Source organism: Psychrobacter sp. I-STPA10 (assembly GCF_021012795.1).
Lineage (GTDB): Bacteria > Pseudomonadota > Gammaproteobacteria > Pseudomonadales > Moraxellaceae > Psychrobacter.
Map to the genome: position 1 here is coordinate 1 of NZ_VFYU01000009.1, position 57,671 is coordinate 57,671.

Annotated in this window: 54 protein-coding genes (1 of these 54 running past the window's edge); 30 read left to right on the plus strand and 24 right to left on the minus strand. The window is 39.2% G+C overall.

Annotated elements, in window-relative coordinates; all coding sequences use genetic code 11:
• Positions 1-5: 5 nt before the first annotated feature.
• From FHK89_RS03960 to FHK89_RS03970, 3 genes are all read right to left on the minus strand, one after another.
• Positions 6-572: an IS630 family transposase gene (locus FHK89_RS03960; protein ID WP_230655621.1), complete on the minus strand. Its 567-nt coding sequence runs from the start codon at positions 570-572 to the stop codon at positions 6-8.
• Complete coding sequence (locus FHK89_RS03965; RefSeq protein ID WP_230655620.1) at positions 520-849, minus strand: IS630 transposase-related protein; 330 nt, start codon at positions 847-849, stop codon at positions 520-522. The genes FHK89_RS03960 and FHK89_RS03965 overlap by 53 nt, the downstream gene beginning before the upstream one ends.
• A 136-nt stretch (positions 850-985) precedes the next feature.
• Positions 986-1,801, minus strand: a complete 816-nt coding sequence (locus FHK89_RS03970; RefSeq protein ID WP_230657027.1) for a crotonase/enoyl-CoA hydratase family protein — start codon at positions 1,799-1,801, stop codon at positions 986-988.
• 228 nt (positions 1,802-2,029) lie between these two features.
• Between FHK89_RS03970 and rlmF the strand changes: the two genes are divergently transcribed.
• The 3 genes from rlmF to FHK89_RS03985 all read left to right on the plus strand — a co-directional run bounded on the left by rlmF (position 2,030) and on the right by FHK89_RS03985 (position 4,186).
• The gene (rlmF, locus tag FHK89_RS03975; protein WP_329958685.1) at positions 2,030-2,986 is read left to right on the plus strand and encodes a 23S rRNA (adenine(1618)-N(6))-methyltransferase RlmF; all 957 of its coding nucleotides are present in this window, start codon (positions 2,030-2,032) and stop codon (positions 2,984-2,986) included.
• A gap of 181 nt (positions 2,987-3,167) precedes the next feature.
• Positions 3,168-3,863 (plus strand): LysE family translocator, encoded by a 696-nt coding sequence (locus tag FHK89_RS03980; protein ID WP_230657029.1) that lies wholly within the window; start codon positions 3,168-3,170, stop codon positions 3,861-3,863.
• A gap of 134 nt (positions 3,864-3,997) precedes the next feature.
• Positions 3,998-4,186: a YqaE/Pmp3 family membrane protein gene (locus FHK89_RS03985; RefSeq protein WP_230657031.1), complete on the plus strand. Its 189-nt coding sequence runs from the start codon at positions 3,998-4,000 to the stop codon at positions 4,184-4,186.
• 236 nt (positions 4,187-4,422) lie between these two features.
• Here FHK89_RS03985 and thrC read toward each other — a convergent pair whose 3' ends face one another.
• From thrC to fmt, 5 genes are read right to left on the minus strand one after another with little or no spacing between them, the layout of a single operon-like run.
• Positions 4,423-5,838, minus strand: coding sequence for a threonine synthase (thrC, locus tag FHK89_RS03990; protein ID WP_230657033.1), 1,416 nt, complete (start codon positions 5,836-5,838; stop codon positions 4,423-4,425).
• A gap of 26 nt (positions 5,839-5,864) precedes the next feature.
• Positions 5,865-6,281 carry a PIN domain-containing protein gene (locus FHK89_RS03995; RefSeq protein WP_230657035.1) on the minus strand — a complete coding sequence of 139 codons (417 nt, stop codon included), beginning with the start codon at positions 6,279-6,281 and terminating at the stop codon, positions 5,865-5,867.
• A gap of 1 nt (position 6,282) precedes the next feature.
• Positions 6,283-6,558, minus strand: a complete 276-nt coding sequence (locus FHK89_RS04000) for a hypothetical protein (RefSeq protein WP_230657038.1) — start codon at positions 6,556-6,558, stop codon at positions 6,283-6,285.
• Positions 6,559-6,583: 25 nt separating this feature from the next.
• Entirely contained in the window at positions 6,584-8,140 is a 1,557-nt protein-coding gene (locus tag FHK89_RS04005; protein ID WP_230657116.1) for a transcription antitermination factor NusB, read from the minus strand.
• A gap of 1 nt (position 8,141) precedes the next feature.
• The gene (gene fmt / locus FHK89_RS04010) at positions 8,142-9,239 is read right to left on the minus strand and encodes a methionyl-tRNA formyltransferase (protein ID WP_230657039.1); all 1,098 of its coding nucleotides are present in this window, start codon (positions 9,237-9,239) and stop codon (positions 8,142-8,144) included.
• A gap of 583 nt (positions 9,240-9,822) precedes the next feature.
• Here fmt and FHK89_RS04015 point away from each other — a divergent pair.
• Positions 9,823-12,669, plus strand: coding sequence for a response regulator (locus FHK89_RS04015; protein WP_230657041.1), 2,847 nt, complete (start codon positions 9,823-9,825; stop codon positions 12,667-12,669).
• A gap of 249 nt (positions 12,670-12,918) precedes the next feature.
• Here FHK89_RS04015 and FHK89_RS04020 read toward each other — a convergent pair whose 3' ends face one another.
• The 8 genes from FHK89_RS04020 to rpmH form a co-directional block, all read right to left on the minus strand.
• Positions 12,919-13,581, minus strand: coding sequence for a riboflavin synthase (locus FHK89_RS04020; protein WP_230657043.1), 663 nt, complete (start codon positions 13,579-13,581; stop codon positions 12,919-12,921).
• Between the two features lie 454 nt (positions 13,582-14,035).
• Positions 14,036-15,112 carry a bifunctional diaminohydroxyphosphoribosylaminopyrimidine deaminase/5-amino-6-(5-phosphoribosylamino)uracil reductase RibD gene (gene ribD, locus FHK89_RS04025; protein ID WP_230657045.1) on the minus strand — a complete coding sequence of 359 codons (1,077 nt, stop codon included), beginning with the start codon at positions 15,110-15,112 and terminating at the stop codon, positions 14,036-14,038.
• Between the two features lie 119 nt (positions 15,113-15,231).
• Positions 15,232-15,702, minus strand: a complete 471-nt coding sequence (gene nrdR / locus FHK89_RS04030) for a transcriptional regulator NrdR (protein WP_230657047.1) — start codon at positions 15,700-15,702, stop codon at positions 15,232-15,234.
• Between the two features lie 193 nt (positions 15,703-15,895).
• Positions 15,896-17,302, minus strand: a complete 1,407-nt coding sequence (mnmE, locus tag FHK89_RS04035) for a tRNA uridine-5-carboxymethylaminomethyl(34) synthesis GTPase MnmE (protein WP_230657049.1) — start codon at positions 17,300-17,302, stop codon at positions 15,896-15,898.
• A 194-nt stretch (positions 17,303-17,496) separates the two neighbouring features.
• Positions 17,497-19,200, minus strand: coding sequence for a membrane protein insertase YidC (yidC, locus tag FHK89_RS04040; protein WP_230657051.1), 1,704 nt, complete (start codon positions 19,198-19,200; stop codon positions 17,497-17,499).
• A gap of 248 nt (positions 19,201-19,448) precedes the next feature.
• Positions 19,449-19,787 (minus strand): membrane protein insertion efficiency factor YidD, encoded by a 339-nt coding sequence (gene yidD, locus FHK89_RS04045; RefSeq protein ID WP_230657053.1) that lies wholly within the window; start codon positions 19,785-19,787, stop codon positions 19,449-19,451.
• A 141-nt stretch (positions 19,788-19,928) separates the two neighbouring features.
• A complete protein-coding gene (rnpA, locus tag FHK89_RS04050; RefSeq protein ID WP_230657055.1) occupies positions 19,929-20,306 on the minus strand; it encodes a ribonuclease P protein component in 378 nt (125 codons plus the stop codon).
• 110 nt (positions 20,307-20,416) lie between these two features.
• On the minus strand, positions 20,417-20,551 hold the full coding sequence (gene rpmH / locus FHK89_RS04055; protein ID WP_007394757.1) for a 50S ribosomal protein L34: 135 nt from the start codon (positions 20,549-20,551) through the stop codon (positions 20,417-20,419).
• A 998-nt stretch (positions 20,552-21,549) separates the two neighbouring features.
• Between rpmH and dnaA the strand changes: the two genes are divergently transcribed.
• From dnaA to FHK89_RS04130, 15 genes are all read left to right on the plus strand, one after another.
• Positions 21,550-22,953, plus strand: a complete 1,404-nt coding sequence (gene dnaA, locus FHK89_RS04060) for a chromosomal replication initiator protein DnaA (RefSeq protein WP_230657056.1) — start codon at positions 21,550-21,552, stop codon at positions 22,951-22,953.
• A 160-nt stretch (positions 22,954-23,113) separates the two neighbouring features.
• Positions 23,114-24,385: a DNA polymerase III subunit beta gene (gene dnaN, locus FHK89_RS04065; RefSeq protein WP_230657058.1), complete on the plus strand. Its 1,272-nt coding sequence runs from the start codon at positions 23,114-23,116 to the stop codon at positions 24,383-24,385.
• Between the two features lie 65 nt (positions 24,386-24,450).
• Entirely contained in the window at positions 24,451-25,842 is a 1,392-nt protein-coding gene (recF, locus tag FHK89_RS04070) for a DNA replication/repair protein RecF (protein ID WP_230657060.1), read from the plus strand.
• A 343-nt stretch (positions 25,843-26,185) separates the two neighbouring features.
• Positions 26,186-28,765 carry a DNA topoisomerase (ATP-hydrolyzing) subunit B gene (gene gyrB / locus FHK89_RS04075; protein ID WP_230657062.1) on the plus strand — a complete coding sequence of 860 codons (2,580 nt, stop codon included), beginning with the start codon at positions 26,186-26,188 and terminating at the stop codon, positions 28,763-28,765.
• 482 nt (positions 28,766-29,247) lie between these two features.
• A complete protein-coding gene (locus FHK89_RS04080) occupies positions 29,248-30,363 on the plus strand; it encodes a LysM peptidoglycan-binding domain-containing protein (protein ID WP_230657063.1) in 1,116 nt (371 codons plus the stop codon).
• Between the two features lie 17 nt (positions 30,364-30,380).
• Positions 30,381-31,613, plus strand: a complete 1,233-nt coding sequence (gene dprA / locus FHK89_RS04085; protein WP_230657064.1) for a DNA-processing protein DprA — start codon at positions 30,381-30,383, stop codon at positions 31,611-31,613.
• 54 nt (positions 31,614-31,667) lie between these two features.
• On the plus strand, positions 31,668-32,327 hold the full coding sequence (locus FHK89_RS04090; protein WP_230657065.1) for an L-threonylcarbamoyladenylate synthase: 660 nt from the start codon (positions 31,668-31,670) through the stop codon (positions 32,325-32,327).
• A 116-nt stretch (positions 32,328-32,443) separates the two neighbouring features.
• Positions 32,444-32,962: a GbsR/MarR family transcriptional regulator gene (locus FHK89_RS04095; RefSeq protein WP_230657067.1), complete on the plus strand. Its 519-nt coding sequence runs from the start codon at positions 32,444-32,446 to the stop codon at positions 32,960-32,962.
• A 111-nt stretch (positions 32,963-33,073) separates the two neighbouring features.
• Positions 33,074-33,550: a hypothetical protein gene (locus FHK89_RS04100; protein WP_230657068.1), complete on the plus strand. Its 477-nt coding sequence runs from the start codon at positions 33,074-33,076 to the stop codon at positions 33,548-33,550.
• A 109-nt stretch (positions 33,551-33,659) separates the two neighbouring features.
• Complete coding sequence (locus FHK89_RS04105) at positions 33,660-34,565, plus strand: TIGR01777 family oxidoreductase (protein ID WP_230657070.1); 906 nt, start codon at positions 33,660-33,662, stop codon at positions 34,563-34,565.
• A gap of 117 nt (positions 34,566-34,682) precedes the next feature.
• The gene (locus tag FHK89_RS04110; protein WP_230657072.1) at positions 34,683-35,090 is read left to right on the plus strand and encodes a DoxX-like family protein; all 408 of its coding nucleotides are present in this window, start codon (positions 34,683-34,685) and stop codon (positions 35,088-35,090) included.
• Between the two features lie 105 nt (positions 35,091-35,195).
• Positions 35,196-35,669 (plus strand): DUF2269 family protein, encoded by a 474-nt coding sequence (locus tag FHK89_RS04115; RefSeq protein WP_230657074.1) that lies wholly within the window; start codon positions 35,196-35,198, stop codon positions 35,667-35,669.
• 107 nt (positions 35,670-35,776) lie between these two features.
• Positions 35,777-36,256: a thiol-disulfide oxidoreductase DCC family protein gene (locus tag FHK89_RS04120; RefSeq protein WP_230657076.1), complete on the plus strand. Its 480-nt coding sequence runs from the start codon at positions 35,777-35,779 to the stop codon at positions 36,254-36,256.
• A gap of 16 nt (positions 36,257-36,272) precedes the next feature.
• The gene (locus tag FHK89_RS04125; protein ID WP_230657078.1) at positions 36,273-37,187 is read left to right on the plus strand and encodes an NAD-dependent epimerase/dehydratase family protein; all 915 of its coding nucleotides are present in this window, start codon (positions 36,273-36,275) and stop codon (positions 37,185-37,187) included.
• A 63-nt stretch (positions 37,188-37,250) separates the two neighbouring features.
• The gene (locus FHK89_RS04130) at positions 37,251-38,216 is read left to right on the plus strand and encodes a fatty acid desaturase family protein (RefSeq protein ID WP_230657080.1); all 966 of its coding nucleotides are present in this window, start codon (positions 37,251-37,253) and stop codon (positions 38,214-38,216) included.
• A gap of 17 nt (positions 38,217-38,233) precedes the next feature.
• Here FHK89_RS04130 and FHK89_RS04135 read toward each other — a convergent pair whose 3' ends face one another.
• Positions 38,234-38,695, minus strand: coding sequence for a hypothetical protein (locus tag FHK89_RS04135; protein ID WP_230657082.1), 462 nt, complete (start codon positions 38,693-38,695; stop codon positions 38,234-38,236).
• A 191-nt stretch (positions 38,696-38,886) separates the two neighbouring features.
• Here FHK89_RS04135 and FHK89_RS04140 point away from each other — a divergent pair, with 191 nt between their 5' ends.
• Positions 38,887-39,960, plus strand: a complete 1,074-nt coding sequence (locus tag FHK89_RS04140) for a metallophosphoesterase (RefSeq protein ID WP_230657084.1) — start codon at positions 38,887-38,889, stop codon at positions 39,958-39,960.
• Positions 39,961-40,146: 186 nt separating this feature from the next.
• Here the strand turns inward: FHK89_RS04140 and FHK89_RS04145 are convergent, their stop codons facing one another.
• Entirely contained in the window at positions 40,147-40,332 is a 186-nt protein-coding gene (locus FHK89_RS04145; protein WP_230657086.1) for a hypothetical protein, read from the minus strand.
• Positions 40,333-41,001: 669 nt separating this feature from the next.
• Here FHK89_RS04145 and grpE point away from each other — a divergent pair.
• Both grpE and dnaK read left to right on the plus strand, forming a co-directional pair.
• The gene (gene grpE, locus FHK89_RS04150; RefSeq protein WP_230657088.1) at positions 41,002-41,643 is read left to right on the plus strand and encodes a nucleotide exchange factor GrpE; all 642 of its coding nucleotides are present in this window, start codon (positions 41,002-41,004) and stop codon (positions 41,641-41,643) included.
• Between the two features lie 402 nt (positions 41,644-42,045).
• Entirely contained in the window at positions 42,046-43,995 is a 1,950-nt protein-coding gene (gene dnaK, locus FHK89_RS04155; RefSeq protein ID WP_230657090.1) for a molecular chaperone DnaK, read from the plus strand.
• A gap of 147 nt (positions 43,996-44,142) precedes the next feature.
• Here dnaK and FHK89_RS04160 read toward each other — a convergent pair whose 3' ends face one another.
• On the minus strand, positions 44,143-45,081 hold the full coding sequence (locus FHK89_RS04160; protein ID WP_230657092.1) for a DMT family transporter: 939 nt from the start codon (positions 45,079-45,081) through the stop codon (positions 44,143-44,145).
• 98 nt (positions 45,082-45,179) lie between these two features.
• A complete protein-coding gene (locus FHK89_RS04165; protein WP_230657094.1) occupies positions 45,180-46,412 on the minus strand; it encodes an 8-amino-7-oxononanoate synthase in 1,233 nt (410 codons plus the stop codon).
• Between the two features lie 440 nt (positions 46,413-46,852).
• Between FHK89_RS04165 and FHK89_RS04170 the strand changes: the two genes are divergently transcribed.
• Positions 46,853-47,437, plus strand: a complete 585-nt coding sequence (locus FHK89_RS04170) for a porin family protein (protein WP_230657096.1) — start codon at positions 46,853-46,855, stop codon at positions 47,435-47,437.
• Between the two features lie 182 nt (positions 47,438-47,619).
• On the opposite strand, the gene hemN is transcribed toward FHK89_RS04170, so the two are convergent.
• Positions 47,620-49,218, minus strand: a complete 1,599-nt coding sequence (hemN, locus tag FHK89_RS04175) for an oxygen-independent coproporphyrinogen III oxidase (protein WP_230657098.1) — start codon at positions 49,216-49,218, stop codon at positions 47,620-47,622.
• 263 nt (positions 49,219-49,481) lie between these two features.
• Between hemN and FHK89_RS04180 the strand changes: the two genes are divergently transcribed.
• Both FHK89_RS04180 and FHK89_RS04185 read left to right on the plus strand, forming a co-directional pair.
• Entirely contained in the window at positions 49,482-49,895 is a 414-nt protein-coding gene (locus tag FHK89_RS04180) for an ArsR/SmtB family transcription factor (RefSeq protein WP_230657099.1), read from the plus strand.
• 90 nt (positions 49,896-49,985) lie between these two features.
• The gene (locus tag FHK89_RS04185; protein ID WP_230657100.1) at positions 49,986-50,339 is read left to right on the plus strand and encodes a hypothetical protein; all 354 of its coding nucleotides are present in this window, start codon (positions 49,986-49,988) and stop codon (positions 50,337-50,339) included.
• Between the two features lie 136 nt (positions 50,340-50,475).
• On the opposite strand, the gene FHK89_RS04190 is transcribed toward FHK89_RS04185, so the two are convergent.
• A complete protein-coding gene (locus tag FHK89_RS04190; protein WP_230657101.1) occupies positions 50,476-52,731 on the minus strand; it encodes a TonB-dependent siderophore receptor in 2,256 nt (751 codons plus the stop codon).
• 304 nt (positions 52,732-53,035) lie between these two features.
• Here FHK89_RS04190 and FHK89_RS04195 point away from each other — a divergent pair, with 304 nt between their 5' ends.
• Positions 53,036-54,358, plus strand: coding sequence for a helix-turn-helix domain-containing protein (locus FHK89_RS04195; RefSeq protein ID WP_230657103.1), 1,323 nt, complete (start codon positions 53,036-53,038; stop codon positions 54,356-54,358).
• Here the strand turns inward: FHK89_RS04195 and FHK89_RS04200 are convergent.
• The gene (locus FHK89_RS04200; protein ID WP_230657105.1) at positions 54,288-54,893 is read right to left on the minus strand and encodes a TetR/AcrR family transcriptional regulator; all 606 of its coding nucleotides are present in this window, start codon (positions 54,891-54,893) and stop codon (positions 54,288-54,290) included. The two genes, FHK89_RS04195 and FHK89_RS04200, sit on opposite strands and share 71 nt — an antisense overlap.
• A 386-nt stretch (positions 54,894-55,279) precedes the next feature.
• Here FHK89_RS04200 and FHK89_RS04205 point away from each other — a divergent pair, with 386 nt between their 5' ends.
• From FHK89_RS04205 to FHK89_RS04215, 3 genes are all read left to right on the plus strand, one after another.
• Positions 55,280-55,654: a transposase gene (locus FHK89_RS04205; protein ID WP_230657107.1), complete on the plus strand. Its 375-nt coding sequence runs from the start codon at positions 55,280-55,282 to the stop codon at positions 55,652-55,654.
• 182 nt (positions 55,655-55,836) lie between these two features.
• Positions 55,837-56,457: a LysE family translocator gene (locus FHK89_RS04210; RefSeq protein WP_230657109.1), complete on the plus strand. Its 621-nt coding sequence runs from the start codon at positions 55,837-55,839 to the stop codon at positions 56,455-56,457.
• Positions 56,454-56,642: a hypothetical protein gene (locus tag FHK89_RS04215; protein ID WP_230657111.1), complete on the plus strand. Its 189-nt coding sequence runs from the start codon at positions 56,454-56,456 to the stop codon at positions 56,640-56,642. The genes FHK89_RS04210 and FHK89_RS04215 overlap by 4 nt, the downstream gene beginning before the upstream one ends.
• 214 nt (positions 56,643-56,856) lie before the next feature.
• Here FHK89_RS04215 and FHK89_RS04220 read toward each other — a convergent pair whose 3' ends face one another.
• The gene (locus FHK89_RS04220) at positions 56,857-57,387 is read right to left on the minus strand and encodes a TetR/AcrR family transcriptional regulator (RefSeq protein WP_230657112.1); all 531 of its coding nucleotides are present in this window, start codon (positions 57,385-57,387) and stop codon (positions 56,857-56,859) included.
• A 171-nt stretch (positions 57,388-57,558) separates the two neighbouring features.
• On the opposite strand from FHK89_RS04220, the gene FHK89_RS04225 reads away from it, so the two are divergent.
• Positions 57,559-57,671 carry the start of an HPP family protein gene (locus FHK89_RS04225; protein ID WP_230657113.1) on the plus strand. The gene runs 418 nt beyond the window's last position, so 113 of the gene's 531 nt are visible here — the first part of the coding sequence; its start codon is at positions 57,559-57,561; the stop codon falls past the right edge of the window.

The window sequence follows — 57,671 nt, forward strand, 5'->3', positions numbered from 1 at the left end:
TATAGTCAATTCAAAACAAAAGAGTTATAGTAAGGACAAATATCATAAAATAATTTAGATAAATCGTTTTCTAACCAACCTTTACGTAAAGATTTCACGTTTCCCCACTTCTTTTCAATAGGATTTAAATCAGGACTATAAGGAGGTAGGAACAACACACGATGACCATGTCTATTAAAAAGACGTGTTACTTTCTTATGGAAGCTGGCATTATCCATGACAATGACGCATTTAGTATTAAGCCTCGGAATTAAGGTGTTCTTACACCAACTACGAAATACTTTTGAGTTAATGTTTTGTTTAAAGTAATCAATAGCAAACAAGGTTTTATTATAGAGTGCACCTATAACATTTGTTCTGCTACGAGCTTGCCAATTATAACTATCAATACAAGGTTTGCCGATAGCGCTATAGCCAAAAGGACGTATGACTTCCTGCTCAAAACCGCTCTCATCCATATATACTATGGGAAATCCTTGCTTTTGATAAAAAGCTAGCTTAGCTTGATACTCTGCTCTTTTAATCAGACAAGCTTTTGGATGGCTTAAGGTCTTTTTTTTGAGTGATACCAAGGCGTTTTAGTGCGACACAGATACCTGAAGTGCTACATCCTAAACGTCTTGCACGTTCATAATGATAGCTGTCTGGATGGTTCTCTACATCTTTAAGTAAAGCGTCATTAGCAATTTTAGTCGGTTCGATATTGCGTGTTTTCTTGCTATATAACCGTTTTTTCCATTTCTGGATGGTGGTTGGACTGATATCATATTCTTGAACAGCTTCTTTAAAGGTCATTCCCTTTTCTAAGCTTTTTAATACTTGTTTGCGAAATTCTAAAGAGTATGTCATTGGTTTCCTAATTTTTGGTTCTTTGAATGACTTTATAACATTTTTAGTATGAATTGACTATATGTGAAGGAGAACACTATTGAAAATACTAGCCAAATCTCAATATAGTTAATATCAATAATTTTAATAATATTATTTACCGCCCCATAAACGTCGCCTCACGTTTCTCAATCATCGCCATCACCCCTTCTTTGGCATCTTCTGAATGGAACAATGCAGGTAGATAACCATGCAGTTCTGCAAATGCCTGTTTATTGCCCTCTACCCTTGCCGTTTGTGCCGATGTTAATAACGACTTCACTGCCAGTGGTGCAGACTGAGCAATCTCTTGTGCCATTGCAAGTCCACGCTCATATTGTGTACCTTTTGCCACCACCTCACTAACCAGATTGAGCCTATCTGCTGTTGTCGCATCAAATGGCTTACCTGTCAGTAAATACGGCATTGCCTTTTGCCAGCCCGATGCCTGCACAAAACGTACTGTTGCCCCACCAAACGGCATGATACCACGTTGTACCTCCATCTGGGCAAAGTTGCAATCCTCACTGGCGATGACCACATCACTATTTAGCATCAGCTCAATCCCTGCGGTAAAGCATGTACCCTGCACTGCTACCACCACAGGCTTAGTGCGACGTTTACCACTAACACCCCACGGGTCAATTTGCGTCTCATCAAAGGCAAAAATGCCCTTATCTAATTTATCCTGCAACTCCATCAAATCCAGCCCTGCGGTGAAATGCTCACCATGTGCAAATATCAACGCACAGCGTAGCGCATCGTTATTTTCATATTCAGTCAAAGCAGTAGATAGCTGACTAATCATATGGCTATCAAAGGCATTGCGTTTGTCAGCACGGTTTAGCCCAATGAGGCAGACATGACCTTGCACTTCCACGCTTAAGCGAGTGTAGTCAGTTTCAGAGTGTGAGTTAGGGTTCAAAGTTGTCATCATAGTTATCCTTAATAAGAATAGTTTTTATTTAATTATCTCTACCTTCAATATAAATGCCATAACTTGCTAACGCAAGCGCATAACACAGCCTTGAACGGCAATAAGGTGACGCATCAGCCACAATATTCCCCTTACCATGTATTAGCCCTAGTTAAACTAAATAGTAATTTTTATAAATACTCTTATATATATCAATTTTTATAAATGGTTTGCTACAATACCCGCATGAATATATCCAAAAAAAAATCAGCTTCTTCCCTACACCCTCGCAATCCGCATCAGGGTCGCTATGACTTTGAGGCATTAACGCGTGCCTTACCCAAGTTGGCACAATACAGCATCAAAAACCCAAATGGTAAGCCGACCATTGACTTTAATGATGCACAAGCGGTGATTACCCTAAACCAAGCCTTATTAGCACATCATTACGGCATCAAGTTTTGGGATTTACCCCAAGGCTTTTTATGTCCCCCCATTCCCAGTCGTGCCGATTATATTCATCATATTGCTGATTTGCTAAATAGCAGTGATGACAGCACTGACTACTCTACTACCATAGCTGATAAAGGCGTTCATGCCCTTGATATTGGCACAGGGGCAAGTTGTATTTATCCAATTATTGGCGTACAAGCATACAGTTGGCGATTTACCGCCAGTGACATAGACCCCATCTCAGTCAATACCGCCAAGCTGATTTGCCAAAGTAATGCACCACTAAAAAACAAAATCAGCATCAAACAGCAAACCAACCCTCAGCATATCTTTTATGGCATCATTGGCAAGCACGACTATTTTGATATCACCATTTGTAATCCACCGTTTCATGCATCTTTAGAGCAAGCACAATCTGCCAATCAACGCAAACGCAATAACCTTAAAAGACACCGTCAACAACGCTCAAAACCTCTGCATAATAAAGAAAATAGCACTGACTTAAATTTTGGTGGGCAAAAAGCCGAGCTATGGTGCGAAGGTGGTGAATTGGGCTTTATCAGTCAGATGATTAGCGAGAGTGTGGATTTTTCTCATCAGGTAGGCTGGTTTACCACATTGGTATCGAAATCAGAAAATATTGCTCCGCTCAAAAAACATCTCGCTCAAAGCCAAGCCAAACGTGTCGAAGTGATTGCGATGCAACATGGGCAAAAGAAAACCCGCATTTTGGCATGGCGATTTAACTAAACCTTATATTTTTACGAAACCATGTGCTGTTAACAAAATCATGATATTTTAATAAATCCCCTGCATTTTAATGAGATGATGGTATGAAAATCAGTTGCCCGCCAATAGCAGCAATGCTAATCTAAACTACTCTTTTAATTTAGGTTATATTTTTTTCACTCTTATTAACGTGGATTATGTCATGGATTTTTGGCAAGGATTTTTAGTCATTACCAGTGTGCATCTGCTTGCTGCTGCTTCACCTGGACCTGATTTTGTACTGGTTTCACAGCAGACGCTCACCAAAGGGCGACGCATTGGCTTATGGACAAGCTTTGGTATCACCCTCGGTTTAGGGGTGCATGTCATTTATTCGGTATTGGGTTTAGCTGCCGTTATTGCACATTCACAACCTTTATTGACCGCCATTAAGTATTTAGGTGGGGCTTATCTCATGTATCTGGGTTGGCAAGGGATACGCTCACAACCAAAGCAAATAGAAGATATTAAAATAGAAACCACACCTACCGAGCTTGTAGGCTCAGCAGAACCGCTAAAAGATACCTCACAAAACCATCAATCAAGTCATCATTCAAGCCAAAGTATCATGACTTATATCCGTCGAGGCTTTTTGTGCAATGTGTTTAACCCCAAAGCACCGATTTATTTTGTGGCTATTTTTACCTTGGTTTTATCACCTGACATGCCCACATGGCAATTGGCTGTCTATGGGGTATGGATGATGGTGCTACAAATGGCATGGTTTAGTACAGTGGTGATGATGCTGTCTATTCCTGCGATTAATCGACGCTTTCAAAAGTCGGCACACTGGGTCGATAGAGTTTTGGGTGGGGCAATGATGGCATTAGGGCTTAATTTAATCTTACGTAAAGTTTAATATATTAGGCTTATTAGTGGTAACTAGTTATTATCTATAGGCATTGCAAAATAACCTTGATACTGTAAAAATAAGATATCAAAGCTTAGAATAAAATGACTAATCAATTATTTTTTTAAAATAAGGATAGAAATATGCGTCTCATCATAGCCATACTGTTACCATTTTTATTGTTCTTTACTATTGGCAGACCCATTGCAGGCATTATTTGTTTAATATTACAAGTAACCCTCATTGGTTGGTTACCTGCTGCTATTTGGGCGGTCTATGCTTTAAGCCAATACAAAACTGACCAAAAAATTGCCAGAGCTGGACTTAGATAACCCTTAAATAGATTGTTTCACATGAAACAATCTACTATAGTCAGCGCAGTTATAAACTGATACATGGCAGGTGGGTGTAGATAGTTCGGTTGTATAGCAAACAAGCCTAACACCGTAACAGTTATCCAGTTCGTTGACTGATATCTGCAAAAAACCATAAAAAAAGCCAATATCCATGATAGATATTGGCTTTTATTTTGTGAATCCAAGTAGAAGTAAAAAAACTGACTACTTTATTAACTGGGCTGAACCACCTTACGAATTTCATCAGCAACCAATTCTGCATTATTATCTAATACCAATACATGCTGCTCTAAATCTTCTAGTCCTTCGGTGTGGGCTGGACGCTCAATGTCGATTTCACCCACTGCTTCAACGATGGTATCAGCAAACTTCACTGGCAATGCGGTTTCAGCACAGACAATCACCTCACCGTCTTTTTGTAACTCTTTGGCGACTTTTACCCCATCGGCTGTATGTGGGTCAATTAAATCATTATAAGTGCTATACAAATCTTTGATGGTTGCCAAACGGTCAGCATGGGTTGACTTACCTGAGGCAAAGCCATAACGGCTATTTACCAATTCTTGTACATCGGATAAATCAAAACCCGTTCCCGATTTCACTCCATCAAATAACTGATGCACGCGAGCGGTATTTTTATCAAGCAATAAATAGATAAAACGCTCAAAGTTAGAGGCTTTAGAAATATCCATAGAGGGGCTAGAGGTGACATAGGTTTTATCAGCAGGGCGTGGGTTGTATGCCCCTTGATTAAAGAAGTCGTTAAGTACGTCATTTTCATTAGTGGCAACGATTAAGCGCTCAATCGGCAAGCCCATCTCACGGGCAATATGCCCTGCACAGATATTACCAAAGTTACCTGATGGCACACAAAAACTCACTTTTTCATCATTGCTGTTAGTTACTGCAAAATAAGCTTTAAAGTAATAAACAATCTGTGCCAAGATGCGACCCCAGTTAATTGAATTGACTGTACCTAAGCTATATTTGGCTTTAAAATCTGCATCTTGTTGCAAGGCTTTGACAATATCTTGGCAATCATCAAACATGCCTTTAATGGCGATATTATGAATGTTGGCATCATCAAGGCTATACATCTGCGCTCGCTGAAACGCACTCATTTTGCCATGTGGTGAGAGCATAAATACTTCGATATTATCTTTACCACGCAGCGCATATTCAGCAGCACTGCCTGTATCGCCACTGGTCGCCCCAATGATGGTTAAACGCTCGCCTTTTTGTTTTAGCACATATTCAAAGGCATTGCCCAAAAACTGCATCGCCACATCTTTAAATGCCAATGTCGGACCATTGGATAACCCTAAAATATACAAATTATCCTCAAGTTTGCGTACTGGAGTAATGTCCTCACTACCAAAAACTTTGGTCGTATAAGTACGATTAATAATATCAGCTAAATCAGCCTCATCAATGTCAGTAGCAAACAGTCGCATGATGGCTAAGGCAAGCTGTGGGTAGCTAAGATTACGCCACTCATTTAACGTCGCATTATCTATCTGTGGATAGCTTTCTGGGAGCATTAAGCCACCATCAGGGGCAAGCCCCATCAGTAGCACATCGCTAAAATCCATCGGTTCAGTTTGACCACGGGTACTGATATATTTCATTTAGATTTCCTAGTTTTGTTTAAGATTTATAGAGTAGTATTGAGTAACTGGAATAATTCAGAATTTGATGCTTTTTTATCAAAGGTTAGGGTAATATCATATTGATTATTTTGAGCGACACAACCAATAAGCAAATCTGATAAATCATAAGTATTGCCTTTAGCCAACTGCAAACAACGTTGTATGCTTGTTTGATATTCAATTTCCAAAATGCTTAAATTTAATATATTAGTAATAGCTTCAATCACCTCATCTCGTGAAAAATCATAGCAAGACAACAACACCCACATTAGCTCTAATATGACCAATGAAGATACAAAAAGTGTATTTTTTTGCTCATAGCAGCTCTGCATCAACTCATAGACGCACTGACTTTGTTTTGGGTTATCATCAACCAATAACCTAACCAATACATTGGTATCAATCGCTTTTTTTATCAACATATTATGACCAATTCTCACGTAAATGATGTGCAATAGCATCATTCATCTGCTCAACACTGACTGTTTTTTTATCCCGCCGAGCAAATTTACCAAAAATAGCATCCAACTCATTATTTTTGGATGCTATTTTGGATGTTTGCATTGTTTTGGTGGCGGTTGCTTTAGGAGCTAACTGTGGACGCAATACCGACTGAATGTATTCACTGATATTATTCTCGCCTACCTCTTTGACCAAATCTTGATAAAAGTCTTCATCAAATTCTAAAGTCACTTGCATGGTAATTTCCCCTTATTTGTTTTTATCAGCTTTCAGTCATCACTTTTTGCAATAACGCAAAATAAAACCCATCACCGCTATTCTCCACTAAAGGTAAGCCCAATGACAGACACTGTCGACCAATGTCTTGTTTAATGCCCCAATTACAGCCTACATCATCAAATTCTATCACTTGTGTGTCCGTATGGCGACTGATAAAGGCTTGCATCTGCTCGACATTTTCTGCCTTTAATATCGAGCAGGTAACATACAGCAAATAGCCACCTTCATTTAACTGCCCCCATAGATTATCCAAAATCTGCGCTTGTAGTGCCACTGTTTGGGTGATGTCTGCTTCAGTACGCAATAGGGCAATGTCGGGATGACGACGTATCACGCCTGTGGCGGTACAAGGGGCGTCCAACAAGATAGCGTCAAAGCCTACGTTGGTTTTAGTTTTAGTGTTGGTTTCAGTATTCTTTTTACTATCGCTATCTATATTGCTATTTGCCTGCCATGTGGTGGCATCAGCACACAATATCTCTAACCCCAACTCACGCGTAGAGATAGTGGTAGGCAGTTGCAGTCTTTCTAAATTCTCAAAAATACGGCTATTACGCTTTGGCTCATTGTCTATAGCGGTAATGCTGATGGATACTTTATCATCAGTTTGTTTCACGTGAAACTTTGGTGCAAATTTAGATTCGATAAGCTCTAGCCAATGTGCCAGTTTACCACCAGGGGCAGCACAGGCATCAAGTAAGTTTAATGACTGCTTATTTGCTGTTGAGCCTAAACTTGCCTGCAACACGCTATGTAATATTGGTGCGGCAAGTTGGGCATGTGCATCTTGCACACTAACCATACCCTCAGCAAAGTTAGGCAGTTGCCAAATAGGTGTTGGGCTTTGTAGCAATATGGGGTTAACTGTCATGCGAATATTGCTACTCGGCAATGTCATACTGGTGGTTAAGTTTAGCAGTTGGGCAGTGAGTTCTGCTTCTGCCAATAGTTGCAAATACTGCTCATTGTTGGCTTGAGTGTGATTGACCCGCAAAAATATTGGAGCAGGTTGACGTAAACTTTGAGTCAACTCATCATAATATTCTGCCCAATCTTGCTTAAGCTGTTTGGCTAACCAGTTAGGCAGGCTGTGATTTTTATCACATTTTTTGCGAAATTTACTGGGGTTTTTGCTCACTTTTCGCAAGATGGCATTCACTAAGCCAGTGGCTCGAGCTAAGTCGATTTTTTTCACTGCCTCAACGGTTTCATGAATGGCAGCATGGTCAGCCACTTGCAAATATAACAATTGGGTAATACCTACTTGAATACTGGTGCGTACCGCCAACTCTTCAATAGGATTATCAGCAAGGCTATCCAGCAGACGTGCCGTAGCAAACCAATGCCGTAGTGTGGTAAGTAGCAAGGCATGAGCAAAGCCTTTATCCTCACCTTGTAAGCCATTTAATAAAGGGTCAAGCAAACCTGTTAACGACTGCCCTGCTTGGATAGCGAGCAGAGTTTCGATGACTTTAACACGTACATTGCTTTGGGCTTTGCTTTGACTAATATTGTTTTGGCTCACTTTACTTTGGCTCATCTTAATTTGCCCCACCTTTGCCATCTTTGCCACCGTTGTTAGCAGTGCCATCAACTAATCCATCTGCTAAACTTTCACTAACATTGTCACCAAAACGATCACCATCATTAAGCTGATTACCATGACAAATTTGCTCAGCAGTCACTGGCTTACTGCCTGCAAATTGTAGCTTGGTCAAACGTAACGTGGTTGCTTTATCATCATTGCTATTATTTTTTCCACAGGCAACCAAAATGGCATTTTTGCCGACACTAATTACTGTGCCTGCGGGCTGGTCGGTCATTTGTGAGTCATTAACAGGCATACTGGCTAAGACTTTAACCCGATTACCATTTAAAAAAGTATAAGTACTGGGATAAGGATGCATACCGCGAATTTGTCGTTCGATGATTTTGGCAGGTTGCGTCCAGTCAATCGCCCCTTCGGCTTTGCTTAGTTTTTCGGCATAATTGGCAAGGCTATCATCTTGCTTTTGTGCTTGAGCTTGATAATGTGGCAAGTCTTGCAATACAGTGATGATGGCATCAGCCCCTAAATTAGCTAAGCTGTCATGCAGACTTGCAGTAGTATCAGTATCATTAATGGGGCAATCTACTTTATACAGCATGTCACCCGTATCCAAGCCTTTATCCATCTGCATAATAGTGATGCCTGTCTTATCATCACCTGCCAATAAAGCACGATGAATCGGTGCAGCCCCTCGCCAGCGAGGTAATAATGAGGCATGAATATTTAAACAACCATGTGTAGGTGTATTTAAGACACCAATGGGTAATATCAAGCCATACGCTGCCACCACCATAATATCAGGTTGATAGTTGGCTAAAGTTTCACGTGAAACAATACCTTGCTCAGTGGATTTTTTAAAGGTCTCTGGTTGTTCAACTGCCATGTTATGAGCTAAGGCAACTTCTTTAACAGGCGATGCGGTGAGCTTTTGCCCGCGCCCTGCTTTGCGGTCAGGCTGAGTATAGACGGCAACAATCTCAATGTTTAATTCGTCTTGTTTGTCAATCAAGGCTTGTAGGCTTGTGGCAGCAAACTCTGGAGTACCTGCAAAGATAAGGCGTTGTTTGTTATTTTGATTAGAATTTTGCATTAAATTTGGCTCTGTTTTTATACAAATAGGACTTACGCAAAAGTATGTATGATATTTGACTTAATAAAGCAGCTGGGTATTATTTACAAAGCCTCTGGAACTACGTATAGCCAGCCCACTTGATAAAAAATAATGATTACCAGACCCTAGAACAATGCGTAAATCCTAAAAGAATAATGACTATTAAATGAAGCTGCCATTATAGCGTATGTCACACTTGAAATGGCAAAATGGGTGCTTCTGTCACAAAGCACTATAAGAACATATTGCTTGTCATCTATAAGAAACTTCATCTCTATAGTCAATCTAATAATTTCACCACAAGGCAACCGAGTGAAGATAATACAAGTAGTACATCGAGTGAGGTTAACACCGTGGTGGATTTATATTGGGCAGACTATATCTATAAAATAGATACTATTTAAAAAAATATTATAGCCTTGAAGTCATAACTGAAATACAATTTATATAACTATAAAAATAATGCTAAAAATTTTTAATCAGCACCATACTTGCTGATTTATACTTAGACATTTAAAGCCCTAAAATTTAAAGATTATACTTAAGTTATTTTGAATAGATTATGAAAAAGCATTCTTATCAATCATTATTTTTGTTAACCATAATTCTGTTAAGCTTTGTGGTATTAAGTTATTATTTTATATGGGATGCTGCCAGACAAGTCAGTGTATTTAGAGCCACACAGTTTTATTATAATATGCAACATGAATTATTAGCACATGTTACTAATAGAAAAAAGTCTTTTGAGCAAGTGCTGACAGACCATACACATAATGAAATCAGTTATCAAGTGATGATCATTACGCCTTCAGCACAAACGTTTATTCATCAGTTCCGCCGCGAAGATCAACCAAACATTCCATTTTTTTCTTTACCTTACTGGCAAACCAGTAATCCAAACGACTCCGCCATTACCTTAGACGCTGACTATTTACTTGGCTATACCTCTTTAGGTAACAATCATCAGCTCTATGTCCAGATATACTACCCACCTTATATATTGTATTGGAGACCTTTATATTGGTTACCCATCTTATTGGCTCTGATTTTTTTCTTTATTGCATTTTATTATACACAGCAGCGCAAAAAAATCTGGCAAGAGGTGATTAATTACACCGCTTTGCAGCCCATATCAGCAGATGATGAATTCACCCCATTAAAATTACAGTCTATTGGGGCTGGACTAGAGTTTATGCAGCTTAGCAATGCATTAAATCGGATTAACTATAAATACCATGAAATGTTACAGAATAACCAGCAACTGACTGAACGTTTAAAACGGTTGGTGGATCAAGCCCCCATTCCAATGTTGCTCATTAGAAAAGATTGTCAAATCAAATTTTTTAATTATCGTTTTGAACAAGTATTTATGACAGCTTACCAAGAGGGCGTCACTTATCATTTAACCGATTTTGTCACAGGCGCAGACAAATCAACCCATCAAATTCTTACCAAACTTGATGATCTGCCCATAACACGCATCTTATTAGTCAGCAGTCTAGAAGACAATCATGACTACCAACTTTACTTAAATCCATGGTTTAACGACAATGGTGAAGTACAGGGATTTGCAGCCTTTTTAAATGATGTCAGCACTTTTACCCATGATATCAATGCATCCATGCTTATACAGCAGCAACAACAAGATCGACTTACAGAACTTGACTCATTATTATCTGAGGTGGCTCACGAGCTAAGAACTCCTCTTAGCGGTATCATTGGAATGCTCAGTCTGATTTCTACCGAAGATCTGTCACCAGAACAACAATCCTCATTTGTGTTATTAAATCAAGCCTGCGAAGCCATGATGAGTATGTTAAATAATATGCTTGATATTGCCAAAGTCGAGGCTGGGCGCATGCAAATGGAGATCACTCACACCGATGTTTTCTCCTTATGTCAGCAAGTGATTGATTTGATGCTTGCCAAAGCCAAACAAAATCATATTGAACTGTTTTTCCATATTGATCCTCATTGCCCTCGCTACTTATCCACCGATGCAGGCAAACTACGCCAATCGTTACTCAATCTTGTAAGCAACGCCATTAAATTTACCCAGTCAGGTCATGTAGCTTTGGTCGTTAATTATCTAAGCCTTGATGATAAAAAATTACAGACAATGAAGGCAGATGGTGTCAGCTATTACCCTCGTGAAAATACCACTCACTGGCTTTGTTTTTCTATAGAAGATACAGGCATTGGCATCAGTGATGAAGAAAAACAAAGTCTGTTCTCTTATTTTAATCAGGCAAATGACACAATTAGCCGCAAATTTGGTGGTACAGGACTAGGGCTTGCCTTTTCTTATAATTATGCTCAACTACTTGGTGGCTTTATCCATGTAGACAGTGAAATTAATGTTGGTAGCACTTTTAGTCTATGTCTGCCCTGTTGCCATGAAGACTATCAACCACTATACCCCTATTATGCCAATTTTTCTAAACTGTGTTTAGTAGCATTTGTTGGTCATCAATTCTATGCCAACGTGTTACAGACTTTGGCAGACTACTTAAATATTACAGCTATAATCAAGACCACTGTGGATAAAAACATTATTGATGAAACGACATTGCTATTCCCAGCAGGTCTTAAACCGATACTATTAGTAGAATATGAATTATATACCCAAAAAAATAACCAGCATATTTTAGATGATTTACTAAAATTATCATCTGATTATAATGCCGCAAAAATTTTATTAAGCGCCAAACCTGAACGTGGCATCAGCCCTTCTATTAGAGAGCAATATGATAGCTTTTTGACAGAGCCATTATATGCAAGCTTTTTAGTAGCAGAGCTAAACCGATTAAGTGAGATGACTATCACTCACCCAAATAACTTTATTCCATTATTCAAACATATTGACCATAGCCATACGCATAAAAATGACGCTGATAGCGAGCAAAGCAGTATAGTCTCTACAAATAATGGGCACACTCAAAGCGACCTAACTCTTAGTGATATAGAAACTACAAAAACGGATATCCAGCTTTCCACAGCCAATAATACAACAAAGACAGATCCAAAGCTTAGCCTGCCTGAGAAAGAAACTTCCTTTATTCTTGTGGTAGAAGATAATATTATCAATCAAAAAGTGGCATGCAAGCTACTTGAAAAACTAGGTTACCAATGTATGGTTGCAGGTGATGGTCAACAGGCACTACAAACATTATCAGCACATCGTGATCAAATTGATCTGATATTAATGGATTGTCGTATGCCTTATATGGATGGGTTAGAGGCAACACGGCAGATTAGAAAGCAACAAGATGACATTCCCATCATTGCCCTAACTGCCAATGATACAGACGAAGACCGCCTAGCATGTAAGCAAGCAGGAATGAATGAGTTTTTATCCAAACCGCTTAAAAAGAATCTACTAGAAAAAATGCTAAATCAATTTTTATAAGACCTAAGTGATGTTTGATGTTCTCCTAAAAGTACGCCCTACTCTCATCTGTCTTTATAGTCTGCCTACTATAAATCCACCACGGTGTTAACCTCGCTAGATGTACTACTTGTACTATCTGCACTCGGTTGCCTTGTGGTGAAATTATATTAGATTGACTATATAAGTAGCAATCAATCAAGGTAGGCGCGTACTTAGATATGAGCGATTAATATGGATCACAACATACAATACAAAGAATGAAGTCGCCTAACGCATAAAACCATTTTCTGCCAAAAATGCCTCTGTAATACCAGTAGAGCTAGGGATGGTATCAGCTTGTCCTTGTAATAAACGCTCCAGATATCTTGCGACCACATCCACCTCAATATTTACTAAACTGCCAACACGCCAATGACGCTCAATATTGGTTATTTTTGCGGTATGTGGAATGATATTTAAGCAAATGATATTGTCTTTAACTAAGTTTGTGGTCAAACTGATGCCATCTGCGGTCACTGAGCCTTTGGTAGCGGTATAGCGTTTCAAATCTTCAGGCAGCTCAATCTCAATATATATCGAGCGAGCATCTTTTTTTATCTGTACGATACGCCCCACACCATCCACATGACCTGAAACAATATGTCCACCAAAGCGGGTGGTGGGTAGCATGGCTTTTTCCAAATTTACCGTATCACCAATCGACCAGTTTTGCATTGCTGTGCGTGCCAAAGTTTCACGTGACACATCAACAGCATAGCTTTTTTCTCCCAAATCCACGACTGTCAAGCAGATACCATTCGCAGCAATTGAATCACCGAGTTGGACATCACTAAAATCCAAGCTATCTGACTCAATAACCAACCTGACATCACCCGCCACTGTATCCATACGCTTAATGCAACCCAAACTCTCTATAATACCTGTAAACATAATTGACCTAATCTATTAAAATAATAAAACACATTTTAGCAAACCCAAACTCCTATTATCTTGACGTACTCTACCTAAAAAGTGAATAACAACTTGTGGATAACTTTTGTATCTTTGCAGAAATCACCTAATTTTTACTATATTTTATATACTTATCCACAGCCTATCCCTTTAAAATCTCCTTTTTAAGAACAATCACAGTTTCACGTGAAACTCTTATTTCTCAAGCTATAGACCACTAATAACAACTAAAAAAAGTTCCATGTGAAACAAATTTATCCACAGTTCCATGTGAAACACAAAAAAACTGTTCTCTATTACAGATAATTTTTGTCATTGTGGATAAATCATCTCACCATCGTAATAATCACATACAATAAGAAGCTAGAATCATGCTAAATGGTGATACCAAAATAAACCCAGCGGTAACTATAATTTTTGACCTCACAAAAAATTAACCTTTGGTCAATATCACCTTCATATCTTTACCAATTTGACATGAAGTATGGTAGTGAAATAATCGCTGCTCACACAGCTTATCAATAGACAGTGTCAGCATCGGCTTACCAGTATGTCCTAAGATACAAGGTGCTTGATATAAGATAATTTCATCAACCAAATTGGCAGCAATAAAACTACCTGCAACTTGTGAACCTGACTCTATCAGCACATCATAGATCTGATGCTCTACCACAAGCGAGCGTAATAAAGTCTCTAAATCAGATTGGGTATATAATAAGGTGTGTGGATAGCTAAGGACTTTATAATCTTTATTGATTAAACGCTGACGACGATCCAATACCACCACTTTTGGCTGTGGTATGTCTTCAATATCTATACCTAAGGTATGTGAGCGCACATTTAAACTTGGATCATCATCAATAATGGTCTGACTACCCGTGATAATCGCGCCACTACGCGCACGAATATGCTGTACATCTTCTCGAGCTGCTGTGCCAGTGATCCACTTTGACTCACCAGATGCCATCGCTGTCCGCCCATCAAGGCTCGATGCTATTTTAAGACGCACATAAGGCATCTGCGTACGCATTGCCTGCAAAAATCCTTTATTTAATGCTTGGGCTGCGGCTGTTTGTACGCCTACCGCCACCTCAATCCCTGCTTGCTGTAATAGCTGAATGCCCTTGCCAGCTACCTTAGGATTAGGATCAAGTCCTGCCACCACCACGCGCCTAATACCAGCCTCAATTAAGGCTTTGGCACATGGTGGTGTTCTACCAGTATGGCTACACGGCTCTAAAGTCACATAAGCAGTTGCGCCACTTGCGTGAACACCTGCTTGTCTGAGTGCATAAACTTCAGCATGAGGCATGCCTGCTTTGGGATGAAATCCTGTTCCCACCATCATGTCATCTTTGACCAACACACAACCCACTGCAGGATTAGGACGTGTGCTATACAGTCCTTTTTTTGCACATTCTATTGCCAACTGCATAAAATAATGGTCTTGTGGCTCGATGCGAAAATTGGATGTGTTTGAGGTAGTAACAGCCAGTGCAGAGTCATTCATAAATATTACTTTCAGTTAGGACAGGTGAGGTAGGCAAAATCAACTGGTAAGATAGCTGTGTTATAAATTCAAGTTGTGTTGTATTGAATTTATTGTATTAAAGAGATTATTTGCCGTGATTATTGACTTTGTTGGTTATCCTTAGTACGAATATTAACCAACTCTTGATGAAAGGCTTCAATATCCTGAAAATCACGATAAACACTGGCAAAACGCACATACGCCACATCATCTAACGCTTTTAACTCACTCATCACCACCTCCCCCAAAGCTTTGCTACTAATCTCACGCTCACCAAGCTGGCGTAAGCGTTTTTCTATACGACTGAGCATCGCTTCTTGTTCATCTAAAGTGATGGGACGTTTTTGTAGTGGCAGTTGAATAGAGCGACGCAGTTTTTCATTATCATAAGGCTCTATTTTACCGCTGGATTTGATGATTCTAGGCATCACCACCTCCACAACTTCAAAGGTAGTAAAACGCTCCTGACAGCTATTACATTGTCGCCGCCGTCGCACCTGTGCACCCTCTGCCGCCAGACGAGAATCAATGACTTTGGTGTCACTTTCATTACAATATGGACAGTGCATGCAGAACCTGTGTTATATGAGAATTGGTAAAAAACTTGTCATACTTATTATGTAAATCCAAGTCATTTTATTTATACATTTCATACTACGAATAAATATAACAGTTTTGCTAAAGCGGCTCTATAAATAAATACGAATTTTTGGCAGAAATCATGCTGTTGTAGTAAACAATAAAATACGCTGCCTATTTATTTTATTTACCAATACAAAAACTGCCAAAAATACGTCCCAGTAAATCATCAGCATAAAACTCACCCGTAATCTCTCCTAAACTATGCTGAGCCAATCTTAAGCTCTCCGCCACCAGTTCGCCTGCCTGATACTCTATCAGTTGCACCCAAGCATCAGCTAAGTGCTGCTGAGTACGTTTCAATGCATCTATATGACGAGTACGAGCAATTAAGCTATTCTCTGGTGGATGAAAACCCACCTTCTCACACAGTAGCGAGACTAACGTATCAAATCCCTGCTTTGTTGCACAGGAAACATTGACTTGATCAAAGCCCTGCACAGTTTGCTGATCGACAATGCTAGACTGTGCTGGGGTCAGTAGATCTCTTTTATTACCAATTAATAGCAGTCGTTTGGCATCTGGTGTGACTTTAAATAGTTCAGTGGCTAAGCGAATTGGATCAGGATCTTGACTCAAGTCATACACCAATAACAACAAGTCCGCTTGGGCAATGGCACTATGGGCGCGGTCAATACCAATGAGCTCTACTGCATCGTCTGTTTCACGTAGCCCTGCCGTATCGGTCAAATGAATACTTAAACCATTTAATACGATACTCTCTTGCACAGTATCTCGTGTCGTCCCTGCTACTTCGGTGACAATAGCACGCTCCTGCCCTGCCAGACAATTCAGTAAACTTGATTTTCCTGCATTGGGACGTCCTGCCAACACCACATGTACCCCATCACGTAGCAACTGCCCTTGTTGCGCTGTGGCTAATATCGTCGCAACCTGAGCTTGTATCTGCTCAAGTTTACTTTGAATCACGCCATCGGATAAAAAATCAACATCATCTTCATCAGGAAAATCTATCGACGCCTCAACGTATAACCGTAGCTGTATCAGTGCTTCTAATAGCCCATTGATACGTAAAGAAAACTCACCTGTTAATGAGCGCATGGCACTATTGGCAGCTGCAACACTGGTGGCATCAATGGCATCAGCAATCGCTTCAGCTTGCAGCAAATCCAATTTATCATTATCAAAAGCACGATATGAAAATTCACCTGCCTGCGCCTGCTTTGCCCCCAACTCAAACACCCGAGCCAATAGTTGATTTTGTAAAATGACACCACCATGTCCTTGCAGCTCAATCACATCTTCACCTGTAAATGAATGTGGCGCTTTAAAATACAACACCACACCTTCGTCCAGCACTGTGCCATCTGCTGCCAAAAAACGACAAAACGTTGCTTGCCGTGCAACAAATGTTGTTTTTGCTGTCAATTGACAGGCAATATCTAAGGCTTTGCTACCTGAAATACGAATAATACCCACTCCACCTCTACCAATGGGTGTGGCAATGGCAGCAATCGTAGCAGGGGCAATCACAGTATCTACAGAGTCTGATGTAATGGAATTTAGCATAAATGATTGAGAACCACACTGGGGTTATTTTATAGGTTATTTATTATAGACAATATACACAGTTATCTAAAGCAGCAGCCATCTATATATTCACTTGATAAAAAATAGACCAATCGCTCAACAACAAAAAAACCACCGCATTCAGCGATGGTCTTTTATTCTTAGACTCTAACAGCAAAGACAACTAAAGCAAATTAATCAACAACTTTGACTGTTTTTTTCTTTTGCTCTTTTTCTACTTTCTTATTCACAATATATTGCTGTGTCATGGTAAATAAGTTATTTACCGTCCAATACAATACCAAACCTGCTGGGAAGAAAAGCATAAACACAGTAAAGATAATTGGCAAAAACTTCATCACTTTTGCTTGCATCGGATCAGTAGGCTGTGGGTTAAACATTTGCTGTGCAAACATAGTTACCCCCATAAATATGGGTAAGATAAAGTAAGGATCCATGGCAGATAAATCATGTATCCACAATATCCATGGCGCATGGCGCAGCTCTACACTTTCAACCAGTACCCAATATAATGCTAAGAAAATTGGCATCTGTAACAAGATAGGTAAACAGCCCGCCATGGGATTCACCTTCTCTTCTTTATACAACGCCATCATCTCTTGCGACATTTTCATGCGATCGTCGCCATACTCTTCTTTGAGTGCTTGCAAACGGGGAGCTAATGCACGCATTTTTGCCATTGAATAGTAGCTTTTATTAGAAAACCACATCAAGGCAATTTTTACCAAAATGGTCAATACAATAATCGACCAACCCCAGTTACCAATGACTTTATGGATACCTTCCAACAGGGCAAATAGCACCTTAGAAATGGGCCAAAGTAGACCATAATCTACCGTTTTATTTAGTCCCACCGCCACACTTTTTAAATCAGCCTGTACTTTAGGGCCTGCATATAAAGTGGCGCTCAGTGTATTTTGCTGATTCGGTGCAACAACTAAAGGCTCACTATTAAAACCAATAAAATAATCATTGCCCACTTCTTCACTAAAAAATGTGGCAGTAAAGTTATTTGGTGTCCATGCAGAAACAAAATAATGTTGCACAATCCCTACCCAGCCATCTTTACTGACTGCGGTTAAATCACCATCATTAAAATCAGCGAACTTAAGCTTATTGTAAGGATCTTTTGGCGTACCCCATGCACCACCCAAATAAGTCGCCATACTCAGCGCGCCTTTATCTGCCATACCAGGGTCTTTACTACCATCTCGTTTTAGTAGCGCAAACATATGTCCTTGCCAAGGCTTAGCAGAGGTATTTTTAATGGTATAGCTGACATCAATAGGATACTTACCCTGAGTAAAGGTAAAGGTCTTAGTAATTTCTACACCATCTTTTTTATAGGTCAAAGGAACAGTCAGTGTCTCTTGCCCAGCTGCCATCGTATAACTATCAGCATAATGCTCATACTGCGCCCGTCCTGCATTGGTATCGATACCATCTTGTCCATTTAAACCAGACTGAGCAACATAAACACGATTGGGGTTATCTTCTAATAAGACAAACGGTTTATCACTATTTAAAGTAGCATCGTACTGTCTTAAAGATGCTTGAACAATATCGCCGCCATTGGGATCAATCTTAATATCATAGTAATCAGTCGTGACATTAATCAGCCCAGTTTCAGAAGTATTTGGCGACTGGGTGTTCGTATTCACCTCTGTACCTGTTGGAGTTGCTATTTTTGAAGGCAAGTTACCAACCTCTGACCCCCCACCAACAGCCGAAGGAATATTCGAGCCCACCACTGCCGTTGATTGGTTAGTTGCTTGGCTCACAGGTGCATTGGCATAATCCTTTTGCCAAGCCAAAACCAGCAGATAAGCGGTGATTAACATCGCAATGATAATCATCACTCGAAGTATCTTTTGCATAAAACTGTCCTAAATAAATACGAACGTCAACCTAAGTGCAGCAGACGTCAAAATATAATCTATCGAATTTGATTTAAATATAGAGACAGTAAATAGTGTCCAGCCATATACAATACCATCTTGTTGCCAGCATTTACTCACCATTTAAACTGTGCCAATATCTTTAAATCAAAGCATATCAATAAAATAAAATGATGAGTATTTTACTAAATATAGCCACTAAATGATACCAACACATAAAATACCCCCTAAAGTAACTTTAACTGTTGATTTAAATGGTATACATAACTAAACCTATCTACATAAACACCTTGAGCAAATGTTAATTGCTGATATTTAGGTTGCGGCAAATAATGATAGTAATAACGGTATAAAGGTAGTGGTACAAAATCAATGCCAGAACCACCCCAAGGGTGACAGCGAGCTATACGTGCACTGATTAATAGCGCACCACGCCACGCACCATGCCAACGTAGTGCAATATGTCCATATTGTGAGCAAGTAGGGTAATAACGACACAATGCAGGTAATAAAGGGCTAATTAATTTTTGATAAATATAAATAATAACCAATAAAAACTGGGTCATTAATTTATTGCTCAACTGGCGTAAATTAAAAGAAGGCATCATTAATATGTTATGAAGTAAAAGACTAAGACAATAAGATTTACCCAAGACAATAAAGCAATAATTCCCAATCACTGACAAGCGATAAAATTAGTTCAATGTCTATGATACTACTGTCTGCTTTTGTGCTTGTTTTTGCAGTATTTTTGCAAAAATAGCATCCACTTGAGCAGTGATTTGTTGATTACTTAATTCTGTGGTTGGCTTTTTTAAGATAAATACCATATCGGCTGCTAACAGTTGTGGTGCATAATGTCGAAATCGTTCTTTGATCAAGCGTTTGACTAGATTGCGAGACACAGCCGTTTTTAATTTTTTTTTGGTAATGGCTAATCCCAAACGTGGATACTCACTGTCAGTATTACTAACAAATGCCATGATATGGGGTTGGTGCACTTTATAGCAAACATTATCAAAAACATGCTTGTAATGAGCAGAAGTTAATAAACGATGAGTTTTTGGATAAGTATAATTGGTCATGTAATCTCACAAAATCAAAATATCGCTTAAGTATAATTTTTAGCCATAAAAAAAGCATCTACTTAGAGATGCTTTTTATCACTGATATACTTGTATGTCATTTAGTTGTACTAAACGGTCAAACGATGACGACCTTTTGCACGGCGACGAGCCAAAACTTGACGGCCTTTTTTTGTTGCCATACGTGCACGAAAACCGTGAGTACGCTTGCGCTTGATAACGCTGGGTTGGAAAGTGCGTTTCATAAATCACCTGTATCTATAAAGATAAAATTTGTAATAACGGACTATTTTGCCTGACTTAAATGTCAATGTCAATAATAAGACTCTTATCTAAACTTGTAGTCACTGTTACTAAAGTATTACTAACATCTACTCATTCGTATTTCTGTGATCTTTATTACTTATATTTTTTGATAGTATCAAATTAAATTTTTATTATAAATAATTTAAGTTTATTTTATTATATAAAGTTTTCATTATTTGCTATTAATCTGATTATGGGGTTATTGATAAGTAGTTTTTACAAACTAAGATTTATGGTTTCTTTGAGTAAAAAGTATCTTTTGAGATATTCTCTGCTGTGTAAAAATACGACTTATCCACAGAAAACGCTCAACTTAATAATAATAGTTATAAATATATATTGTTGTTATTGGTAGGTGTTATTTCTGTGGATAAGTCGTAAAATATAAATAAAATCATAAAGTTATATTGAGGAGAAGTCTGTGGACAAGCTGTGGATGAATTCGGGATAACTTTACGTTTTTAGTTATCCACAAAGTTATCCACAAAGTTATCCACAGAAAATAACGGTGTTATCCACAACTGTAATGTGCTAAAGTTATCCACTTAAAATAGATACATAGGCTGTGATGTATGCATGTTAGTTTAGGTTATTAGCATATAAAACAGAGTATGAGAATTGGCATTTTTTTAGATGATTAGGGTTAGGGTGTGGATAGAAAATTAATAGCAGATGCTGCTATTTATAGTGAACTAGCTTGATAGTAAACAGCAATAAAAACTGTATGAGTTAAAGCCAATATTTGAATCTTAATGGATAAAATTTTGGCGTGTTATCACGATGTTTTAATGGTAATTAATTTGTAACAAAATATTAATGTATGCGGTGAATTGCTAATAAGATTGCTTTTAGATTATTTTTAAGTTGATTATTATACTAATAAAATAATCAATAAAAATTAATCAAATATAAGATATAAAAGGTGAGTACAGAGGTAATGGATACAAGTGTAATCTGGGATAAGTGTTTAGAAGAACTAAAATATCAAGTCAAAGATAGTGTGTTTACCATGTGGCTACGACCTTTGTCTGCACAGGTGTTTGATGACCAATTGGTGGTACATGCACCGAATCAATATTTTGTTACTCATGTGAGTAAGCATCATTTGGCAGATATTGAAAAATTGGTACAAAAACACAGTAGTGGTAACATTGCTTCTGTGGTTATTCGTGTCGATACCTCTACGATGCTTGCAGAGCCAAATAATAGTGATCAAAGCCAGAGTTTAGATACAGCACAGGCTTTGGAGAAAAATAAGGTATTGGATAAAAAATCAACAGTCGCATCTATATCACCTATTAATTTAAGCACAGATAAATCTTTGAGTTATTTGAATCCTTTGTTTACCTTTGAGACTTTTGTTAGTGGCAAATCCAATGTCTTGGCATATAAAGCCTGTTTTGATTTGGGAAAGCGGCAATCACAAAGTCAGCATAATCCTTTATTTATTTATGGCGCATCGGGTTTGGGAAAAACTCATTTAATGCATTCTGTGGCACATCGCTATCTTAAACTTGGCAAAACTTTTTATTATTTCTCTTCTGAAAAGTTTATCAATCAGTTGGTATATGCATTACGCAATCAAAAAATTGAAGAGTTTAAAAAGAAAATAAAACGAGTAGATTTGCTGATTATTGATGATGTGCATGTGTTGGCAGGAAAAACAAAAAGTAGCAGTGAGTTTTTATCTTTATTTGCTGATTTTATGGTTGATGGTAAGCAAATTATCTTAGCCTCAGATCGACATCCGTCGCAGATGACAGAGTTTGATGAGCGTTTTCGGTCACGTTTTTCGTGGGGATTGACAGTGGCTGTTGAGTCACCAGAGATGGAAACTCGTATGCAAATACTACAAAAGAAAGCCAAGCTATCTGGAGTAGAGTTACCAAAAGAGTGTGCTTTGTTTATTGCGCAAAATGTGGTGTCCAATGTGCGGCGATTAGAAGGTGCTTTAAATCAAGTATTGGCAAATGCAAATTTAACGGGTCAGCCCATTGATTTGGATATGGTGCAATATGCGCTAAAAGACATCATTGCCATGCGTGTACAGTCTGTGAGTATGGATAATATTCGCAAAGTCGTGGCTGAATATTACGATGTGTCGTTAAAAGATTTGATGGGTAAAAAGCGCACACGCAGTATTGCGCGACCAAGACAAATTGCCATGGCATTGGCACGAGAGCTGACTGGAGATAGTTATCCTGATATCGGGCAGTCGTTTGGTGGACGGGATCACACCACGGTGATGCATGCTTGTGATAAGGTAGCGCAGTTACGTAATGAAGATCCTGTACTTGATAAGGAGTATAAAGCGCTTGCAATGACACTACAAGCAGGATAAAAACAGGATAGCAATAAGAAGGGATGGATAGTGATGGGACAATAAATTATCCTAAGGCAAAAGAACACATATTTGCTATACTAGCTTGTGTACAAGTATGGTCATGTTTTTATCAAATACTTTTTTATCTGTTGAATGCAATTAAGTTGAGCGACTTTTTATGGAACTAAATATTAATCGAGATTTATTGTTTAAGGCAATTGATTTAATATTCAAAGCAGTAGACAAACGTCCTAATATGACAATACTTGGTAATATTAAACTGGAGTTGTCACCTTCAACATTAACTTTAATTGTGTCCGATTTGGAAGTGGAGTTAATGGCCACCATCAATTTACCTGAAGGTGCGGTTGTCACCACTGGAGCAATTACGCTACCAACATTTAAGCTTAAAGATATTTGTAAGTTTTTGCCTGATAATGCGATGATTAAGTTAAGAACCATAAAAGAGGGTAGATGTGAGCTTATTAGTGGTAAAAGTCGCTTTATTTTAGGTACCCTGCCCGCAGAAGATTTTCCTGTATTAGATGATCCAGAAAATATAACCTCATTAACATTAAAAAGATCCGTTTTATTAGACCTCATTGCCTCTACTGAATTTGCAATGGCTATCCAAGATGTACGCTATTATTTGACTGGTATGTTGTTTGAAGTAGATAAAGGGGAAATTACAACAGTGGCAACAGATGGGCATCGTTTGGCTTTGTCACATAGTACGATAGATGTCAGCGCAGACTTAACACTACAAGCCATTTTACCGGGCAAGGCTGTTTCTGAGTTAGAAAGACTGCTGACAAGTATTGATCGATTGGTAGAAGATGCTGGCAAAAAAAATAAATGGAAATGGCAAGAGCTTCCAGACAGTCTTTTGGAGCTAAAATTTGGTCGAGAATTTTTAAGAGCAGAGATGTCGTTTGGAGAAGTTGATAATAATGGATTAATTGATAATAGTTTGGTGGTGACTTTTAAGGCTCGGTTGATTGATGGTAAATTTCCTGATTATCGCCGAGTTGTGCCAAGCATGAGTGATAAAAGTGCGATTTTACCGGGAGAAAATATCAGTACTGTATTACGTAGGGTCGCTATTTTAAGTAATGAAAAGTCGCGTGGTGTTATCTTCAACTTTGCTGCTGCAAATAATGTAGAGATAAAGGCGAATAATGCTGAACATGATAAAGCTGTTGAGATGTTGCAAATAGTGTATCAAGGAGATCCCATTGAGTTATCATTTAATGCATCATATTTACTTGATGTGCTTGATGTCCTGCATAAGACACAAAAAAGAAACAATAAACGATACAATTTAAGCCCATCAGATGATGTTTTACAAGGTGATGTGCAACTACACATGAGCCAATCGAATGCATCTGTATTGATCAATCAAGTACATGATTCACAGCATCAGTATGTCATTATGCCGATGCGTATCTAGTTAGATTATAGCGTGCAGTTAACATATTCGCTTATATTTGGCTTGTTTTTTGTTTGGGGTAGTGTGTGATATCGCAGTTAACCATTCATCATCTGCGTAATTTACAGCAAGTCAAGCTGGATTTAGCGCAGTGTAATGTATTGTATGGCGCAAATGGTAGTGGCAAAACGTCAGTATTAGAAGCTTTATTTTTGCTATCACGTGGCAAAAGTTTTCGTCATCATCAACCAAAACTCTATATTTCTCACCAGCAGCCGCATACAATTATTCATGCCAACTTTGCTGATGATAGCGCTATGGCAATTCAAAAGAAGCAAGATGCGAGCACCAATTTACGTCTTTGTGGACAAACCGTTTATACGCAAAGTCCGTTAACCCAGCGTTTGCCAACTTTATTAATAGATCCTTCTTCTATGGATATATTAGAGACAGGCAGTGCAGCAAGGCGGCAATTGATCGATTGGATGGCGTTTCACGTGAAACAAGGATTTCATTCACAGTGGCTTGCTTATCAGCGACTATTAAAGCAGCGTAATACGCTGCTTAAACGTTATTCTAATATAAACGCCCTTACAGCAACCATTCGCCAAGAGTTGGCTGCATGGGATAAGGGATTGGCTGCTCATGCGGCTCTGATTACCCATTATCGCAAGCAAGTGTTTAATGCATGGTTACCTGAGTTTTATGCATTGATTGAGCAATTACTACCCCAGTATGCCCATTATATTCACCTGCGCTTTTTGCCAGGCTATGATATTGATCAGCCTTTAGAGCAGATTTTACAGCAACGTTTGGCACAAGATTGTCAAATGGGCTATACCCGTATTGGCTGTCATCGAGCAGATATACAGATATTATGGCAACAAGTTGCTGATAATATGCAGGTGAAACAATCAAAGCTGCAAGATGAAAAGGTGCAAACAGATTCATTTGAGCAACCAATTGGTTTAGAAGAAGCTGGCATGGGCTCAAATCAGTGTGGTGCGTCTAATGACTCTATAAAGCACATCAAGGAGCAAGCGGTTAATGTGCTGTCTCGTGGTGAAAAAAAATTATTAATTACTGCATTGCGGCTTTCACAGTTACCTGTATTAAGTCAATCAGCTTTAGAGCAGCCAATGTTAGATCCATCAGCCACAAACCAAGCCACTGTCAATCAGTCTCTTGACCCTCTATTTATCTCAAACACACTGCAATCTAGCATATCACCGCAAGATCAAGCGGGCCTTTATAAGCGTCAATTAGAAGCAGATATAGTGCCCATTGTCATGTTAGATGATATCACCGCTGAACTAGATGATAAGGCAGTTGCAGTGTTATTATCGACATTATCTAAGATACCTTGTCAGTTATTTATTACCAGTTTAAATATAGAGATTGCGCAGCAAATAAGTCCATATTGGCAAAACTACCGTTTGTTTCACGTGAAACAAGGTAAGGTGCTGGCACAAAAATGAATCAACATCATAATTTCTCTTAGGTTATCTTGAGTGAGTTTAGCACCTTAAAAACTGCTTGCAACACGGGCTTGCAGTGACTTTTTGTATAAAAAATGCTAAAATAACGCTTATTTTTTCTGTGTCTACAAGGCAAATATCCTGTTATATTATGAGGATATCGCTAGCCTATAGACAATACCCTATATCGCCGTTTTTTGATTGTTTTTATCTAACTGTTTACTACCAATAGCGAAGGTGACTGAGCTTACTTATTATTAAGCAGATAGACACTGCTTGGAATGGTATTTTAAATAAAAAAATAAATCAAAAAAAGACGTTTGCCTTGACTAAAGGATGTTCCATGAGTGAGTTGCAAACCACAGAAATTGAAAAATCTCAGCAGTTAGCTGCTGATACCGACATACAGCCATCTGATTATAGCTCTAAAGACATTCGTGTATTGCGAGGGCTAGAGGCTGTGCGTGTGCGTCCTGGTATGTATATTGGTGATACTGATGACGGCACAGGTCTCCACCACATGGTATTTGAGGTGGTAGATAACTCCATTGATGAAGCCTTAGCAGGACATTGTGATCAGATTGATATCATCATTCATGAAGATGAGTCGGTGAGTGTGATGGATAACGGTCGTGGCATTCCCATTGATATCCACCCCGAAGAAGGCGTATCGGCAGCACAAGTGATTATGACAGTGTTGCATGCTGGTGGTAAGTTTGATGATAACAGCTATAAGGTCTCTGGCGGTCTACATGGTGTCGGTGTTTCAGTGGTTAATGCGTTATCTAAAAAATTAGAGCTAAATATTTGGCGTGAAGGGCATCATTATCAACAAACCTATACTGATGGTGTCCCAGATGGGGACATCCAGCAATTAGAAGCAACGGAAAAAACAGGCACGCAAATTCGCTTTTATCCAAGTGAAGAGATATTCTCAGGCACCATTTTTGAGTATGATATATTGGCAAAACGCTTACGTGAGTTGTCATTTTTAAACTCAGGGGTACGTATTGTATTAACTGACGAGCGTATTGATAAGCGACATGAGTTTGAGCACAAAGGCGGATTGTCTGAATTTGTTGCCTATATCAATGCAGGCAAAGAGACGCTTAATGAAGTGTTTCATTTCGTCAGTGAGCAAGATGATGGCATCAGTGTTGAGGCAGCGTTGCAGTGGTCAGATACTTATAACGAGAAGGTGCTGTGCTTTACCAATAATATCCCACAAAAAGATGGTGGCACGCATTTATCAGGTTTTCGCTCCGCTTTAACCCGCTGTCTCAACAGCTATATGGACGCTGAAAAACTCTTTAAAAAAGAGAAAGTAAATACCACGGGAGATGATGCTCGTGAAGGTTTGACAGCCATTGTTTCAGTCAAAGTACCCGATCCGAAATTTTCGAGTCAAACTAAAGATAAACTGGTCTCTAGTGAAGTAAAATCTGCGGTTGAATCAGCAATGCACGATAAATTTAGTGATTATTTGCTTGAACACCCTGCTGCGGCAAAATCTATCGCGGGTAAAATTATTGATGCGGCGCGTGCACGTGATGCAGCGCGTAAAGCACGAGAGATGACACGGCGTAAGACCACCTTAGATATCGCAGGCTTACCTGGTAAACTTGCAGACTGCCAAGAAAAAGATCCTGCGCTATCAGAGTTATATATTGTGGAGGGTGATTCGGCAGGAGGATCAGCTAAGCAAGGACGTAGTCGTAAGACACAAGCCATCTTGCCACTCAAAGGTAAAATCTTAAATGTCGAGCGTGCCCGCTTTGATAAGATGTTATCTTCAGCAGAAGTCGGCACGCTGATCACTGCTTTAGGCTGTGGCATTGGTCCTGATGAATATGATCCAGATAAAATTCGCTATCATAAAATTATTATTATGACCGATGCGGATGTCGATGGATCACACATTCGTACGCTGCTATTGACCTTCTTCTTTAGGCAAACACCTGAGCTGATTGAGCGTGGTTATATTTATATTGCACAGCCACCGTTATACAAAATCAAAAAAGGTCGCCAAGAGCTGTATCTAAAAGATGATGAAGCGCTAAAGGCTTATTTATTATCCTCTACCATTGATGATACTAAGCTACATGTCAGTGCTGATGCCCCTGCAATTACTGGACAAGCATTAGAGAATTTGTTGAATGCTTATAATCAAACTCAATTAATTAAAGCACGTTTGCAAATTCGCTATCCTGCTATCTTGCTTGATGCGCTGACACATGTGCCGAAGCTAACCACTGCGATGACCCATGATTATGACAGTATGCAGCAGTGGAGTAAGCAATTACAGCAGCAACTTGAGTACTTTGGTAGTGATTTATCACCACAAATACAACTAGAAGACTTGCATGCAAAAGTAGTTAGTGAACCAGACGCTTCTTTGCAGTCAGAGACCGAAGAAACTTTGTTTGAAGCTGAAGTGTCTGGTCATTCATCTGAGACGATCAAACATGAACCACAGTGGTTGCCAAGAATTACGGTCTATGTGCATCAGTTGGCGCATCATTACCTATTAGATGCCAGTTTTATCAACTCAAGTGAATATGCACGCTTATTGCGTCTGTCTGCTGAATGGAATACTCTATTAACCGATACTGCCTTTATTCACCGTGAAGGTGCCACAGTTAAAGACTTGCCACTAAAAGACTTTGATCATCTATGGCAGCAGGTGATGTTAGATGCACGTCGTGGTTTGGGTGTGCAGCGTTATAAAGGTCTGGGTGAGATGAACCCTGATCAATTATGGGATACTACCATGGACCCTGAAAATCGGCGTATGCTTCGAGTGACCATTGAAGATGCGATTGCCGCTGATCATCTGTTTACTTGTTTGATGGGTGATAATGTAGAGCCTAGACGGGCATTTATTGAAGAAAATGCATTGACAGTATCTAACTTGGATATTTGATATTTAGATATATGGTATTGATTAACGTAAGAATCTGTATTCATAATCTAAAATTAGGGTGTTTTTAGGCAAAAATTCACCATTGTGGGTTGTGAATATAGGTTGTCAGAGTTTAGCGATGAGATACAAGCTGGATGCTTTAGACGTTGCGTTAAAAACCACTCTAATGATTAGAGTGGTTTTTTATGTTTCATGTGAAACCTTAATAATCCTATCCTAACCCAGTCACCGACAATCTATAAAATTGCGTAAGTCCTAAATATATAACATAAAGTTGCATAAGTTATCACTGTCAATTGAAATGGCAAATTTTTAAAAAACTCCGTCGCGGTAAGTAACAGTGATTGTGCTATAGTTAATAAAATTGTAAACTTAAATAGTAAATTGTGTGCTATGTTCTTTGTCCTCCGTGTGTCAATGAGGCATTACTTACCTATACGTTGCTCTATTTTATTATCGCTGCTAGATAAATGGATAAAATAATGAAATCTAAACAAACCATATTAAAACGCTTGATTACCACCAGTGTCGCAGGGTTGATGTTGCTTGCAGGAAGCAGTGTTTATGCAAATAATCCACCACCTACCATAAAAGTAGATGCACCAAATCGCTATATTGTCAAAAAGGGTGATACCTTGTGGGCAATCTCAGGACGTTATTTAGATAGTCCTTGGCGTTGGAAGGAAATATGGGCTGCCAACAGACAGATTAAAAATCCCAATCTTATCTACCCGGGTGATGTGTTAATATTATGTGTGATTAAGGGACAAACTTTGGTGGGTATCGACACAGGTAAAGGCTGTGCTGGGGTAGAAGAAGCCATTACTAAAAACACCCATGCTAATGTTACAACCACACAAAGTATTACCATTACGCCATTAGATAATAGTATTCCACCTATTCCTTTATCTGCCATTCAATATTGGTTAGATAGAGCAGCTATTGTGAATCCTGAAGATTTAGAAACAACACCTTATGTATTTGCATCTAAAAATAGCAACTTACTTACCAGTACAGGTGATACTATATATGCCAGAGGGGTGGCCCTTATCATTGGACAAAAATATGGTATTTATCGTATTGGTGAGCCGTATGTTGATAATAAAACTCAAAAGGTTGTGGGCGTAGAAGTCAAAGAAGTGGCCTCTGGTATCGTAACAGCAGTTGCTGCTAATGGTGTGTCTAGTATTAAACTACTGAAGGCGTATGAAGAAGAGGTACGTGAGGGTGATCGAGTATTTGTTGGACTCGGTAATTATTTGCCTCCCGTCTTTTATCCCACACCAGCTGAAGTAAATCGTGGTGGCTTAATCGTGCGGGTTATGAACTCAATCAGCCAAGCAGCTAAAGGCAGTGTGGTTGTTGTTAACCTAGGTACAAAAAATGGTGCGAAGGCAGGTGATGTCTTAAGTGTATTCCACAAAGGTGCTTTGGTTAGAGATATTCGGGACAATGATACTCCTGTACGATTGCCTAGTGAAGTTGCTGGTCATGTGATGATTTTTAAAACTTTTGACAACTTAAGCTATGCTTATGTACTTGATGCGCAATTACCTTTAGGTGTTGGTGATCAATTATTAACACCTATCGATTTTTAATATGACTGAGTAGCAGAATGTCCTCTGAGCAGCAAGCGATTTTAATACTATGGCAGCGAGTAAACACCTCGCTGTCTGCATTTTATAAGCTGTTTAAGTTTTTTGGCTCAGCACAGCAGGCACTACAAGCAACAGGTACTGATTGGACAGATTTAGGTATTCATGCAAAACATATTGAGCGTCACCATCACAGTAGCAAGCAGCAAGATAGCCAATTTATAGCGTCTATTTTGTCTCAACAACAAGCAGGAGCTTATCAACTTGTATTTATAAATGATGAGCGTTATCCAGCACAGTTAAAGCAGTTATTTGATCCTCCACCTGTACTATTTACTCGTGGTAACGTACAGCGTCTAAGTGAGCCACAAATTGCCATTGTGGGTAGTCGTAAACCAACTTCACAAGCACAAAAAATCACCTTTGATATGGCACAATATCTTGCTTGCGCAGGGTATGTGATTACCAGTGGTTTAGCGCAAGGAGTAGACGCTCAAGCTCATTTAGGTGCGCTCAGTCAGCCAACTGAACAAGCAGGGCGTACGATAGGGGTGATGGGTACGGGCATTGATGTCTGCTATCCAAAGCAGCATGGGGCATTATTTGAACGTATTATTGCTGAGGGAGGCTGCTTAATTAGTGAGCTGTTGCCACAAACACCTGCCAATAAACATACCTTTCCGCGGCGTAATCGGATAGTAGCAGGCTTGAGCCTAGGGACGATTGTCACTGAAGCGGCGCTGCAATCCGGTTCACTAATTACCGCTCGGCTGACCTCAGAGCAAGGCAAACAAGTATTTGCCATTCCCAGTCATATTGATAATAAAAATGCTGAAGGGTGCTTGCATCTTATCCGTGAAGGTGCGACGCTGATTTATCATCCTGATCAGGTTATTATGGATTTGAGCAGCCAAATTGGTAGTATCATTGGTAGTCAATTTGACAATCAAAGCAAGCATGACTCAAATATTGATAAAATACAGCAGTCAAAATCAAAGACATCTGTGCTCACTAACAGCAAGTCTACGACCGCTGCCACAATGACCTTAGAAACTGCGTCCACTTTGCCTACCACAATGAGCGTTGCTGCACATTTACAACCACTCTGGGTACATTTAACCTGGGAAGGTCAGGATTTAGATGCGCTTATTACAAAGACACAGCTTGATACACCAACTTTATTAAGCCAGCTAATGGAGCTTGAGCTATTGGGTACTATAGAGCAAATAGGTGGGCGTTATAAGCGATTGTAATTCATTATTTATTTGGAATTGATTACATAACTAATATGGTCGTAGTAAGACGATATGAAAGATTTTGCCAAGTATCTTATTACCAAGCCAAACCAAGCTGCTGTATGGTTACAGCAAGGAGGGCTACTGGCTTATCCTACCGAAAGTGTTTGGGGCATAGGCTGTGATCCATTCAATCAAGCTGCTGTACAAACACTCCTTACCCTTAAGTCTCGCCCCATAGAAAAAGGTTTGATTGTCATCACTGATAAGATTTGCCGAATTAAGCCATTGATAAGTGTATTAACCACTAAACAACAACAACAATTAGCCAGCACATGGCAACCTATCCCTCATACTAGCGGTTCATCTCTATCTATATATCAGCGACAGCAAGCTCACACATGGTTATTACCAATCCCTGATGACTTATCTATCAGCATACCTACATGGATAACAGGCAATCATAGCAGTGTGGCAGTGAGAGTCATTACGCATCCATTGATTCAGCAGTTGTGTGAGCAGATGGTATCAGCAACTAATCCCTATGGGATTATCGTCTCAACAAGTTGTAATCCGACAGGCAAGCCACCTGCCAGTAGTTTACAACAGGCGATTAGCTATTTTGCTGATACTGATTTGGCAAATCATATTCGCTATTTACAAGGCGATACCTTGGGCTATACTTTACCCAGTCAAATTGGTGATATCAACACAGGTAAAATGATACGTTAATGGAAAATCAAACCAGTGAGAGCTAGTGTTTATTTATAATTTCAATCTTGACAGAAATAAAAGAAAGGTGCATGATTGTCACATCAACTATTCATATTTAAGAGTAACAAGAAACAATGAAACTAAACCCAACTACCGAACAGTTTATCTTACATTGGGGTGAAATGGGCTCACAATGGGGTGTCAATCGTACCATGTCACAAATCCATGCCCTACTATATATTATCGGTAAACCACTCAATGCTGAAGAAATCACCGAAACTTTAGGTGTGGCTCGTTCTAATGTATCGACCAGTATTAAAGAGCTGCAAAATTGGGGCTTGGTACAAAAGGTATCGATATTGGGTGACCGCCGTGATCACTTTACCACGCATGGTGATGTCTGGGAGTTGGCTCGTATCATTGTGATTGAACGTCAACGGCGTGAGCTGGATCCGACGGTACAGTTTTTACAACAGTTGATAGACAGCCCAGAATTTGCACAAGAAAACAGTCAAGTACAACACAAAATCCAAGAAACGCAAGAGTTTGTATCTACGCTGACCAGTTGGTCGACAGAAATGCTAAAGCTACCCACCACTACCCTTAAAAAAGTGCTAAAACTGGGCGCAAGTATCAAAAAGTTTTTACGGTAATGTATGCTTGTTCAGGCTTCTAATTATTTATTTATCTATGAGTTTCAGTTAAGACAGAAGTTTTAGAAAAATATAAAAAAGAAAGGGATCAACGTGAATAATGATTGCAATATGATTGATAAAGCTTCTGTGGATACACCAATAGACTATCCCGCGAAACAAGTTTTAATATTATTTTCGTTAGTTGGTACTGTTATTGGTGGCATCATCTTAACAATGATAATGTTATTAATTGATATTAGCTTTGGTTATCAGATGGTGATTTTTTCTTTATTAATCGGCATTTTACCTGCCACTTTAACGGCAGTATATATGTGCTACCAACAGATTTATGCTGAAGATATCTTCAATTCTCCAGTTGTATTTTTTGCAGGTGCGGTTAGCTCTATTATTTTTGCGATGTCGGTGATTGTTCTTATTAATATCATTATAAGAGAAAATTTTATGGAGTTTTTGGTATGGAGTAACTTAGTAGCTTCATTAATAATAATGATTTTTGTGGGTATATTGGGGGGAATTTGTGCGATATTTGCGGGGTTATGTACTTTGCCCAAACAAACGTCCTTACCAAAAAATAGAAGCCAATAATCAAAGCTAACAATAGACTCCAAACAGCAAGAAAACCGAAACCAAAAGACAGAGCATATCAGTACTTATAGTAGTATTTAGCATTGGACAAACAATAAAGGTATCAGTAATGAATATTTTAATCAGTGGTGGTTCAGGGTTTTTAGGCAGTGCCTTAACCGATAGCCTAATACAGCAAGGTATGACGGTTACATGGCTGACCCGTGATAGCAGTCAAAGCCACCCCAAAAACGTACACATGCTGTCCTATGAGCAATTAATAAGTGACAGTATTAGTCAAAGCTATGAGGTCATTATTAATCTGGCAGGGGCAGGGGTTGCTGATAGCCGTTGGACGGACAAACGTAAACAGCAATTAATGGACAGTCGTCTAAAACCCACGCAAGCAATTTTGGACTTTATCGCTCGTAGTGAGCATAAACCTAAGTTACTCATTAGTGGCTCGGCGATTGGTTGGTATGGCACTCAAGGCGATACGCCTTTGACGGAGGATAGCCCTGCTAAGTCTGATTTTGCGCATGAGCTTTGTGAAGCGTGGGAACAGCTTGCGATGACGGCAACTGGGCAAGGTGTACCTGTGGCAATCGTGCGTACAGGCGTAGTGATTGACACACATGGCGGCATGTTGGCAAAGCTGCTAACCCCATTTAAGCTTGGCTTGGGTGGCAAGTTGGGTGATGGTCAGCAAATCATTAGCTGGATAGGTCGTCGTGATTGGGTAAGGGCGGTGCAGTTTATTATTGAGCGTCATATAGATAGCCAAAATAAAGTGATGATTTATAACCTAACTGCTCCTAACCCCATCAGTAATTACACTTTTACTAAGGCAGTGGGAAGTTGGCTGAATCGTCCGACGTGGTTTACGCTACCAAGATTTTTATTGAAATTATTATTTGGTGAAATGGCAACCTTACTGATGGATGGTCAAAAGGTTTTACCCCAAGCATTATTGAATACTGGTTTTGTGTTTGAGCACCAAAGGATTGATACGCTATTAGCCAGTCAGGATAAATAAGTTATCAAATATGGTTATCATGTTTCATGTGAAACATCTAAATTGTAATCTACCATGTGATAAACATAGTGCTAAATATAAATGTTTCATGTGAAACATCTAAAAAGCAGTAAAAATATGGACAATTTGAGCATACAACACACGCAAACTTATTCTCCATTGATGTTGCCTAATTATCTCTATCTTAGTTTGGCGGTATTATGGGCATATAGTGGCATTATGCCAGTATTATTTGCGCCGACTGAGTCTTTGGCAATGTTGGCAAAATTGGGTATCGCTGAGTCATTACAATGGGGTATATTTTTATTTGCCTCTGTTTTAGATGTGGCGTTTGCGATATTGATTATCAGCCGTTGTCGTTATCAGGCATGGCTATGGTTGGCTCAGTTTGTGGTGGTAGCAAGTTATAGCATCATCGTGGCAGTGGGCTTACCTGAGAATTGGACACACCCTTTTGCGCCACTGATTAAAAATGTACCAATTATGGCGTTGTTGTTTTATTTATATCAACGACATAAGCATTAATTTTTCTAGCCACTTTTTTTTAACCATTTTTTGAACGGCTTTTTTTTAAAAGGTTATTTCAGTTTTAACAGAAATTACTAAAATTATTTTGGTATACGAGGTGTCATGATGGATACTTATCTCATTGTCAAAACCCTACATATTTTATCAGCAACCTTGATTATGGGAACAGGACTCGGAACGGCGTTTTATCTGTTTATGGTCAATCGTAGTAACTGTGTGCCTGCACAAGCGGTGGTGAGTAAATGGGTGTGTAAGGCGGATTGGTGGTTTACCACGCCTGCGGTGATTTTTCAGCCATTATCGGGATTATGGTTGGCGCACCATATCCGTATGCCAATGAGCGCGACATGGATTTGGCTCACCTTTGCATTGTTTATATTTGCAGGGCTGTGTTGGCTACCTGTGGTGGTGTGGCAAATTCAAATGCGCAATATCGCCAATGAAGCTTATAAGGCAGGTGAAAGCAAGCTACCCAAACGCTATTGGCAATTGGCCAGACGTTGGGAAACTTTGGGCTATCCTGCGTTTACAGCAGTGATAGTGATTTTCTTTTTAATGGTATTAAAGCCGATGTAAGCAATTAAGTATGTTGATTGTTTCATGTGAAACTTTTTGGTAGCTATTCAAAGTGTACTGCAAAACATACATGACAAAGCATAAATGACAAAACAGGAAATAAAAACATGACACATATAAAGCAACAATCCAAAGTTAAGCCAACAAACGCAACTGCGACACCCATCACCATGTATTACGATGATGCTTGTGTGATATGCAGTACCGAAGCAAAAAATATGCAGTCACGTAACCCAACTGGTATACGCCTTATACCTGTCGATGTTGGTATTGAGGAGCTAAATAAGGCAGGGTTTAGCCGAGAAGACGCCATGACTTATTTATGTGTGCAAGATGGTACAGGTAATTGGCATACACACATGGAGGCGGTGCGATTGTTGTATAAAACCGCAGGAGTAAAATATGCTGACTGGCTGTATTTACCTGTGATTAAGCAAGCAGGTGATTTTGTTTATCCTTTTATCGCCCGTAACCGTTATCGTTTTCCTGATTGGTTGGTGGTGATGCTTTATGGTGAAGCAGTAAAAAATCAATGCCAAGATGGGGTGTGTAAATTACCAGTAAGCGAACGTTTAAAGAATAAATAAAAGTGAGTAAAGAAAAATGACCATTTTATTATTAGGCAGTTCGGGATTTATTGGGCGACAAGTCAGGTTATTACTTGAGCAAATGGGGCATGATTTACGTCTGCCAAGCCATCAGCAGGTAGATTTTATGAATCTTGATGTGCACAGTGATGAGCAAAATCTCACCGAGCTATTAATGGGGGTGGATGTGGTCATTAATATGGTGGGTATTATGAGCAATGATGCAGGTAAGCTTGAGCCAGTGCATCATTATAGTCCTGTTCGTTTAGCCAAGCTTGCCAAAAGTTTGGGGGTCAAACGCTGGGTAAATTTATCGGCTTTGGGCGCAGAATGCCAACATTCAGTGGCTTTTTTGGCAACCAAAGGTCGGGGTGATAAGGCGTTGCAACAGCTCGCTGATAATACGTTTTCGGTCGCCATTGCCAGACCTTCACTAATATTTGGTCGTACAGGTAATCAATATGGGGCAAGTTGTGCGCTGTTTATCAAGCTGGCTAAATTGCCTGTGCTGTGTTTGCCGAATGCAGGCAAGTTTTATATACAGCCTGTGCATGTTAATGAGGTGGCGATGGGCTTGGTTAGATTAGCAACGTTCAAGCCACATCATAATGATGCAACATCTACAATCATCAATTTTACGGGTAAAACAACGGTCACGTTAGCAGATTATCTACAAGCCATACGCCAAACTATTCATCAAAAACCACCGTCAATTATCATTAACGTACCCATGGCATGGGCAAAAATGGGCATGGCATTGATTAAGCCGTTGAATTTATTTAACAGCAATTCTAATAGCAGGTCCAATACGATGTTAAGCCAAGATAGTTTGACCTTATTACAAAATGGCTCGGTGGCAGATTATCAACCGTTTGCCAAGTTATTAAGACATGAGCCAATGGGCTACGAAGAATTTTTAACTGTTTTTTAATTTATGTATCAATTTCTGTTTTTACAGAAATAACTATAATAATATAAAAAAAGGAAGAGGGTCATGTCACAGAATGATACTAGAATAAATCCGCCAACAAACCATGTATATAATCAAAGATTAAACCCCAAAAAATCTTTAATTGTGTGGCAAGATTTACGCCAGCTAAGTCGTGTGCAGGTGCTAAAAAATATTTTATTTCCCACGCCTTTTTTGGTGTTATTTTGGCTTTGTCTAGCACAAAATTGGTGGTTTGCGGCATTTGCGATGGCTTTTTTTAGCTTTAGTGCTTGTTTGCGTTTGGCACATGATTGTTATCATCGTAGTTTGGGTGTGTCTAAAATAGTGAGTGAATCTTTGTTGTTTATTCTAAGTGGGGTTTTATTTTGTAGTACCCATGCCATTCGCCATACCCATTTACGCCATCATCGTGAAGCCTTAAGTGACAGTGATATTGAGGGAGCATGGGCAAGATTGCCTTGGTATGTGGCTTTGTTTGCAGGCATTGTATTTACCATCAAAATTCAGTGGGCAGGACTGACTCAATCTCACCCTGCACAGCAAAGATTGGTCATTATTGATTTGCTTATTATCACTACCTTACTAAGTGTTGCTATGATAACCATGCACCCTATTTTATTGGCACACATTGCAATAATGTCATTGGGTAATATGTTGGTGGGATTTTTTGGGGTGTGGTTGTTACACCATGATATTGAGCCTGATATTGAAGCGGAAGTGCCTGCTCGTAGTGAGCGTAATTGGTTTATTAATTTGCTTACCTTTGGGCAGTTTTATCATCGTGAGCATCATTTATACCCTGCTGTACCCACTGATAATCTGCACAAATTGGCACAAAGATTGGATAGCTTATCGCTTGTCAAGCCTATCGCCGTTGTGCCGTTTTTGCCACAGGCTGATTTATCAAAGCACAGTTTATCAAAGCCTTGTTTGTCTAGCTCCAAGATACAGAGGATACAAAAGGTACAACCGCCATTTAAGTTATCAATGATTAAGGTAAGAAGTTAAGGTGAAGATTTGGTTTGTTATTTTGATTGCCCTTTTGACTGCCCCTTGGACTGAACCAACCCCACAATCAAACTAATCACTCCGACCAATAATGATAAGAAAAACCCTGTGAGTAAGGTGGCTAATAGGGCAAATAAAAAGGGCTGATTATTGGGATTAATAAATGATTCTAATAGGGTCATTGCCGCTGCCCCTGCCCATATCTCTGGAATAATTGGCATCTGAATAAAAAACCCAAAATTAAGCAGTTGCAAGCCTGCTTTGATATACACCCCAGTGATAAGGGCTTTATGCGCCGTCTTGTGTTGATGTTTAAGCAGATAGCCATCAAGTAGGGTATAAGCCACCACAAAACAAGCAATACCAACTAACATACCTAAAATATAAGGTATGGAATTATCTAAAAAAATTGCCCAAACAAAGCTGGCAATGGCATTAACCACTACCCAAAAAGTCCAAAATCCAAAACGGTATCGCATAATATCTGTTCCATAAATGAGTATTTATACTATGAATTAGCCATCAAATAATGAAATCCTAGCTTACTAGCCTTCTCATAATTTATATATGGAAAATGGATGAAAACTCGGTGAAAAAATGACACTGTGACTCAGTGTGTCTCAATTTTAAATTATGATGAGTTTTTTATGATGTAAAAGATAGCAAGTTTATGTGGTTATTTATTGTTTTATCGCAAGTATTGGCATTATCGACCAGTGTGATTTTATGGTGGTTTGTGCAGCCCAAGACGTTAGCAAAGCGAGTCATTTTGGTTTTTAGCATATTTTTATTGAGTAACATGGCATTATTCTATGGACTCAGTGACTTTTGGCGTGAGCGTTTTCGGCTTTATTTAATGTTTAGTATTTTGCAAGGGTTTTTAATTTATACATTTATAATTATCTGTGCTGTGGGTGTGGTGTATTGTCATGTATTGAAGCGAGTTGCCTTACCAAGATTGACACGATTATTAGCCATTGTGGTTTATATCAGTATTGTCGGATTGGCGATATTTAATGCTTATTCGCCTGTGGTACATCATCTGATGCTGACTACCGATAAACCACTCAAGCAGCCGATGCGTCTGGTGCTAGTGTCTGATACACATTTGGGTAAATGGTTTGGTAATCGGCAATTAGATAAGTTAGCCACGTTGGTTGCCGCTCAAAAGCCAGATGTGGTAGTCATCGCAGGCGATATCATGGATGATTACACTGACTATTATGAGCAAACTAATATGCACTCCCATTTTTCTAAGCTAAGCGCACCACTTGGCGTATATGCGGTATTGGGTAATCATGATTATCGCGGACAAGATGACGCCATTGCCACAGCCGTCAGCCAAGCAGGAATGACGGTGCTGGATAATGAGGCTATTTTATTAGAGGATACGCTGTGGCTGGTAGGACGCTCAGATGATGTGGATCACACTCGGCTCAGTGCAAAGACTTTATTAACGCAGGTGGACACAAATAAACCTGTGGTGTTTTTGGAGCATCGCCCTTCAGCGATAGATGAAATTAGCAAACTGCCCATAGACGTGCATTTATCAGGGCATACTCACGGTGGACAAATCTTTCCACTAACGGTATTGATGGATTGGTTTACCCCATTAAATCATGGTAATAAGCATATTGGGAATACACAGTTTGTGGTGAGCTCGGGCTATGGCTTTGGTAGCGTGCCTTTTCGTTTGGGTACACGTTCGGAGATTTGGGTGCTGACATTAAAATCGGCTAAATGATGGGATAATGATGGTCTTTATTTTTAAGCCGATAGCATTGGCTTAAAATTTTATTGTCTTAAATTCCTTGTTTTAAAATAGCAAAAGCCGACACTTAGGTCGGCTTTTGTTTAAAACTTGACAGATTGCTTTTTTTAGATTTTAGCAAGTGTAGCTAAGAGGTAAAAAAAGTAACTGAATTTTAAGTTATGCTATTCCTGCTGCTGATTTAAACGCAGATTCGTCATAGTCATCACCATGAGTCACAACAACAGCAGATAGATCTGAACTGACATTCACAAATTTCACACCTTGTACATTTTCTGTTTTGGCAACTAACTCTTTGGCAGCGTCTTTATCAGCAACAGTGAAGTCGTATTTAGTTTGTGGCATATCTATAATCCTTATGTTATGTTCAGTTTTAGTGCTCGGTTGTTCACACTTAAGTATTTGTAATACTTAAGTTAATAATGAGCAGTTCCCTAATTTATTTTTGATTTTGTTAACTTAGGTCCATAAAAACCATAATAACTAAACATCATATAGATGTTTATTCCAAAAAATGTCCATTTTAGAATAATCATGCTATATGTTGTTTAGTGTCAGTAGCTTTAGCGTTAACTTACAGACTACAGTATTAAGGACTTTAATAGTGTTTAAGTGGCTTTAGTAACCATCTTATAAAATATATTAGGGTGCGTCATCTAGTTAACCATTATTATACAAGTATTATTAGTAGTCAATTCATAATAAATAATATCTCTAGTAAGAAAAGTAATAATACCCTAAAAAAGTTGAACAGAATGACATTCATCCCCTGATTTTTTAGGCGATAAATATGCTATGAGCATCATCTGTGATACTTAAATACTAACAAATAATCTACATTACGCCTTGAAATTTTAGGGTATGACCTTTATCAACTGGCTAATAGTGATACTGATTTTTATAAATTTTTTACAAATAATGCTGTCTATTGTTGATATACAATAACTTATATTCAATTCAATAGATGGTAACTAACTAATTTTATGAATAATTAACAATATAAAAGGAGCGATCATGAGTGATCAAGCAACCAACCAACCAAATAACCAAGCAGCTAACTTTGAATATGACACCAAAGATCCGAAGGCTGCGCAAAGTAATATTGAGCGTGATGAGACCATCTTAGAAGAAGCCATTGATGAGTTTGATCCTGCCAATAATTCAGGTAAAGATAAGACCATCAAAAGTGAAATAAATATTGATGCTTTTCATGCCCGTATTGCAGAGCTTGAAGGCGAGGTCAAAGCAGCAAAAGAAGGACAAGCTCGTGCCAATGCTGAAGCCTATAATGTGCAAAAACGCATGGAGCAAGAGACGCAAAAAAGCAAAAAATTTGCACTGCAAAGCTTTGCTAAAGAGCTGCTAGAAGTTGTAGATAACTTAGAGCGCGCCATTATCAGTGTGCAGCAAGATGATGATGCAGACGATGCCATCATGGAAGGCGTGAAGTTGACACATAAATCTTTACTGACGGTGCTTAACAAGCATGGCGTTGCTGTGGTTGATCCACAAGGTGAGAAATTTAATGCTGACCTGCATGAAGCGGTGGGTATTGACCCGAATGCTGAGGCAGATCATGTGGGTGAAGTACTACAAAAAGGCTATACCTTAAATGATCGTCTACTACGTCCTGCTATGGTACGTGTTGGACAATAACTGAAACTTAAATATCCAAGAGTATCCAAAAATAGGTGAAAAATAGGTGTCAGCATAAGGATGTTAACTATAAAACGAGATATAAAATTGGATGATAACCCGTTTTAATAAATATAGTTAATGCCTGCTAAAGCTTAGTGATGACTCAGGTCTTTCACAAAAAGACACATAAAATTGAAGATTTGTGGTAAAAATTACTTGAAAAAATTGGTGATGAAACCGATATAGATAGGTAAGCAAAGATACTCGTTTTCTTACGATGATTATGCTGGTGTATGTTGAAAACATAGAAAACATATACACAAACGATTTTAAGTTTATAAGCATTTTAAGTTTATAAAGTGAAGCATATCAAGTGAGAGACGAACACATAAACAACTAAAAAATTGGAGTAATATATTTATGGCTAAGACAATTGGTATTGACCTAGGTACAACCAACTCTTGTGTGGCAGTAATGGAAGGTGACAATGTAAAAGTCATCGAAAACGCAGAAGGTACACGTACCACCCCATCTATCGTAGCGTATAAAGATGGTGAAACTTTGGTTGGTCAAGCGGCAAAACGCCAAGCAGTCACCAATCCTAAAAATACCCTATTTGCTATCAAGCGTCTGATTGGACGTCGTTTTGATGACAAAGTGGTACAAAAAGATATTGGTATGGTACCTTACAAAATCGTTAAGGCAGACAATGGCGATGCGTGGGTAGAAGTCAACGACAAAAAAATGGCACCACCACAGATCTCTGCTGAAATCTTGAAAAAAATGAAGAAAACTGCTGAAGATTATCTGGGTGAAACGGTTACTCATGCCGTGGTTACTGTTCCTGCTTACTTTAACGACAGCCAACGTCAGGCAACTAAAGATGCAGGTAAAATTGCAGGTTTAACTGTTGATCGTATCATTAACGAGCCAACCGCTGCTGCCCTTGCTTATGGTATGGACAAAAAACAAGGTGATCGTACCATTGCTGTATATGACTTAGGTGGTGGTACATTTGACGTATCCATCATTGAGATTGCAGACGTTGATGGTGAGCAGCAGTTTGAAGTACTCTCTACCAATGGTGATACATTCTTGGGTGGTGAAGACTTTGACTTGGCATTGATTGACTTTTTGGTTGATGAGTTCAAAAAAGAGCAAGATTTTAACCTAAAAGGTGATCCACTAGCGATGCAGCGTCTAAAAGAAGCCGCTGAAAAAGCAAAAATTGAGCTGTCATCAGCGCAAAGTACTGAGGTAAACCTACCTTACATTACTGCTGATGCCACAGGTCCTAAGCACTTGGTAGTGACTATTAGCCGCTCAAAACTAGAAGCTCTTACTGAAGAGTTGGTTACACGTACCATGGAGCCTTGTAAAGTTGCCCTAGAAGATGCAGGACTAAGCAAAGGTGACATTGATGATGTGATCTTAGTTGGTGGTCAGACTCGTATGCCTCTAGTACAGCAAAAAGTACAAGAGTTCTTTGGTCAAGAGCCACGTAAAGACGTGAATCCTGATGAAGCCGTTGCGGTGGGTGCAGCGATTCAAGGTGCGGTACTCTCTGGTGATAAAACAGACGTATTATTATTAGACGTCACCCCATTGACCTTGGGTATTGAAACAATGGGTGGTGTGATGACACCAATCATTGAGAAAAACACCATGATTCCAACCAAAAAATCACAGGTGTTCTCAACTGCTGAAGACAATCAACCAGCCGTTACCATCCAAGTGTATCAAGGTGAGCGTAAAATTGCGTCACAAAACAAACTGCTTGGACGCTTTGATTTAACTGATATTCCACCTGCACCACGTGGATTGCCACAGATTGAAGTAACCTTTGATATCAACGCTGACGGTATCATGAATATCTCTGCTAAAGACAAAGGTACGGGTAAAGCACAAAGCATCCAGATTAAAGCAGACTCTGGCTTGTCGGATGAAGAAGTCGAACAAATGGTACGTGATGCAGAAGCCAATGCCGCAGAAGATGAGAAATTTGCAGCCCTTGCGCAAGTACGTAACGAAGCAGATGGTCGCATCCATGCGATTCAAAAAGCATTGAAAGAAGCAGGCGATAAAGTGTCTGATGATGAAAAATCAGCAGTAGAAGCTGCCATCACTGAGCTTGAGACAGCAACTAAAGAAGACGATCATGATGACATCAAAGCGAAGCTTGAAGCACTTGATAATGCCTTCTTACCAGTGAGCCAAAAAATCTATGCTGATGCAGGCGCAGCAGCAGGAGCAGAAGGTGTTGATCCTAGCCAGTTCCAGCAAGGTGGTACTGAGCAAGCAGCTGACAATGCTGATGATGACGTGGTTGATGCTGAATTTACCGAAGTTAAAGACGACGACAAAAAATAAGCCTGATTTTAGGGTTAACGCTGTTAATTAGCCCTAGAGAGTCAAGTTAATATCAAGTCTATCAATCACAAAAAGCGCATCCTTTGGGATGCGCTTTTTTTTGTGGGTGTTTTTTGGTTAAAGGCACTGTTATTGTTGATAAAATCGTTAGGTTTGATCGGCTTTTTTTAGCCCAATCACAAATACCGCTGCTAACACCAGTAACGAAGAAAACGCGTCTATCAACCCAAATGGTTCATCTAAAATTAATACTGCAATTAGCATCGCTGATAAGGGCACAAAAGCCATATGTATCCCTGCTGCTACTGCAGGAATTTTTGCTAATCCTGCATAAAATAGGCTAAAGCCAAGCACAGTAACACCGAGCCCATAATACCCTAGTAGCCACCATACAGTTGGAGATACACTGCTAAAATCAAACGTCACTGCTTGGTATAATGCAGTGGGTGCAAATAGCAGCACACCTATCAAAGTAACCCAGCAAGCAATGCTAATAGCGGGCAGGCTTAAGCCAGATAGCTTACCAACCACTGAAAACATGGCTTCACAAAACACTGCCGCTAATACCAGCAGTATACCCAATAAGCCGATATTATTTCCTATACCTATATCAATGCCAATGCCACTATCAACAGAGTGTAGCTCTAATAACACTGCTCCTAATACAGATAAACCAATGCCAATGGCATAACGTAGATTTAATCTTTCATGCAGTAGCCAAACTGATAATAAGGCATTGACCGCAGGCAACATACCTAAAATTACTCCCGCATTGACCGCTGAGGTATATTTTAGCCCCAGTAACATACACAATGAAAATAAAAATACACCAAAAAAAGCCTGTGCAGCGAGCAATAAGGCGACTTTCAATGATGGTAAGCGTAAACGACCTGACATTATATAATGTAGTGGCACAATAAATAACGCAGCAATAGCAAAGCGTAAAAATGAAGCCAAAAATACGGGCATTTCAGCCGTGATCACTTTAGCAACCGCAACTGAGCTACCAACGATACACATGGCAAGCGCTACTTGAATATGACCAATAAGCTCGATTCGCTTTGCGTCCTGCTGAGATATTTGCATGTCATTCCCTTTACTTGCTTATTCAATACTGATTTTTAATATTGATTATTAAGTGTTTATTGTGAAGTATTATTTAAAATAAGAATGACATATTAACACTAAAGCGCATTCAGCAGCTTTTCAAACTCATCATCACTAATACCTGCATTAATAATTAGGCGAATACGGGACGTGTTTTTGGGTACAGTGGGTGGGCGAATGGGCAAGGCATAAAATCCTGCTTGACGTAACTGCATTGCTTTGGCAAGGGTGGCGGCATTTGTACCCAGAATATAAGGCACAATATGCGAATCTGAAACTGCCGAAATTGGGCTGATATGAGCAATCACCGCACGCAAGTGGCTAGACATTTGATGCAGACGTTGGCGTGCGCTTACATAGTCTGTCATCTTGGCTAAAACAAAGCGTGTCCAAGCGTGATTAATGGCAGGTAGGGCAGTGCTAAAGATAAGTGGACGCATATTGTTAATCAGCCATGCCTTAATGGTGGGATGACAAAAAACATAAGCACCCATTGAGGCAAAGGCTTTGCCAAAAGTACCAACCAGATAATCAATCTGCATTAATGTACCTGTTTGCTCTGCCAGTCCTAGTCCATATTCTCCAAGCACACCTACTGCATGTGCTTCATCGACATACAGCTCAACGCGAGCATCTGAGTGTTTAATGGCGACCAAATCAATCAGGTCGGCATAATCACCGTCCATACTAAATAAACTTTCGGTCACGATGATGATACGTTGATATTCTGCACCCGCAGCGTTGATAAGCTCACGTAAATGCTGATGATCATTGTGACGGTAAATTTGATAATCACAGCGAGATAGGCGAATGCCATCAATGATACTGGCATGCACCAATTGATCAGATAAAATTAAGGTTTTTAATGGTAGCTTGGTCAGCGCAGGCAATAAACCGACATTGGCATGATAGCCACTGTTAAATACTAATGCGCTTGGCATTTGTGTGTCGGTATTATCTTGCTCATTGGTTGGTTGTTTTACATTTGTATCGGCTGAGACAGCTGTTGCAAACCATGCTTCGAGATCATGCTCTAGCTGTTCAAGCTCATTGCTATTGCCTGTGAGTAGACGTGAGGAGGATGAACCAAAGCGAATATTGGTATCGCTACTATTGATGCTTGATAAAAACTGCTGTTGTAAGGTTGGGTCGGCAGCAATACCAAGATAGTCATTAGAAGAGATATTAACCAGCGTTTGCTTATCAACAATCACCTGACTGCCTTGATGACTAAGTGAAGGAATTTGACGTTGTTGCTGTACTTGATTTAGCTTATCTAACTGTTGTTGATAATGATAAAGCATACTCATAATTTTTCTCAAAATGGTCATATTAATAGGGAGTTACGGTGAGTAATATAACGGATAGCCATTATCTCTTATATATTTATAGCAATACAAAACTATTATGCTGTCAGTAGCTCTTGTATGACAATTTTTTGGCACTAGGCAGTTTTTGTAAGTATTTTAGCTTTTTATGTCTATAGTGTAGAAACAGCAGCAAATGTAACAAATAATTTCATAAACTTGGCTTTATCTGTAATCACTGTGATAAAACTTGCAAAACTTAACGCTGTAGCTATCAAACACAGACAGAGGCAACGACATAACTTGTTACTATGTATTCATCGAATTTAAACACTGGTATTAATCTTAAACTTATGTTTTTAAATGTATTTTTTTAAATTCTTTAAAGATAAGGGTTTAGATAATTACCATGGTTTAATGTTTTTACTAAGGAGATAAAGAATATGAATACAGTACAAAAATCACTCATTGCAATAGCTACTGGCTCACTTTTAAGCGTTGGTGCACAAGCAGCGGTATTTAACACTGGTTATGCTGGTCAGCCTTATGTGGGTGCTAAAGTTGGTCAAATAGACCCTAGTGCTAATGCAGGTGAGCTTGATAAAGCCACTGCTTATGGTGTGTATGCTGGTTATAATTTTGATCCTAACTTTGGTGCTGAAGTAGAATATTTGGGTTCAGATGATTCTGACTATTCTTATACTGAGAATAGAGTGACCACCAAAGGTGAAGGTGATGTGAAAACCTATGGTGCTTATGGCACTTATCGCTACTATCTACCTAACATGAGTGGCTTATATGCCAAAGGTAAGCTAGGTGTTGCTAGAACAGAGATTAATGCAAGTAGTCATATCACAGCTGCAGGTAAAAGTATTGAGAGAAATAAAGTAGATCAAAGCTCAACTGGTCTGGCAGGTGGTGTTGGTATTGGTTTTGCTCCTGCACAAAATATTGGTATTGAAGCAGAATATGCCAAAACTGGTAGTGACGCTGATTTAGTGACTGTTGGTGCACACTTTAAATTCTAAAGCTGAAAAGTTTAAATCACCGCTAAATTTTTAGCATGTAGACTTAAAGTTGAAGTTAATGTGTAAAAGTTTGAAAAAGCGGCTACTTTAGTAGCCGTTTTTGTTGTTGGTTTTTATGATTCAGTTGCCTTAGTCTTCTTTAGCTTTATAAAGATAAAGGGAGAAGAATAGTCTGCTAAGGTTTAAATAACTTTAGAGAATCGTCCTTCATGTTTGGCTGACAGATAACTGTCAAACACCATCGCCACATTGCGCGCAAGCAGACGACCTTTGGGTAAAATACGAATACCAGCAGCATCCATATCGACCAGTTTGTCTTGTTGCATCTCACCAAGCTGTTGAATCTCATTGATAAAATAAGTAATCGCATCAATACCAAATTTTTGGTTTACATCTTTAAAGTCAATATAGTCATGACACAATAGATTCATAATCACATAAGCACGCAGACGGTCCTTGATGTTGGTTTGAATGTGTTTGACCGCAGGCAGTTGATGATGGTTTATCATCGCCTGATAAGTCTCTAGTGTGGTGTCGTTTTGTAATATATGGCTGGCATGTCCTGTATATAGGGTGCTGTTGATTTGGCTGATGGCTGAGACACCAAAGCCAAGCAAATCACAATCACCCATCAAGGTATAACCTTGAAAATTGCGGTGCAATTTGCCTTCACGTTGAGCAATGGCAAGGGTATCGTCAGGGCGAGCAAAGTGGTCAATGCCAATGTATTGATAGCCTGCTTCATTTAATGCCATGATGGTATTGCTAAACATGGTGAGTTTATCGGTAGGACTGGGCAAATCCTCTGCTTTGATTTGGCGTTGTGCCTTAAAGCGCTCGGGCAGATGCGCATAGTTAAATATAGATAGACGATCAGGCTTCATCTCAATGATACGAGCCACAGTATCTTGTAGGCTATCTATGCTTTGATGGGGCAAGCCATAAATCAAATCCATATTGATTGAGCCAAATCCTAGCTCACGTGCCTCGTCCATCACACTTTGAATCAGTGCTTCAGGTTGTACCCGATTAACTGCAATTTGTACTGTTTCATTTAAGTCTTGTACCCCAAAACTAAGCCGATTAAAGCCAAGACTTCGCAAGGTTTTTAGCGTATTATCGCCCAATTCTCGTGGGTCAATCTCAATTGAATAATCCCCCGCATTATCGCCATCAATGGGTGCAAACTCAAACTGAGTTTGTAGAAACTGCCACAGTTGCACCATCTCATCATCGCTCAAAAATGTCGGTGTTCCTCCGCCTAAATGCAACTGCTTGACATAAGGCTTGCCAGTGGCAGATAGCTCTTTTGGCACAGGCTTGAGCAACGCCCTTTTCATTTTAATTTCGGCAAATAAATAATCTAGATAATCACCTGAGTCGCTGTTTTTTTTGCTGATGATTTTGTTACAAGCACAGTAATAGCAAAGATGTCGGCAAAATGGAATATGAAAGTAGAGTGATAAAGGTGTACGTGGATCACGATCTGCCAAAATCTGTGCTTCTATACCCTCACTGATTGGCTTAAATTCTAAAGCAGTTGGATAGGAGGTATAGCGAGGTCCTGAGCGGTTATATTTTTGGATCAAGGCATCATCAAATAGTAGTCTGGGAGCTATCACCTTGCCATCATCGTTGTTTGAAAACTGCTGGCGGGCATAAGGATTGCTTGGCTCATTGACAGGACGCTGAGTAGTGGGCTGCTCAAGGTGAGCATTGAGGGTAGCTGAGTGTGTAAAAGGGTTGGCTGACTGTGCTGATTGATCTGGCTGATCTGACATGGCTATATCCTTGACACTGATGAGTTGATGACGGGCTATTATAACAAACTCAGACAACAAACTGACGCTTGCTTGTGTCGACACTTGATTATGAGTTATGAGCAATAGTTACACTTAAAAGATACAGATAAATAGATAGGATTAACAAAATAAATAATAAAAGCATTGCTAATTTCATTAATTCATGGAATAATGCGCTCCGTTAATGAGATATCCTTTTAAATCAACACTTAAATAGATTCAATATAGTTTATGGGTTATGTATGAATGATCAGCAAAATCAAGAAGATACAATAGATTTACCAACTTGTGGTGCGCATACACATTCGTCATCAGATGTCTCATTAATGCCGCAAAAATCCGAAGCATCTCAACGAAATAAGTCGCAACTTAGCCAGACGCAATTAAGTACAGTTACGACCATGCTTAAAGCACTGGCAGATAGTAATCGCTTACAGTTGTTATTGTTATTGCAGCAAAGTACATCCCCTTTATGTGTTAGTGAAATTGCTGAGCAAACAGACGAAAAAATCACCACGGTATCTAATCGTTTAAAGCAATTATATGCTGCTGGACTGGTCAGTAAAGAGCGTGATGGTCAGCATATATTGTATGGCTTACAAGATGATCATGTAGAAGCGTTATTAACCAACTTAGTCGCACATGCAACTCACTAATCATACAGTAGTAATCAATACTTAGTCTTTAAGTAATACTTAGTCATTAAGTATAAGTAATGCAAGTTAATCTTCCAAAGGAGTATATCCATGAGTCAATGTAATAATCCCCATCATAGCAGTCATGAACATCAACATGGCGAAAACTGTGGTCATACTGCCATTCAACATGGCGATCACGTTGATTATTTACATGATGGTCATCTGCATCATCCACACACTGATCATGTTGATGAACATGTATTAGAAGTAAATGACAATAACCCTGTAGACTGCACTACAGAGCATCAATGTGCCGCACATGATAAAAATCATGTACATGGCCCTGATTGTGGTCATGAAGCTGTACCACATGGTGATCATACTTGCTATATCGTTGATGGTCATTTGCATCATCCACATGGCGATCATTGCGATAACCATGGCAAGGTTGAAGTGGTATAGTTTTCGCCTCAACTATTTTAGCTTAGCCAATTTGACGAAGCTAAAAATAGCTAAAATAAAAAAACCAGACGGCTTTGCCATCTGGTTTTTTTGTATGAGGTTACTTTGATGTTTTATTAAAGATAAACAATAAAGATTAGAACTGATAAGAAAGTGAGGCTTTGATTTCACGTCCATTATCAGGGATGTTAAAGGTATTGGGTGAGCCAACACGTACATAGTGGTCACTATCAAGCAGGTTATAGATATTAAGCTGTCCTGTTAAGTTGTTGCTAAATGGATAGCTGGCCATCGCATCCCATGTATGATAGCCATCAGCTTGTATACCTTGTGATGAAGAGAACTTACCGACCACATTGACACCCAAACCTAAGGTTAGTGGATTTGGTAGCCAGTTATTGGCTTGATAAGTTGTCCAGATATTGGCAGTATGTTTTGGCATTAGTAAAAAGATACCATCATCACGAGGGTTAGCAGCTTGTTTAATTTTACTATCTAAATAACTGTATCCACCTGATACTTGCCAATTTGGTAGTATTTCACCATTGATTTCTAGTTCTACCCCTTGCATTTGCCGTTCACCCAATGCGACTACTCCCACATCTTTAGAAGGGGCAGAGGCATTTTTATCATTAAGACGATAGCCACTTAAGCGGGCTGATAACGTATCTGACCAATGTCCTTTTAGTCCTACCTCAATTTGATCACCTTCACGTGGCTTGAGTAGTTCCCCTGCATCGTTGGTTTCATATTGCGGCATAAAGACTTGGGTATAGCTGCCATAAGCATTGATGTTTGGGGTGAGTTGATAGACCACACCACCATAGCCTGTGATTTTATGGTCTTTATGATTACCTTTGACCCCTTTTACTTTGTCATCATTATCAATACTGTAATGGCTAAAGCGTCCACCCGCAATCAAGCTCAGGGGCTTAATAGGTTTGTAGTTTACTTTTGCATATAATCCTATTTCGTTTAAAGTATTGTCATCATCCTCAAAGCGATACCCTTTTTGTTTGTTACGAGCCTGCTGTAATAGATCGATATATGATAAGTCGTTTAGTTGTGCTAAAGTCACATTTTTTACAAAGCCTCTTGCACTGGTACGAGCGATATTTGAATTAAAACGTTTGTAATCTGTACCAACCACATATTCACTTTGTCCACCTTGGGTAGTAAAGGGCTGGCTAAAGTTTAGGTCAGCACTGAGTGACGTTTCTTTAATATCACCGCCTGCGCCAGCCACATCCATTTTGCCTTGATTTAATGCACTGCCTGCAAAAACATAGTTATAATCGGCATCACGGTCAGAGTAGCGTAGACCTGCACTGATGATGCCTTTGCTGTCTAGCTGATGCTGAAAGTCTGCAAAAATGTCATGGGTACTACTGTTAAAGTCGTTCCATCTTGCGCCATAAAAGTCATCATTAGGCAGTGGCAGTAGTTGGTTGTTTGCTAAAGTTGGTAAGCCATTGTTAGGGATAATTTGACGGTTTTGGAACAAATAACCTACGCCCACTTTGCTGCTATCATTTAGCTGTTTATCCGCACTTAAATAGACGGTGGCGTTACGATTGGCAGAACCACCCACCTCTTTAACAATGGGATTTTTTTTCTGTTGATATTGGAAAATATTACGGGTGACAAGGCTGTCATCTTTGTCATCTAAACTGAGCCGACCTTGTATATCAGCAGTGACATCAAAGCTAAATGGAGAGGTGACACTGGCTTTTAATGTATCTTTGCCATCAGCACGACCACGCTTACGCACAAGATTAACCACACCACCCATTTCTGAAGCAGAGTTAAACAACCCAGATGGTCCACGCATGACTTCGACACGGTCAAAGGCGGCCAGATTAGGTAATGTACCATTAATACTTGCCATTGGTGAGGCAAGTCCATCAATACTAAATTGGTCATATTCATAGCCTCGAGCATAGATGGAGGAGCGACCATCATCATTTTGTAACACCCGCATGCCTGTGGTGCGTTTTGCCATTTGGTCTAAGGTATCGACATTTAGGTCTTCCATTTTTGCTTGGGTAATTACGCTGATAGATTGGGGTATATTTTCTAAATAATCAGGGGCTTTTGTACCCACAGTGGCGACATTGGCGTTATATTGATCGTTATCTTCACTTGGGTCGATATAGTATAGAGGGTTGGCAGTCACCACGATGGTATCTACGGTAGTATGGGGTAGATAATCGCTGCTTATATCGGCTTGAGAGATGGTGTCATCAGCATGTGCAGTAACTACCGATAAAGATAATGGTAGTAGCAACGGCATCAACGCATGACGTAGTAAGCTAAGACGGAATCGATGCGGTATAGAGGTGAGTGATTGTGGTGAGTTTATTAATGTATGACTGGCTACTGATGTGGACATAAAGCTCCCCTTGCGATAAAAGTGATGCTAACGATGTTGCTGCTCACTAGTTGATAACCTACTGATATAAAAAAGCAGCCGATACGCTTAGCGAGTGTGACGCAACTGTGTGACAGTAAATGACAAAACATACTCATGCTGATATTGAGTATGCTGTTAACAAATCATTGTAATCAAAACAACGATGACGGATTGGCAAATAAATATTGCTAAAACGACAATTTTTATTGAGAATGGTTATTATTAACTAATATTTTGTTTTAATCGTTGGTTTATATGTTGTTTTTTATAAGGATATTTTGCTATGAGTAAGCCGCAAAAATTCACCCCCATTCCCAGTGATGTATTGATTGAGCAGATTAATGAAGAGCATAGTAGTGATGATTGTCAGAATCAGTCTAAATTTAGTCGAGAAAAAGAACACAATGAGCAAAATATGACTGTATCTCAGCAGGATTTAGTAGCAATGCAAACAGCAGTAAAGAGTGTGCAGCCTGATCTAGATAAGAAAAGTGCTAACAAAAGAGATACTACAAATAGTGACAATGAGCTTGATGCCATAGATATGGACATAGGGGCAGTAAAAAATAATGATACACAATCAGCAGAGCCGTATGGCTTTTATGAAACGGTGTCGGCATTACAGTGTCATGCAGGTACCTTAGTTAGTGATAAAAATCTGATTAGCCACCGCTTGGTAAATCCTTATACCGCTTTTGTGGTGGTGCAAAGTGGCACGGCAAAATTTAGTTTGAACAATCAGCAGCATGAAATTACTGCTCAGCAAAATAAAGCGCAATGTTGTCTTATCAATGTTGCTAGCGAGACACTATTTTGTCGGCATTTGCTGCAAGGGCAAGCGGTGACTAAGCTGACCATTCGTGATATTCGTCCGTGGCTCATTCGTCGTTTGCCAAAACACAAACAGCAGTGGCTTGAGCAAACCGCAGATTATCAATGGCAAGCAGATGAGACGACCAGTGAGCTATTACAAAAAGTGTTTACTCGCACTGCCCATGATAATGCCACCATCATGCCAAATGCTGCTGCTGCTGTGGTTGATGTTTTTGCTAATGAGGTGTTATTGATTCGTTTAATCGATAAATTATGGCAAGGATTTTGTCATCATTTTGCGGTCGTACTACAAGATAAACCGCAGCAAGAAAGCAATCAACACAGTGGTGAATATCAGTTTGACGTGGCAGAAGGTGAAGTTAAGTCGCAGCCATATAATCAAATAGCAGCTCAGCAACAAGACGGTAGTATTAGTGTGTCAACACAAGGTGGCGGTGTTGAGCAAGCACAATTATTACAACAGTTATCAGCAGCATGGCAGGCAGGATGTCGGGATGTGAGTGCCTTAGGTACGCATCTAAATTTATCAAAACGGGGATTGCAGCGGCAACTAAAAAAACATATTGGCATCACCCCCAGTGCTTGGCTGATGCAAAAAAACATGCAATATGCCCGTCAGCAGTTACTATTTAATGGTGTCTCTATTAAAGAGGTTGCCTACCAGTGTGGCTATTCACAGGTGGCAAATTTTACCCAAGCGTTTAAACAGTATTATCACACCACCCCTGCCCGTTATGTGGCACGTTATCAAAATAGTTTATTGTTGTCATAAATATTTGCGTGTCCCAAGTCATATCCTGTTGCCCCGTTTGAGCCGAAACAATTAACCCTTCACCAAACACAAATAACGTATCTGCCTTTTGCTGTGCTTGGCTGATATTAAGCTGATCAAATTGGACGAGCAACCATTGTCGTAAATGTGCTTTATGCTCTTTTGCAATGCGATGGGGCATAGCTGTATCATTGGTAAACTCAGCACAAGCATTGATAAACAGACACCCATAAAAGTTATCTGAGCGTATCCAGTCTTGCAAAAATCCCAAATAGCCCTGCACAATATCATCTGCCGTGATGATTGATAGCTTGGCAAAATACTGCTGTAGCTGTGCCATAAACTGCTGATGACGATGGTTTAGTACCGCTTCAATTAGCCCTTCTTTATTACCAAAATGGGCATATAAAGTACGTTTGGTCGTACCTGCTTGCTTTGCTAACAGCTCTACACCACTGGCATGGAAGCCTTGCTGATAAAACACACTGTAACACTGCTCAATCATTTGCTCTCGTAAGTCCATCATGGTATCCATTATAGTGATTGTGCTTATTTAATTTCACAAATTCATTTAAAGCTTGCTTAAGTATACCGTTCGGTATAATATTTATTATAGTGGTAACGTCCACGGACTGATTAAAGGCATTGATGTAGTGACCTGCGTTTACGTTAATCCTGATACTGAATAATACTGAGTTATCGACTAGCGCATCTATGACAAACAAAGTGATGGCAAAAGCAAACTTGACCACCTCACCGACATGCTAGAGCACAGCGTTTATCACAAACAACTTGCTTTTAGTACGGTACTCATGGATATATGGTATGCCACCAAAAAAGTCATAATGCTCATCGACAGTATGGATAAAATCTACTACTGTCCACTCAAGTCTAATCGCAAGATAGATAATTCAAAAGGGGGTGAATCCTTACAAGCCAGTGAGTCAATTACACTTTAGCGATGATGAACTAAAACATGGCAAGCTGATTAAAATTCATGGCTTTCCCAAAAACTATAAAGTGAAACTGTTTCGGGTTGCGGTTACCAACCGCACGGACTGGATCGTCACCAATGACACTACTCAAGACAACACGGATAACACGCAAAAGGTGTATGCCATTCGCTGGAAGGTTGAGCAGTTTCACCGTGAACTTAAACAGTTAACGGGTATTGAAAACAACCAATGCCGTAAAGCCCGTACTCAGCGTAATCATGTATGTTGTTCTATGCTCGTTTGGGTGGCTTTTAGTCGGTTAGCTAAGCAGTTAAACCAAACCATGTATCAGTTAAAGTAGGGCTTATTCGATACTTATCTTTGTGAGCAGCTTTATTCCCCTAGTTTGAGGTTTGCGTAAGTCCTAATAGATAGTCAGCAGAAATGGCTTGCCTGATTTGCAACGCATTGGCTACAAACCACGAACCAGGAAGGACTAAATGTAATAACTAAAATAGACTATTAACAATTGAGGTATATAGCTTGAATTTTTTATTATACATTTCATATATATTGACAGTATCGGCAATTATAGTAAGTCCTGGTCCAAATGCTGCTCTTATGGTATCTCATGCTATTAAATACGGTAAAAAAGCCGTAATAACTAATGCATTAGGTAGCGTTGCTGCAGCGACTATACTCATAATTATAGCTTTAGTTCTAATAGAAAAAACCATACCTGAAAACTTTATACCATTTTTATCCATAATCGGTAGTTTGTATTTAATTTATACTGGTTACAGTAATATAAAATCTACGAACAACGATATAAATAGTAAAGAGAATGAGAAAAAATATAGTGTCTTTATTCAGTCTTTTTTAACAGGTTTGAGTAACCCAAAAGATATAATATTCTTTATTGTATTTTTACCTCAATTTTTAGATTCTTCTATTAGCTTTATATATTCATCATTTTTTTTAGTAGTAGGCTGGGCTATTTGTGATAGTACGATAATGATTGGATATGGATTTTTTTCTATGAGATTAAAAAGAAGCTTATCAATAAATTTTAGTCGTAAAATAAATAAATTTATGGGTGTTTTTATAATAACTATAGGACTTATATTGTTATTATCATCTATAAAAAAGGCAGTCATAATATGATTAATAGAATACCAAAAAATAATCCTTATCGTGACAAGGAAAATTTTATAAAAGAGTCTATATATGCTTCTTTAGAATTGCCTATTGATGTTAGGGAAATGCTAGAAGTATTTAAAAGGTATGGTAATATATTAGGATTTTGTAGTTATGTAACTATGACTCTAGGGGCTGTTGAATATTCATGATTCGAAGCCTTTATTTACAAGGGATAGAGCGGTATTTATTGATTTTGTCAGAATTCCTTCTTAGCCCTTATATAATAAGGCTTGGAGTACCCAATATTCGACACGCCCTAGTATCTGAATCATAAATAAAATAATGGCTTTAACTACAAATCCATAGTCAACTTTTTTAGCTATAAAATTATAGTCAAAATAACGTTTACGTTTGTAAATTAAGCTATAAGTTAAATTGCAACCCTTCTTGCCCCGTTTGTGCTGAGACAATCAATCCTTCACCAAATACAAATAAGGTATCTGCCTTTTGCTGTGCTTGGCTGATATTAAGCTGCTCAAATTGGGAAAGTAACCATTGTCGTAAATGTGCTTTATGCGCTTTTGCAATGCGATGGGGCATATCTGTATCATTGGCAAACTCAGCACAAGCATTGATAAACAGACACCCATAAAAGTTATCTGAGCGTATCCAGTCTTGTAAAAATCCCACATACCCCTGCACAATATCCTCAGCCGTGATGATTGATAGCTTGGCAAAATACTGCTGTAGTTGTGCCATAAACTGCTGATGACGATGGTTTAACACTGCTTCAATTAGCCCCTCTTTATTACCAAAATGAGCGTATAAAGTACGTTTGGTCGTACCAGCCTGCTTTGCCAATAACTCCACGCCACTGGCATGGAAGCCTTGCTGATAAAACACACTGTAACACTGCTCAATCATTTGCTCTCGTAAGTCCATCATGGTATCCATTATAGTGATTGTGCTTATTTAATTTCACAAATTCATTTAAAGCTTGCATAAGTATACCGTTCGGTATACCATGTTTAATCAATTATATACTGATTGGTATATCGACAATCATAGCAGTTATGGTAAATGCTGACTATGGCAGGCACATGATATTCTAGAGTGGAGTAGGTGATGGCAAAAATTTTTACAGTAAAACGGTTACAAGGTGGTCATGAGCCTTGCCCCAAGCGTCTACCGTTATGGGCAATTGCCACCGCTTGGTTGGGGGCAACAATAGCCATTGC

Coding starts and splice junctions, on each gene's coding strand:
- FHK89_RS04140 (WP_230657084.1), top strand. CDS start 38,887: ATGTGGTTATTTATTGTTTTATCGCAAGTATTGGCATTATCGACCAGT.
- FHK89_RS03995 (WP_230657035.1), bottom strand. CDS start 6,281: ATGTTGATAAAAAAAGCGATTGATACCAATGTATTGGTTAGGTTATTG.
- FHK89_RS04115 (WP_230657074.1), top strand. CDS start 35,196: ATGATGGATACTTATCTCATTGTCAAAACCCTACATATTTTATCAGCA.
- FHK89_RS04090 (WP_230657065.1), top strand. CDS start 31,668: ATGAAAGATTTTGCCAAGTATCTTATTACCAAGCCAAACCAAGCTGCT.
- FHK89_RS04165 (WP_230657094.1), bottom strand. CDS start 46,412: ATGAGTATGCTTTATCATTATCAACAACAGTTAGATAAGCTAAATCAA.
- FHK89_RS04135 (WP_230657082.1), bottom strand. CDS start 38,695: ATGCGATACCGTTTTGGATTTTGGACTTTTTGGGTAGTGGTTAATGCC.
- FHK89_RS04215 (WP_230657111.1), top strand. CDS start 56,454: ATGATTAATAGAATACCAAAAAATAATCCTTATCGTGACAAGGAAAAT.
- rlmF (WP_329958685.1), top strand. CDS start 2,030: ATGAATATATCCAAAAAAAAATCAGCTTCTTCCCTACACCCTCGCAAT.
- dnaN (WP_230657058.1), top strand. CDS start 23,114: ATGGAACTAAATATTAATCGAGATTTATTGTTTAAGGCAATTGATTTA.
- fmt (WP_230657039.1), bottom strand. CDS start 9,239: ATGCAAAATTCTAATCAAAATAACAAACAACGCCTTATCTTTGCAGGT.
- dnaA (WP_230657056.1), top strand. CDS start 21,550: ATGGATACAAGTGTAATCTGGGATAAGTGTTTAGAAGAACTAAAATAT.
- dprA (WP_230657064.1), top strand. CDS start 30,381: ATGTCCTCTGAGCAGCAAGCGATTTTAATACTATGGCAGCGAGTAAAC.
- mnmE (WP_230657049.1), bottom strand. CDS start 17,302: ATGCTAAATTCCATTACATCAGACTCTGTAGATACTGTGATTGCCCCT.
- FHK89_RS04220 (WP_230657112.1), bottom strand. CDS start 57,387: ATGGATACCATGATGGACTTACGAGAGCAAATGATTGAGCAGTGTTAC.
- gyrB (WP_230657062.1), top strand. CDS start 26,186: ATGAGTGAGTTGCAAACCACAGAAATTGAAAAATCTCAGCAGTTAGCT.
- yidD (WP_230657053.1), bottom strand. CDS start 19,787: ATGACCCAGTTTTTATTGGTTATTATTTATATTTATCAAAAATTAATT.
- FHK89_RS03980 (WP_230657029.1), top strand. CDS start 3,168: ATGGATTTTTGGCAAGGATTTTTAGTCATTACCAGTGTGCATCTGCTT.
- FHK89_RS04015 (WP_230657041.1), top strand. CDS start 9,823: ATGAAAAAGCATTCTTATCAATCATTATTTTTGTTAACCATAATTCTG.
- FHK89_RS04110 (WP_230657072.1), top strand. CDS start 34,683: ATGGACAATTTGAGCATACAACACACGCAAACTTATTCTCCATTGATG.
- rnpA (WP_230657055.1), bottom strand. CDS start 20,306: ATGACCAATTATACTTATCCAAAAACTCATCGTTTATTAACTTCTGCT.
- nrdR (WP_230657047.1), bottom strand. CDS start 15,702: ATGCACTGTCCATATTGTAATGAAAGTGACACCAAAGTCATTGATTCT.
- FHK89_RS04180 (WP_230657099.1), top strand. CDS start 49,482: ATGAATGATCAGCAAAATCAAGAAGATACAATAGATTTACCAACTTGT.
- FHK89_RS04005 (WP_230657116.1), bottom strand. CDS start 8,140: ATGAGCCAAAGTAAAGTGAGCCAAAACAATATTAGTCAAAGCAAAGCC.
- FHK89_RS03970 (WP_230657027.1), bottom strand. CDS start 1,801: ATGACAACTTTGAACCCTAACTCACACTCTGAAACTGACTACACTCGC.
- hemN (WP_230657098.1), bottom strand. CDS start 49,218: ATGTCAGATCAGCCAGATCAATCAGCACAGTCAGCCAACCCTTTTACA.
- FHK89_RS04125 (WP_230657078.1), top strand. CDS start 36,273: ATGACCATTTTATTATTAGGCAGTTCGGGATTTATTGGGCGACAAGTC.
- FHK89_RS04130 (WP_230657080.1), top strand. CDS start 37,251: ATGTCACAGAATGATACTAGAATAAATCCGCCAACAAACCATGTATAT.
- FHK89_RS04160 (WP_230657092.1), bottom strand. CDS start 45,081: ATGCAAATATCTCAGCAGGACGCAAAGCGAATCGAGCTTATTGGTCAT.
- FHK89_RS04095 (WP_230657067.1), top strand. CDS start 32,444: ATGAAACTAAACCCAACTACCGAACAGTTTATCTTACATTGGGGTGAA.
- FHK89_RS04145 (WP_230657086.1), bottom strand. CDS start 40,332: ATGCCACAAACTAAATACGACTTCACTGTTGCTGATAAAGACGCTGCC.
- FHK89_RS04000 (WP_230657038.1), bottom strand. CDS start 6,558: ATGCAAGTGACTTTAGAATTTGATGAAGACTTTTATCAAGATTTGGTC.
- ribD (WP_230657045.1), bottom strand. CDS start 15,112: ATGAATGACTCTGCACTGGCTGTTACTACCTCAAACACATCCAATTTT.
- FHK89_RS04105 (WP_230657070.1), top strand. CDS start 33,660: ATGAATATTTTAATCAGTGGTGGTTCAGGGTTTTTAGGCAGTGCCTTA.
- FHK89_RS04170 (WP_230657096.1), top strand. CDS start 46,853: ATGAATACAGTACAAAAATCACTCATTGCAATAGCTACTGGCTCACTT.
- grpE (WP_230657088.1), top strand. CDS start 41,002: ATGAGTGATCAAGCAACCAACCAACCAAATAACCAAGCAGCTAACTTT.
- FHK89_RS04200 (WP_230657105.1), bottom strand. CDS start 54,893: ATGGATACCATGATGGACTTACGAGAGCAAATGATTGAGCAGTGTTAC.
- FHK89_RS04185 (WP_230657100.1), top strand. CDS start 49,986: ATGAGTCAATGTAATAATCCCCATCATAGCAGTCATGAACATCAACAT.
- FHK89_RS03965 (WP_230655620.1), bottom strand. CDS start 849: ATGACATACTCTTTAGAATTTCGCAAACAAGTATTAAAAAGCTTAGAA.
- FHK89_RS04195 (WP_230657103.1), top strand. CDS start 53,036: ATGAGTAAGCCGCAAAAATTCACCCCCATTCCCAGTGATGTATTGATT.
- FHK89_RS04190 (WP_230657101.1), bottom strand. CDS start 52,731: ATGTCCACATCAGTAGCCAGTCATACATTAATAAACTCACCACAATCA.
- FHK89_RS04100 (WP_230657068.1), top strand. CDS start 33,074: ATGATTGATAAAGCTTCTGTGGATACACCAATAGACTATCCCGCGAAA.
- FHK89_RS03985 (WP_230657031.1), top strand. CDS start 3,998: ATGCGTCTCATCATAGCCATACTGTTACCATTTTTATTGTTCTTTACT.
- yidC (WP_230657051.1), bottom strand. CDS start 19,200: ATGCAAAAGATACTTCGAGTGATGATTATCATTGCGATGTTAATCACC.
- FHK89_RS04120 (WP_230657076.1), top strand. CDS start 35,777: ATGACACATATAAAGCAACAATCCAAAGTTAAGCCAACAAACGCAACT.
- FHK89_RS04080 (WP_230657063.1), top strand. CDS start 29,248: ATGAAATCTAAACAAACCATATTAAAACGCTTGATTACCACCAGTGTC.
- FHK89_RS04020 (WP_230657043.1), bottom strand. CDS start 13,581: ATGTTTACAGGTATTATAGAGAGTTTGGGTTGCATTAAGCGTATGGAT.
- dnaK (WP_230657090.1), top strand. CDS start 42,046: ATGGCTAAGACAATTGGTATTGACCTAGGTACAACCAACTCTTGTGTG.
- thrC (WP_230657033.1), bottom strand. CDS start 5,838: ATGAAATATATCAGTACCCGTGGTCAAACTGAACCGATGGATTTTAGC.
- rpmH (WP_007394757.1), bottom strand. CDS start 20,551: ATGAAACGCACTTTCCAACCCAGCGTTATCAAGCGCAAGCGTACTCAC.